This is a genomic window from Spirillospora sp. NPDC048823 (assembly GCF_043198445.1).
In the GTDB taxonomy this organism is placed as follows: Bacteria; Actinomycetota; Actinomycetes; order Streptosporangiales; family Streptosporangiaceae; genus Spirillospora.
The window spans coordinates 1-55,310 of the sequence record NZ_JBICUT010000025.1 but is presented as its reverse complement, the minus strand read 5'-3'; the positions used below and the strand labels follow the sequence as shown (position 1 = coordinate 55,310).

General features: G+C 71.0%; 54 protein-coding genes. 31 read left to right on the top strand and 23 right to left on the bottom strand.

Annotated elements, in window-relative coordinates; genetic code table 11:
* Positions 1 to 387: 387 nt before the first annotated feature.
* Positions 388 to 1,326: a CPBP family intramembrane glutamic endopeptidase gene (locus tag ACGFK0_RS36150; RefSeq protein WP_392913040.1), complete on the top strand. Its 939-nt coding sequence runs from the start codon at positions 388 to 390 to the stop codon at positions 1,324 to 1,326.
* 326 nt (positions 1,327 to 1,652) lie between these two features.
* Here ACGFK0_RS36150 and ACGFK0_RS36145 read toward each other — a convergent pair whose 3' ends face one another.
* The 3 genes from ACGFK0_RS36145 to ACGFK0_RS36135 all read right to left on the bottom strand — a co-directional run bounded on the left by ACGFK0_RS36145 (position 1,653) and on the right by ACGFK0_RS36135 (position 6,361).
* Positions 1,653 to 2,618 (bottom strand): metallophosphoesterase, encoded by a 966-nt coding sequence (locus tag ACGFK0_RS36145; protein ID WP_392913039.1) that lies wholly within the window; start codon positions 2,616 to 2,618, stop codon positions 1,653 to 1,655.
* Positions 2,619 to 2,992: 374 nt separating this feature from the next.
* Positions 2,993 to 4,084 (bottom strand): hypothetical protein, encoded by a 1,092-nt coding sequence (locus tag ACGFK0_RS36140; RefSeq protein ID WP_392913038.1) that lies wholly within the window; start codon positions 4,082 to 4,084, stop codon positions 2,993 to 2,995.
* A gap of 189 nt (positions 4,085 to 4,273) precedes the next feature.
* Entirely contained in the window at positions 4,274 to 6,361 is a 2,088-nt protein-coding gene (locus tag ACGFK0_RS36135; RefSeq protein ID WP_392913037.1) for a tetratricopeptide repeat protein, read from the bottom strand.
* Between ACGFK0_RS36135 and ACGFK0_RS36130 the strand changes: the two genes are divergently transcribed.
* From ACGFK0_RS36130 to ACGFK0_RS36110, 5 genes are all read left to right on the top strand, one after another.
* On the top strand, positions 6,354 to 6,935 hold the full coding sequence (locus ACGFK0_RS36130; protein WP_392913036.1) for a class I SAM-dependent methyltransferase: 582 nt from the start codon (positions 6,354 to 6,356) through the stop codon (positions 6,933 to 6,935). The two genes, ACGFK0_RS36135 and ACGFK0_RS36130, sit on opposite strands and share 8 nt — an antisense overlap.
* A gap of 165 nt (positions 6,936 to 7,100) precedes the next feature.
* Complete coding sequence (locus ACGFK0_RS36125) at positions 7,101 to 7,877, top strand: ATP-binding cassette domain-containing protein (protein WP_392913035.1); 777 nt, start codon at positions 7,101 to 7,103, stop codon at positions 7,875 to 7,877.
* 2 nt (positions 7,878 to 7,879) lie between these two features.
* Positions 7,880 to 8,644, top strand: a complete 765-nt coding sequence (locus ACGFK0_RS36120) for a hypothetical protein (protein ID WP_392913034.1) — start codon at positions 7,880 to 7,882, stop codon at positions 8,642 to 8,644.
* Positions 8,645 to 8,773: 129 nt separating this feature from the next.
* Positions 8,774 to 8,959, top strand: coding sequence for a hypothetical protein (locus ACGFK0_RS36115; protein ID WP_392913033.1), 186 nt, complete (start codon positions 8,774 to 8,776; stop codon positions 8,957 to 8,959).
* A 357-nt stretch (positions 8,960 to 9,316) separates the two neighbouring features.
* The gene (locus ACGFK0_RS36110; protein ID WP_392913032.1) at positions 9,317 to 10,060 is read left to right on the top strand and encodes an SDR family NAD(P)-dependent oxidoreductase; all 744 of its coding nucleotides are present in this window, start codon (positions 9,317 to 9,319) and stop codon (positions 10,058 to 10,060) included.
* 31 nt (positions 10,061 to 10,091) lie between these two features.
* Here the strand turns inward: ACGFK0_RS36110 and ACGFK0_RS36105 are convergent, their stop codons facing one another.
* The gene (locus ACGFK0_RS36105) at positions 10,092 to 10,283 is read right to left on the bottom strand and encodes an SAM-dependent methyltransferase (protein WP_392913031.1); all 192 of its coding nucleotides are present in this window, start codon (positions 10,281 to 10,283) and stop codon (positions 10,092 to 10,094) included.
* Between ACGFK0_RS36105 and ACGFK0_RS36100 the strand changes: the two genes are divergently transcribed.
* Positions 10,267 to 10,473 (top strand): hypothetical protein, encoded by a 207-nt coding sequence (locus tag ACGFK0_RS36100; RefSeq protein WP_392913030.1) that lies wholly within the window; start codon positions 10,267 to 10,269, stop codon positions 10,471 to 10,473. The two genes, ACGFK0_RS36105 and ACGFK0_RS36100, sit on opposite strands and share 17 nt — an antisense overlap.
* Before the next feature lie 40 nt (positions 10,474 to 10,513).
* Here ACGFK0_RS36100 and ACGFK0_RS36095 read toward each other — a convergent pair whose 3' ends face one another.
* The 3 genes from ACGFK0_RS36095 to ACGFK0_RS36085 form a co-directional block, all read right to left on the bottom strand.
* Positions 10,514 to 11,797 carry an MFS transporter gene (locus tag ACGFK0_RS36095; RefSeq protein WP_392913029.1) on the bottom strand — a complete coding sequence of 428 codons (1,284 nt, stop codon included), beginning with the start codon at positions 11,795 to 11,797 and terminating at the stop codon, positions 10,514 to 10,516.
* A complete protein-coding gene (locus ACGFK0_RS36090) occupies positions 11,794 to 12,978 on the bottom strand; it encodes a PLP-dependent cysteine synthase family protein (protein ID WP_392913028.1) in 1,185 nt (394 codons plus the stop codon). Before ACGFK0_RS36090 ends, ACGFK0_RS36095 begins: the two co-directional genes overlap by 4 nt.
* Before the next feature lie 94 nt (positions 12,979 to 13,072).
* Complete coding sequence (locus tag ACGFK0_RS36085; protein ID WP_392913027.1) at positions 13,073 to 13,525, bottom strand: hypothetical protein; 453 nt, start codon at positions 13,523 to 13,525, stop codon at positions 13,073 to 13,075.
* A 724-nt stretch (positions 13,526 to 14,249) separates the two neighbouring features.
* Between ACGFK0_RS36085 and ACGFK0_RS36080 the strand changes: the two genes are divergently transcribed.
* Entirely contained in the window at positions 14,250 to 14,762 is a 513-nt protein-coding gene (locus ACGFK0_RS36080) for a TetR/AcrR family transcriptional regulator (protein ID WP_392913026.1), read from the top strand.
* A 670-nt stretch (positions 14,763 to 15,432) separates the two neighbouring features.
* Here the strand turns inward: ACGFK0_RS36080 and ACGFK0_RS36075 are convergent.
* Positions 15,433 to 15,924, bottom strand: coding sequence for a nuclear transport factor 2 family protein (locus tag ACGFK0_RS36075; protein ID WP_392913025.1), 492 nt, complete (start codon positions 15,922 to 15,924; stop codon positions 15,433 to 15,435).
* Entirely contained in the window at positions 15,921 to 16,796 is an 876-nt protein-coding gene (locus ACGFK0_RS36070) for a TIGR03619 family F420-dependent LLM class oxidoreductase (protein ID WP_392913024.1), read from the bottom strand. Before ACGFK0_RS36070 ends, ACGFK0_RS36075 begins: the two co-directional genes overlap by 4 nt.
* Before the next feature lie 177 nt (positions 16,797 to 16,973).
* Between ACGFK0_RS36070 and ACGFK0_RS36065 the strand changes: the two genes are divergently transcribed.
* The gene (locus ACGFK0_RS36065) at positions 16,974 to 17,912 is read left to right on the top strand and encodes an IclR family transcriptional regulator (RefSeq protein ID WP_392913023.1); all 939 of its coding nucleotides are present in this window, start codon (positions 16,974 to 16,976) and stop codon (positions 17,910 to 17,912) included.
* 26 nt (positions 17,913 to 17,938) lie between these two features.
* Here the strand turns inward: ACGFK0_RS36065 and ACGFK0_RS36060 are convergent, their stop codons facing one another.
* Both ACGFK0_RS36060 and ACGFK0_RS36055 read right to left on the bottom strand, forming a co-directional pair.
* Entirely contained in the window at positions 17,939 to 18,241 is a 303-nt protein-coding gene (locus ACGFK0_RS36060) for a flavin reductase family protein (protein ID WP_392913022.1), read from the bottom strand.
* A gap of 146 nt (positions 18,242 to 18,387) precedes the next feature.
* Positions 18,388 to 19,221, bottom strand: a complete 834-nt coding sequence (locus ACGFK0_RS36055) for an SDR family NAD(P)-dependent oxidoreductase (RefSeq protein ID WP_392913021.1) — start codon at positions 19,219 to 19,221, stop codon at positions 18,388 to 18,390.
* A 144-nt stretch (positions 19,222 to 19,365) separates the two neighbouring features.
* Between ACGFK0_RS36055 and ACGFK0_RS36050 the strand changes: the two genes are divergently transcribed.
* Genes ACGFK0_RS36050 through ACGFK0_RS36035 form a run of 4 tightly spaced genes read left to right on the top strand, consistent with a single transcriptional unit; the run spans position 19,366 to position 21,753 of the window.
* Positions 19,366 to 20,274: a VOC family protein gene (locus tag ACGFK0_RS36050; protein WP_392913020.1), complete on the top strand. Its 909-nt coding sequence runs from the start codon at positions 19,366 to 19,368 to the stop codon at positions 20,272 to 20,274.
* A 5-nt stretch (positions 20,275 to 20,279) separates the two neighbouring features.
* Positions 20,280 to 20,429 carry a hypothetical protein gene (locus ACGFK0_RS36045; RefSeq protein ID WP_392913019.1) on the top strand — a complete coding sequence of 50 codons (150 nt, stop codon included), beginning with the start codon at positions 20,280 to 20,282 and terminating at the stop codon, positions 20,427 to 20,429.
* Positions 20,426 to 21,307: a TIGR03619 family F420-dependent LLM class oxidoreductase gene (locus tag ACGFK0_RS36040; protein WP_392913018.1), complete on the top strand. Its 882-nt coding sequence runs from the start codon at positions 20,426 to 20,428 to the stop codon at positions 21,305 to 21,307. The genes ACGFK0_RS36045 and ACGFK0_RS36040 overlap by 4 nt, the downstream gene beginning before the upstream one ends.
* Positions 21,304 to 21,753, top strand: a complete 450-nt coding sequence (locus tag ACGFK0_RS36035) for a nuclear transport factor 2 family protein (protein ID WP_392913017.1) — start codon at positions 21,304 to 21,306, stop codon at positions 21,751 to 21,753. The genes ACGFK0_RS36040 and ACGFK0_RS36035 overlap by 4 nt, the downstream gene beginning before the upstream one ends.
* Before the next feature lie 116 nt (positions 21,754 to 21,869).
* On the opposite strand, the gene ACGFK0_RS36030 is transcribed toward ACGFK0_RS36035, so the two are convergent.
* The 5 genes from ACGFK0_RS36030 to ACGFK0_RS36010 all read right to left on the bottom strand — a co-directional run bounded on the left by ACGFK0_RS36030 (position 21,870) and on the right by ACGFK0_RS36010 (position 26,678).
* A complete protein-coding gene (locus ACGFK0_RS36030; protein ID WP_392913016.1) occupies positions 21,870 to 22,658 on the bottom strand; it encodes an SDR family NAD(P)-dependent oxidoreductase in 789 nt (262 codons plus the stop codon).
* On the bottom strand, positions 22,655 to 23,389 hold the full coding sequence (locus ACGFK0_RS36025; RefSeq protein WP_392913064.1) for an SDR family NAD(P)-dependent oxidoreductase: 735 nt from the start codon (positions 23,387 to 23,389) through the stop codon (positions 22,655 to 22,657). Before ACGFK0_RS36025 ends, ACGFK0_RS36030 begins: the two co-directional genes overlap by 4 nt.
* Complete coding sequence (locus ACGFK0_RS36020) at positions 23,326 to 23,691, bottom strand: hypothetical protein (RefSeq protein ID WP_392913063.1); 366 nt, start codon at positions 23,689 to 23,691, stop codon at positions 23,326 to 23,328. The genes ACGFK0_RS36025 and ACGFK0_RS36020 overlap by 64 nt, the downstream gene beginning before the upstream one ends.
* Before the next feature lie 270 nt (positions 23,692 to 23,961).
* A complete protein-coding gene (locus tag ACGFK0_RS36015; RefSeq protein WP_392913015.1) occupies positions 23,962 to 25,176 on the bottom strand; it encodes an alpha/beta hydrolase family protein in 1,215 nt (404 codons plus the stop codon).
* Complete coding sequence (locus tag ACGFK0_RS36010) at positions 25,173 to 26,678, bottom strand: FAD-binding protein (RefSeq protein WP_392913014.1); 1,506 nt, start codon at positions 26,676 to 26,678, stop codon at positions 25,173 to 25,175. Before ACGFK0_RS36010 ends, ACGFK0_RS36015 begins: the two co-directional genes overlap by 4 nt.
* A gap of 154 nt (positions 26,679 to 26,832) precedes the next feature.
* Here ACGFK0_RS36010 and ACGFK0_RS36005 point away from each other — a divergent pair, with 154 nt between their 5' ends.
* The 3 genes from ACGFK0_RS36005 to ACGFK0_RS35995 are packed head-to-tail and all read left to right on the top strand — an operon-like array spanning position 26,833 to position 29,041.
* Complete coding sequence (locus tag ACGFK0_RS36005; protein ID WP_392913012.1) at positions 26,833 to 27,456, top strand: TetR family transcriptional regulator; 624 nt, start codon at positions 26,833 to 26,835, stop codon at positions 27,454 to 27,456.
* 48 nt (positions 27,457 to 27,504) lie between these two features.
* On the top strand, positions 27,505 to 28,254 hold the full coding sequence (locus ACGFK0_RS36000) for an SDR family NAD(P)-dependent oxidoreductase (RefSeq protein ID WP_392913011.1): 750 nt from the start codon (positions 27,505 to 27,507) through the stop codon (positions 28,252 to 28,254).
* Between the two features lie 10 nt (positions 28,255 to 28,264).
* Entirely contained in the window at positions 28,265 to 29,041 is a 777-nt protein-coding gene (locus tag ACGFK0_RS35995; RefSeq protein WP_392913010.1) for an SDR family oxidoreductase, read from the top strand.
* A 68-nt stretch (positions 29,042 to 29,109) separates the two neighbouring features.
* On the opposite strand, the gene ACGFK0_RS35990 is transcribed toward ACGFK0_RS35995, so the two are convergent.
* The gene (locus ACGFK0_RS35990; RefSeq protein WP_392913009.1) at positions 29,110 to 30,030 is read right to left on the bottom strand and encodes a 3-oxoacyl-ACP reductase; all 921 of its coding nucleotides are present in this window, start codon (positions 30,028 to 30,030) and stop codon (positions 29,110 to 29,112) included.
* Between the two features lie 170 nt (positions 30,031 to 30,200).
* On the opposite strand from ACGFK0_RS35990, the gene ACGFK0_RS35985 reads away from it, so the two are divergent.
* Genes ACGFK0_RS35985 through ACGFK0_RS35970 form a run of 4 tightly spaced genes read left to right on the top strand, consistent with a single transcriptional unit; the run spans position 30,201 to position 35,745 of the window.
* Positions 30,201 to 31,796 (top strand): acyl-CoA synthetase, encoded by a 1,596-nt coding sequence (locus tag ACGFK0_RS35985; protein WP_392913008.1) that lies wholly within the window; start codon positions 30,201 to 30,203, stop codon positions 31,794 to 31,796.
* An 11-nt stretch (positions 31,797 to 31,807) separates the two neighbouring features.
* A complete protein-coding gene (locus ACGFK0_RS35980) occupies positions 31,808 to 32,968 on the top strand; it encodes a steroid 3-ketoacyl-CoA thiolase (RefSeq protein ID WP_392913007.1) in 1,161 nt (386 codons plus the stop codon).
* Positions 32,969 to 32,971: 3 nt separating this feature from the next.
* Positions 32,972 to 35,134, top strand: coding sequence for an acyl-CoA dehydrogenase (locus ACGFK0_RS35975; RefSeq protein WP_392913006.1), 2,163 nt, complete (start codon positions 32,972 to 32,974; stop codon positions 35,132 to 35,134).
* Positions 35,134 to 35,745, top strand: coding sequence for a PaaI family thioesterase (locus ACGFK0_RS35970; RefSeq protein ID WP_392913005.1), 612 nt, complete (start codon positions 35,134 to 35,136; stop codon positions 35,743 to 35,745). The genes ACGFK0_RS35975 and ACGFK0_RS35970 overlap by 1 nt, the downstream gene beginning before the upstream one ends.
* Positions 35,746 to 35,911: 166 nt before the next feature.
* Here ACGFK0_RS35970 and sigJ read toward each other — a convergent pair whose 3' ends face one another.
* Complete coding sequence (sigJ, locus tag ACGFK0_RS35965) at positions 35,912 to 36,769, bottom strand: RNA polymerase sigma factor SigJ (RefSeq protein ID WP_392913062.1); 858 nt, start codon at positions 36,767 to 36,769, stop codon at positions 35,912 to 35,914.
* A 125-nt stretch (positions 36,770 to 36,894) separates the two neighbouring features.
* Positions 36,895 to 37,527: a TetR-like C-terminal domain-containing protein gene (locus tag ACGFK0_RS35960; protein ID WP_392913003.1), complete on the bottom strand. Its 633-nt coding sequence runs from the start codon at positions 37,525 to 37,527 to the stop codon at positions 36,895 to 36,897.
* A gap of 222 nt (positions 37,528 to 37,749) precedes the next feature.
* Between ACGFK0_RS35960 and ACGFK0_RS35955 the strand changes: the two genes are divergently transcribed.
* Positions 37,750 to 38,919, top strand: a complete 1,170-nt coding sequence (locus ACGFK0_RS35955; RefSeq protein ID WP_392913002.1) for a saccharopine dehydrogenase family protein — start codon at positions 37,750 to 37,752, stop codon at positions 38,917 to 38,919.
* 13 nt (positions 38,920 to 38,932) lie between these two features.
* Positions 38,933 to 40,147 (top strand): NAD(P)/FAD-dependent oxidoreductase, encoded by a 1,215-nt coding sequence (locus tag ACGFK0_RS35950; RefSeq protein ID WP_392913001.1) that lies wholly within the window; start codon positions 38,933 to 38,935, stop codon positions 40,145 to 40,147.
* Positions 40,148 to 40,220: 73 nt separating this feature from the next.
* Here the strand turns inward: ACGFK0_RS35950 and ACGFK0_RS35945 are convergent, their stop codons facing one another.
* Positions 40,221 to 41,822 carry a class I adenylate-forming enzyme family protein gene (locus ACGFK0_RS35945; protein WP_392913000.1) on the bottom strand — a complete coding sequence of 534 codons (1,602 nt, stop codon included), beginning with the start codon at positions 41,820 to 41,822 and terminating at the stop codon, positions 40,221 to 40,223.
* A 245-nt stretch (positions 41,823 to 42,067) separates the two neighbouring features.
* Here ACGFK0_RS35945 and ACGFK0_RS35940 point away from each other — a divergent pair, with 245 nt between their 5' ends.
* The 8 genes from ACGFK0_RS35940 to ACGFK0_RS35905 all read left to right on the top strand — a co-directional run bounded on the left by ACGFK0_RS35940 (position 42,068) and on the right by ACGFK0_RS35905 (position 51,551).
* Entirely contained in the window at positions 42,068 to 42,829 is a 762-nt protein-coding gene (locus ACGFK0_RS35940) for an SDR family NAD(P)-dependent oxidoreductase (protein WP_392912999.1), read from the top strand.
* Between the two features lie 192 nt (positions 42,830 to 43,021).
* Positions 43,022 to 44,431 carry an ABC transporter substrate-binding protein gene (locus ACGFK0_RS35935; protein ID WP_392912998.1) on the top strand — a complete coding sequence of 470 codons (1,410 nt, stop codon included), beginning with the start codon at positions 43,022 to 43,024 and terminating at the stop codon, positions 44,429 to 44,431.
* A 39-nt stretch (positions 44,432 to 44,470) separates the two neighbouring features.
* Positions 44,471 to 46,681 carry an ABC transporter permease gene (locus ACGFK0_RS35930; RefSeq protein WP_392912997.1) on the top strand — a complete coding sequence of 737 codons (2,211 nt, stop codon included), beginning with the start codon at positions 44,471 to 44,473 and terminating at the stop codon, positions 46,679 to 46,681.
* Positions 46,674 to 47,435, top strand: a complete 762-nt coding sequence (locus ACGFK0_RS35925) for an ABC transporter ATP-binding protein (RefSeq protein WP_392912996.1) — start codon at positions 46,674 to 46,676, stop codon at positions 47,433 to 47,435. The genes ACGFK0_RS35930 and ACGFK0_RS35925 overlap by 8 nt, the downstream gene beginning before the upstream one ends.
* A complete protein-coding gene (locus ACGFK0_RS35920) occupies positions 47,428 to 48,180 on the top strand; it encodes an ABC transporter ATP-binding protein (protein ID WP_392912995.1) in 753 nt (250 codons plus the stop codon). The genes ACGFK0_RS35925 and ACGFK0_RS35920 overlap by 8 nt, the downstream gene beginning before the upstream one ends.
* Positions 48,181 to 48,187: 7 nt before the next feature.
* Positions 48,188 to 48,541 (top strand): hypothetical protein, encoded by a 354-nt coding sequence (locus ACGFK0_RS35915; protein WP_392912994.1) that lies wholly within the window; start codon positions 48,188 to 48,190, stop codon positions 48,539 to 48,541.
* Between the two features lie 147 nt (positions 48,542 to 48,688).
* Complete coding sequence (locus ACGFK0_RS35910) at positions 48,689 to 49,888, top strand: NADH:flavin oxidoreductase (RefSeq protein ID WP_392912992.1); 1,200 nt, start codon at positions 48,689 to 48,691, stop codon at positions 49,886 to 49,888.
* Positions 49,881 to 51,551 (top strand): AMP-binding protein, encoded by a 1,671-nt coding sequence (locus ACGFK0_RS35905; protein WP_392912991.1) that lies wholly within the window; start codon positions 49,881 to 49,883, stop codon positions 51,549 to 51,551. The genes ACGFK0_RS35910 and ACGFK0_RS35905 overlap by 8 nt, the downstream gene beginning before the upstream one ends.
* A 66-nt stretch (positions 51,552 to 51,617) precedes the next feature.
* Here the strand turns inward: ACGFK0_RS35905 and ACGFK0_RS35900 are convergent, their stop codons facing one another.
* From ACGFK0_RS35900 to ACGFK0_RS35890, 3 genes are all read right to left on the bottom strand, one after another.
* Positions 51,618 to 52,793 carry an ISAs1 family transposase gene (locus ACGFK0_RS35900; protein WP_392912990.1) on the bottom strand — a complete coding sequence of 392 codons (1,176 nt, stop codon included), beginning with the start codon at positions 52,791 to 52,793 and terminating at the stop codon, positions 51,618 to 51,620.
* 148 nt (positions 52,794 to 52,941) lie between these two features.
* Positions 52,942 to 53,802, bottom strand: coding sequence for a hypothetical protein (locus ACGFK0_RS35895; RefSeq protein ID WP_392912989.1), 861 nt, complete (start codon positions 53,800 to 53,802; stop codon positions 52,942 to 52,944).
* Positions 53,799 to 54,143 carry a PadR family transcriptional regulator gene (locus ACGFK0_RS35890; protein WP_392912988.1) on the bottom strand — a complete coding sequence of 115 codons (345 nt, stop codon included), beginning with the start codon at positions 54,141 to 54,143 and terminating at the stop codon, positions 53,799 to 53,801. Before ACGFK0_RS35890 ends, ACGFK0_RS35895 begins: the two co-directional genes overlap by 4 nt.
* 253 nt (positions 54,144 to 54,396) lie before the next feature.
* Between ACGFK0_RS35890 and ACGFK0_RS35885 the strand changes: the two genes are divergently transcribed.
* Positions 54,397 to 55,146 (top strand): FkbM family methyltransferase, encoded by a 750-nt coding sequence (locus ACGFK0_RS35885; RefSeq protein WP_392912987.1) that lies wholly within the window; start codon positions 54,397 to 54,399, stop codon positions 55,144 to 55,146.
* Positions 55,147 to 55,310: the final 164 nt, after the last annotated feature.

The following is a 55,310-nucleotide window of genomic DNA, read 5'->3' as shown; positions in this document are numbered from 1 at the left end:
GAGGACGTGATCCGTCGGTGCAGGCGATGCCGGGCCCGATGGTTCATGAACTGCCTGGTCTTCCATCATCATTCACGATCCGGTAGGTACAACGCCGAGTGGTACGAGAAACGGGTCGTGGCCGGCGGCTCACTCCCATTCGGTACGCCCGTCCGGCATCCGCACCACGCGGCACCGCACTGCCGAACGGACTCGCACAGTGACCGTAGCGTCCGGTGCCGGCTGCGCCGTCCTCCCAGAAGAGGGCAGAGGGTAGCTCGCTCGGGGGACCCGCGGACACGGCAACTGCTTACTCGCTGGTGACTACTCACAGTGTTCGTCGGCCGTAGCTTCTCGGTGTCGAGAACGGAAGCCACCCGCAGAGGGCGGGGCCTTGAGGAGGAAGCCATGACATTCAGCGACCAGCAGTCACCGCGACCGGCCGGTGCCGGTGTCCACCCGACCGGCTCTACTGGGAAGAACGCCGACCGCCGCCCCCCGCGGTGGGCGGCGTCAGCGTGGGTTCGTCTGCCGGTGCTGTTCGTGCTGATGCTGGTCGTCACCTCGATCATCAGTGCGATCAACGGCGCCGCCGACGCCACTCCGCTGACCGCCCTGATCGCCGGGGTGGCCTGCGGCGGGCTCGCTCTGGCCGGCTATGTCTGGGCGGTGCGTTACCTGGAAGGCCGCCGCACGCTCCAGGAGTTGGCCCCCGCACAGGCCCGGCAAGGACTGCAGCGGGGCGCCACCCTCGGCCTGGGCCTGTTCACGGTCACCATCGCGCTGGTCGCGATGTTCGGCGGCTACCATGTCCACGGCTGGGGCTCGATCGGCGGCGCGCTGACCACGCTGGGCGTCATGATCGGTGTCGCGGTCGTCGAGGAGCTGACCTTTCGCGGCGTGCTGTTCCGGGTGCTGGAGGAGAAGACCGGGACGTGGGGCGCGCTGGCCGTCTCCGCGCTCTTCTTCGGCGGCCTGCACCTGGTCAACGAGGACGCGACGATCTGGGGCGCCCTGGCCATCGCCGTCGAGGCCGGGCTGATGCTCGGCGCGATCTATGCCGCCACCCGCTCGCTGTGGTTGCCGATCGGCGTGCACCTGGCCTGGAATGTGGCCGAGTTGGCCATCTTCGGCACCAGCGTCTCCGGCTCCGGAACGGGCACCGGCGGCCTGCTGGACGCTTCGGTCAGCGGCCCCCAGGCATTGACCGGCGGCGCCTTCGGCCCCGAGGCCAGCATCTTCGCCATCCTGGTGTGCATCGTGCCCACCGTGTTGTTCCTGCGTGCCGCCAAGCAGCGCAACCGGATCCACACCCGCGCCGAACTGGCTCGGGCAAAGCAGCACTGACGTCGGCCAGGCCATCGAGAACCGGCGAGTCCAGGGGGCAGCCCGGTTTCGAAACCGCCGAGCGGACAACGAGCGAACACGACAGGCATCGCGATGTGGCGGCTCGTGCGATCAGACCGGGCGCGATGTAGGTGGAGGGGCACGTCCAGCGGAGCGGCGTATGAGTCACCCGTCGCGGTCGCGTCGAGGGAGGAGTTGCCGTTGCGGATTAGCGCGCCCGTGTGCGGACGAGCGTCTCCCGGCCAGGGCCGGCCGATCGGGTTGAGGACCCAAGGTCGGCCGCTGGGTCAGACCCCGCCGGAAGGCGCTCGTCTCCATCGTCACTGTCAGTCGGCGGGGACCGTCTGGGGCTCCCAGGTGAACACCTTCGGGTCGTTGCGGTCGGCCGTGACGCGGAGCCACTGGGAGGCGGTGGCCCCGAAGGTCTCCAGGCGCGTCAGGTTGGGAACCCCGGCGTACGCCGACTCCACCTCGTATCGGTGTTCGTCGCCGTGGACGAGCAGTACCGGCTTTCCGTAGGCCCTGGAGTGCTGGACGATGCGCTCCCTGATCTCGGCGAATCCGGGCGTCGCCGTCGGCTCGGCCTGCATCATCAGCAGCACCCCCGAGGCATGGGTGCGGTCCGCCCTGGCGAAGGCCGCGTCGATCCAGTCCAGCGCGGCGGCCTTGCGGTCCTCGAACTCGGCCAGCCGCGGCGCGGGCCGGTCGCCGCCGGGCAGTTGCGACCACGGTTCCAGGTCGTTCTCGCTGCCGACGACGTGCACGGTGGAGAACACCACCTGGCCTCGGCTGAACATCACGTTCTCGCGGTAGGCGCGGTGCCGGGGGTCGGTGGCCTGGCTGAACACGTGCATCCGCTGGCGGCCCAAGGTCTTTCCGGGCACGGGGTAGAAGACCTTGCGGACCTTGTCGAGGCGTTCGGTCGGCAGGTAGCCGCCGGCGGCGGTGCGGTGGCAGTCGGTCCACTCGTTGTCGCCGGGCGTCAGCACGAACGGGGCGCGGAAGGTGCCGAACAACTCGGCCAGATCCGCGAACCGGGCGTTGTCGCACGTCGACGAGCCGTTCTTGACGTCGCCCGCGTGCAGGACGAGTCGGATCTTCCTGTCGTCGTTCACGGCCGAGACCAGTGCCGGGAAGGCGGCTCGCTGGGTGTCGCCGTAGGGCGTGTCACCGATCAGGGCGAATGTCACCGGACGGTCGCGCTGGGCTTGCGCATCGGCAGTGCCGGGGAGGACCAACCCGATGGCGGCGGCGGCCGCCGCGACGTGCGCCGCCCGAAGGAATTTCTTCATGGGCAATTCTCTGCGCGTCCGAACCAACGCACCATGACCGTCGGATGGCCCGGCGACGACGGCCGGCCGACACGGTGGCGCCTCAGCGGCCGCGACGACCGGTGGCCCTGTCCGCGGTGGCGTCCACGTGCCGGCTGTCTATGACGGCACCGACACCGACTCCGCATATGTGGAGGCCATCCGGGCCCACAACGCAGGCAGCGGCGCGGTCTCCTCCACCCCCGCAGCCCCGAGCAGATCGCCCGCTACCTCGACGGCCTGGAGTTCGTGTTCTTCGTGCCATTCGATTGGCGGCGGCGCTGAGGAGAGCCGTCCCGGCGCGAACCACCGTTCGGGGGACGAGCAGCTTTGAGCGCCGGGGCCGGGCTGTCGGCTCATTCCCGGTGCGGGAAACCCCACAAATGGAGGGCGGTCTGATCCTTGGAGACCGTGCACCAGGCGTCTTTTCCTGCCGACAGGGGAGACCCCGAGACAGGGAAGGGGTAGACGACCGATCCTCGCAGGGCCATTGTGCGCGGGTCGACGAGCCAGTGGCGGGGGACCTCCGCGTAGTACTCGGTGCCGACCACGGCGATGTCGTCGTACGGGAACGCCGCTTCGAAGTCCCAGCGAACACGGTCGTCTCCCGAAGGAGGGGGGACGGCATCATCGGCGTTCAGCCGCCGCAGTTCCATGCCATCTTCCCCCCGGTGGAGATAGAGGGCCCACTGCCCCGTATCCGTCGTCAGGAAGTGCTCCCCGGACGGACTCACCGCGAGAAAGACCTCCTCGACGAATCGCTGGACGGTGAGCTGCGTACCATCCCAGCGTCCCCACAGCACGGGCGAACTCTCCTCGCCCTCCGCGACGGACAGCCCCATGTACGCCGGATCGGGGTGAGGAAAGTGGAAGGAGCCCGATCCCACGGTCATCGTCGCGACCCGGGCCAGCAGCGAGCCGTCGGCGGCGTCGAGGATCAGCCACTCCTCCTCGATGTCGTGCCCCGTGTGGCTGCGGACGTGAGCCCACAGGACCTTGCCGTCGGAGGAGAAGGCCGCCGAGCCGCTGTCGGCGTGGCCGTGGTGGTAATCGTCGGCGTACTCGGAGAACGAGGCATGGGCCGTCGTGCACACGGCGGCGGACCAGCAACCGTGGCGGATCTCCCACAGCACGGCGCCGGTCGAATCCACGGCCCGCAAGGCGTGCACGCCGGCGAACACGGCGACATCACCGGCGGGGGAGACCGCCACTGAGCCGTACCGGCGAGGCCACGGCGCCGGAAAGCGGACCTCCGCCCCCGCCCCCTCAAGATCGCGGACGGCCAGTTCGGTGTCCCCGCGCTGCACCAGCAGCCTGCGCCCCGGCCAGTGCAGTACCCGTGGGCCGTCCGCCGAGGCGGGGTCGAGCGGAGCGGCGGCGGTGACCAGGAGACGGGCGGCGAACCGGGCGGCTTCCTCATGGGTGGCATCGGGCGTCACAGCCCGCATGCTTCCACACCCGCCGGACGGTGCATCCGGCCGGCGCACCGGCCAGAGCCGGCGACCCCGCTCGCAACCCTCACCGCCGGCCCGGCAGCCACAGAGGTCACGGGCGAACGCGGGTGCCGAGGCGGTCCAGGTCGCGCGGTGGATCAACGAAACCGAGCAGGGACGCGCCCGGCTGGAAGGGGCCGCGGCTCAGTCGTTCAGCCTGGTGAGCAGTATGCGCGCCTGGTCGGCGAAGCCTTCGTGGCCTGCGTCCAGGGCGCGGGACAGGTGGGCGGCGGCCGCCGGGAGGTCGCCCTGGGCGTGGCGGATCTCGCCGGCCCGGTAGGCGGACTCGCCGATCAGCTCCGCGTTGTCGGTTCCCATGGCCAGGCACAGCTCGTAGAACCGGACGGCCGAGTCGCGGTCACCCTGCCAGTACGCCAGCTCGCCCAGGTGCGCGGCCGCCATCGGCCCGTTCCCGGCGGAACCGGAGTCGATCACGGCCTGGTACCAGCGGAGCGCCTCCGGCCAGTCGCGCGCCTGCTTGGCCAGCGAGCCGAGGTACATCTTGGCCATCTCGACGACCTGGTCGCTCCGCCCGCCGGGGGTCTCGATCGCGGCCAGGTAGAGCTCGCGGGCGCGGGCCGGGTCCTCCTCGTGGTACGTCCGGCCGAGGGAGAGGCGGGCGTGCTGGACGACGTGCGAGTCGCCCTCGATGAGCGGCGTCAGGATCTCCCGCGCCTCCGCGTACTCGCCCGCGTCCACCAGGTCGTCCGCGCGCAGCCATCGCGCGGCCGGATCCGGTGTGGCGTCGCCGTCCGAGGGGTCGACCAGGCGGCTGCCGGCGATGAGCTGGACGGTCTCGTCCGGGTGGCCGGCCAGCCGCTCGAAGATCTCCCGTGCCCGGTCCGGCTCGCCCACGGTGCCGCACAGGTCCGCGAGCCGGATCTCCTCCTTCGGTTCGAGCGGGAATCCCAAGCCGGCGTCGAGGTAGCGCAGCGCCGCCGCGGTGTCGCCCGCCTCCGCCAGTTCGGTCGTCCGCGCTTCCACGACGCCGATCGCGAGGTCGCGCTTGCCCGTCCGCGCGGCGAGCGTAAGCGCTTGGACGGCCAGATCGTGCCGGCCGTCGCCGTAGGCGCTGTTGGCGATGCCGAGCAGGTTGTTCGCGGCGCCGTCGGCCCACTCGGCCACGTCGTCGTCCCCGTTCATCAGGGCGACTTGGGCGAACGCCTCGCACGCAGTGGCGAGGTCACCGCTGAGCACCGCGATGTTCCCCCGGTAGGTGACGGCCTTGGCCCGCAACCGCTCCGTGCCGGCCGCGGCGAGGACGTGCTCGACCTCCGCCATGGCGGTCTCCGTGTTCCCCTGCCGCTGGAGGAGCCGGGCGAGATCGAGGCGCAGTTCGCCGGGGAACTCGGACTCGTTGATCACCTGGGCCGCGGCGATGCCCAGCCGGAACTCGCGCATGGCGCCGTCCAGGTCGTCCTGCTTCTCGCGGAGCAGGCCCAGCAGCCGGTGGCCGTGCGCCACGGTCAGCGGATCGCCGGTCGCGGTGGCGCGGTCGGCGAAGAGTGCGGTGTCCGCTGGCCGGTCCTGCTCGTACAGCGTCCGGATCAGGTGGCGGAGCGCGGTGTGCGCGGCCGGGTGCTCGATGGCGGCGGCCCGCTCGTAGGCGTGGACGGCCTCGTCAGCGTCGTCCGCCAGCGAGCCGAGTTCGTTCCACGCCCGGACGGCCTGCTCCGGCGGCGCCATCTCGGCGACCGGCCTCAGCAGCCCGCGGGCGCTGTCCGGATCGGCCTCGGCGCGGGCCATCGCGACCGCGATGACCGTCTGGCACGCCGCCTCGAAGTGGCCGGTGTTCCGCAGCTCCGCGAGGACGACGATGGCGGCGCCGTCCCCGCCGGTCAGTGCGGCGTACAGCGCGGTCAGCTCCGGCCGTGCGGCGGGCAGGTCGTGGAGCCGGATCCGGTCCGGCTCGCCCGCGAGTTCCAGCCCGAGCGCGTAGTAGGCGTGGGCGTTGGGCACGTCGGCGTCCGCGGTGCAGAGCAGGGACGCCTCCTGGACGATCGCGAGTACCTTGGCGTGCTTCCCGGCCTCGGCGGCCTGGGCGAGCAGGCGCATGGCGGTCTCGTGGTCACCGGTGGCGGCGGCGTGCCGGGCGAGCTCCGCGTACTGCGCGCCAGGCGAATCGGGCGGGCCGTCCACCGGAAAGGCCGCGGCGCTCCTGCGGTAGACGCGTGCGGCGGCCCTGTCGCCGTGCTCGTCCGCGGTGGCCGCGTACTTCTCGGCGATGCTCACGGCGTCGCCGGGCGCGCCCCCGGCGGCGGCCAGCCACAGGGCGCGGGCCGCCAGGGCCGGGTCCCCCTTCTCGTCGGCGAGGGCGGCGACGGTCCTGGCCGTCGAACCCGAACCACACCTGCGGCGGCTGGCCGAAGCCGCCGCGGCGCGGGCGCCCGTCCACGCCGAGGTGATCGACGGGGCCGCCGACCGGCTCCCGGCCGCCGACGCCTCCTGCGACGCGGCCGTCGTCTCGCTGGTGCTGTGCACGGTGCCCGACCCCGCCGTCGCGCTCGCCGAGATCCACCGGGTGCTGCGCCCCGGCGGGCAGTTGCGGTTCCTCGAACACGTCAGAGCCGACACCCCCGCCCGCCGCCGCGTCCAGCGCCTGGCCGACGCCACCGTCTGGCCGCTGCTGAACGGCGGCTGCCACACCGGACGCGACACCGCCGGCGCCATCGAACGCGCCGGATTCACCGTCACCCGACTGGACCGGCTCACCACCGCCGACACCGGTATTCCCGCCCCGGCCGTCCCGCAGATCCTCGGCACCGCCCAGCGGCCCGCCGACCCGCCGCCCGCGAGCACGCGATGAGCGCAACGCAGACGCCGGGCACCGGGTCCGCGATCGAGGCCCGCAACCTGACCAAGCGCTTCGGTGCCGTCACGGCGGTCGACGATGTCAGCTTCACAGTGGAGACAGGCTCGATCACCGGGTTCCTGTGGCCCCAACGGCGCGGGCAAGACCTCGACCCTGCGCATGCTGCTCGGCCTGGTCACCCCCGACTCCGGGCGGGTGAGCATCAGCGGCCGGCGGTACACCGACCATCCCCGGCCCGGTGATGAGGTGGGGGCCGCACTGGAGGCCACCGGGTTCCATCCCGCCCGCAGCGGCCGCGACCACCTGCGCGTGTACTGCACCGTCAACCGCTACCCCCACGCCCGCGCCGACGAGGTGCTGCAGCAGGTCGGACTGGCCGAGGCGGCCCGCCGGGCGGCCGGTGGCTACTCCCTGGGAATGCGGCAGCGTCTCGCCCTGGCCACCGCGCTCCTCGGCGACCCGCGAATCCTGATCCTGGACGAACCCGCCAACGGCCTGGACCCCGAAGGCATCGCCTGGCTGCGGCGCTTCCTAAAACAGTTGGCCGCCGACGGCCGGACCGTCCTGGTCTCCAGCCACCTGCTGGCCGAGGCCCAGCAACTCGTCGACCACGTGATCATCCTCGACAGGGGACGCCTCGTCCGCCAAGGGCCCCTGGCGGACCTCGGCCGGCCACTCGCCACCACCACGGTCCGCAGCCCCAGGGCCGCCGCACTGGCCACCGCCCTGGAAACGGAACTGAACGGCTCCGGACCGGCCGCGGCACGGGTCGAGCACACCGGCCCCGGGGAACTGACCGTGATCGGGATACCGCCCGAGGAGGTCGGCCGCCTGGCCCACCGCCGCGGCATCGAACTGCACGAGCTCACCAGCACCGGCGGCGACCTGGAACGGATCTTCCTCGCGCTGACCGCCACAAGCCAGGAGCAGACCTGACGATGACCCACCTCCTCATGGGCGAGTTCCACAAACTGGTCACCACCCGGCTCTGGCTATGGCTGCTGCTGGCCTCCATGGCGCTGACCGGCCTGTACGCCACCCTGCTCATAGGCTTCTCCGACGACGGCGACACCTGGACCCCGCCGCTCTCGACCGCGGCCGGTCAGCAGACACTGTTCGCGGTCGCCGCCGGCGGCGCCAACACCCTGGTCGCCGTTCTGGGCGCCATCTCCATCACCGGCGAGTTCCGGCACAGGACCGCCACCGCGACCTTCCTGGCCACCCCGCACCGCAGCCGCATCGTCGCCGCCAAACTCATCACCAGCGGCATCACCGGGATCGGCTACGCGCTGGCCTGCCTGAGCGTCGTCACCGCCATCGCGATCCCGTGGCTGGCGGCCAAGAACATCAGCCTGACCCTCACCGGCAACGGACTGCCCGCCACCATGCTCGGCGTCATCACCGACATCACCATCTTCGCCCTCATCGGCGTCGGCGTCGGCGCGCTCGTCCGCAACCAGGTCGCCGCCGTCGTCGCACTGCTGATCTACCGGTTCGTCGCCGAGCCGATCCTCACGGGCGTCCCCGCCCTCACCGACTGGACGATGTACCTGCCCGGTTCGGCCTCAGCCTCGCTGACCCAGATCTCCCTGACCAACCAGCAATTCCTGACCCCATGGCAAGGCGGACTGGTCCTGGCGGGTTACGGCGTCGCCTTCGCCGTGGCCGGAACACTGACCTCGATCCGCCGCGACATCACCTGAACAGCCACACGCTCTCTCCGAAACCGCCCTCTGCAACCGACCCGCCCGCTGCGATCAGCGGCCGTGACATGACACAGGACGGCCCCACAGCCCAGCCGACGCCCGCCTCGGCAGCGTTCCGGCGCCCAGGTGGCGGCGAACTGGTCGAACAAGGCGGTGACGAACCCGCCGCGTCCCCGCGTCCAGGCACGGCGCCGCGAACCTCGCCGCACACGAATGCGCGGCGACGCAACGGGCATAGGCGTCGCCGTGGACGCGGAGCAGGTGCGGCTCCTCGACCGCACGGATGTGCAACTCGATCGCGCGGCCCGGTGACCGGGCGCGATGCGGGGCTGCCGACAGCCAGAGAGGGGCATCATCAGCCTGCCGTATGTCGAAACGAGATACTGCTCGAATTATGGACGTTCTCGCCAGTAAACGGCAGTGCATCAGCGGAGCCGTCCGCGCTGGATGTCGATAGCCGGCATGCGCGCCGTGGACGGAGTAGCAAATATCTGAAGGAGTTGTGCCGCGCCCTGGCCGACCACCAGCCCAGTGACGGCCACGACGACCTGGCCATCCTCACCCTGCGCACCCCCACCACCGGGCCATGACGGGTCATAACGCCCGCACACGCGGGCATGAGTGATCCGACAGCAACACCGGCAAAGGGCAACCAGCCCGGGGGCGACAATGGACCTGGACGGCAAAGCGGCGATCGTGACCGGCGCGGCACGCGGCATCGGAGCCGCGATCGCCACCGCGCTGCAGGCCGACGGCGCCCGCGTAATGATCATCGACGTGCTCGACCGCGACGGTGCGGCCCTGGCCGAACAGCTGGGCGAGCACGCCGCCTACGTACACGCCGACGTCACCGACCCGGCGCACTGGCACGCTGCCGTCAGCGAGACCGAACGGCTGTTCGGCCCGGTGGCGGTCCTGGTCAACAACGCCGGAATCGTGGAATTCGGTCCCATCGCCGAGCAGCCGGCCTCCTCGTTCCGCCGCGTGATCGATATCAATCTGTTCGGGGCCTGGCTGGGCATGCGCACCACGCTGCCGTCCCTGCGCCGCGCGGGCGGTGGCTGCATCGTCAACATCTCCTCCACTGCCGGCTTGATGGGATACGCCGGCCTTGGTGCCTACACCGCCAGCAAATGGGCGCTGCGCGGGCTGACCAAGACTGCCGCCCTGGAACTGGCCGCCGACCGCGTCCGGGTCTGTTCGGTGCACCCTGGCCCCATCCACACCCCCATGACCGCCGGCATGGACGACGCCGTCACCGCCGCCCAGCCGATCCCCCGCTTCGGCGAACCCGACGAAGTCGCCCGGATGGTGCACTTCATCATCACCGGTGCGACCTACTCCACCGGCAGCGAGTTCCTCGTCGACGGCGGCGCCGTCACCGGCATCACCCCGCAGGTGACCCCGCACTGACATTGTTCTCCGCGAGCTGCAGCCACGGTCCTCACCCGGTCGCGCACACCGGGTCGACGGCGTAATTTTCCTTGCCGTCCAATAGGTAGTCGTAGATCCGGGCCGGTGAGGCCTTGTCGGTGTCGATGGGCAAGTCGGCTGCCTGCTCGGGGGCGAGCGGCACCAGGGTCGGGCGGGGCTTGTAGTCCAGGCCCGGGTCATTGCGGGTGATCTGGGCGGCCACCGGGCACCTGCTGCTGGCCGCCGGCCTCGCCGGCTACGCCGCCGCCCACACCCTGCCCGTCCTCCTGGCGGCGACGGTGCTCTGGAGCCTGGGCGATCTGCTGCCGCGCTGTGCACACCGCACCCGCCGCGATCACCGACCGGAACAGGCCCACTCCCGACCCCGAGAACCGAACATCTCCTCGTCGTGATCCCGACACGCAAACCGACCGGCCGCACCTGCCCGGGTCGTCACACGCGGACGGAATCACGTGGGCGATCGGGCACCGGAGTCAGGTGCCCGGTGCGCGCGAGAGCCCGGATCGCCAGCGCGCAGGCCAGGCCCACGAGCGTGAGCGTCCACCACGGCAGGCCGGGCATCCCGGCGTCGCGTCCGGCATCGAGCGCGGCGCCCGTGAGCATGTTGCCGATCGCGATGCCCGCTCCGGCCACGGTGTTGTAGAGGCCGTAGTAGGTGCCGACCATCTCGTCGCCGCCCAGGGTCGCGATGGTGGCCATTTCGAACGGGTAGGTCACCATGGTGGCCAGGGTGAGCAGACCGGTGCCGGCCAGGATGGGTGTGATCGCCGCCGTGTAGTCGAGGAACCCGGTGACGCCCGCCTGCGCGTCGGAGGTGGCGGCCGCCAGGCCCATAGGGACGAACGAGAGTCCCATCAATGTCAGCCCGCGGGCGAGGGCCTGGGCAGGTGTCCAGTGTGCCTTGACCCATGAGGTGACACGGACCTGTCCGCTCACGGCGAGGGCTCCGGACACGACGAACACGAGTGTGACGCCGAACTCCCCGCCGGTCACGCGGCGAACCTCGATGGGCAGCCCGAGGTAGACCTGGAAGTTCAAGACGTAGGACCCGGCCATCGCCAGGGAGAACAGGACGAAGGCGCGGTTGGACAGCGCCGTCCGCCAGTCCTTGACCACCGAGCCGCCGGCGCCCGCGCGGCTGCCGCGCCGGGCGGGCAAGGCCTTTGCCTGGGCGACGGACAGTACCGCGAACAGACCGGCCGCCACCAGGCAGGTGACCCGGAACGCGATGCCGCCCAGCAGCAGCCCGATGAGCGGACCGACCAGGATCCCCAGCTGGTAGAAGACGTTGAAGGCCGCGAAAGCCTCGACTTTCCGGTCACCGGCCTCATGCGCCAGGTACGCGCGCACCGCGGGGTTGAACAGCGCCCCGGCGAGTCCGGTGAGCGCCGAGGCCAGGATGAGGACGGGCAGCGCCTCGGCGACGCCCAGCAGCGCGAACCCGACCGTGCGGAGCGCGAGCCCCACCAGGATCATCGGCTTGTAGCCGAGCCGGTCGGCCAGGCTTCCGCCGACCAGGAACATGCCCTGCTGGCTGAGGTTGCGCACGCCCAGCGTCAGACCTACCAGCCAGGCCGCCATCCCGAGCCCGGTGGACAGGTGATCGGCCAGGTAGGGCATCAGCATGTAGAAGCCCAGGTTGATGGTGAGCTGGTTGACCATCAGCAGCCTCACCGGCCGGTCGAACGACCGGAACTGGGTGACCGTGGCCCTCACAGTCCCGCCCCCGCCCGGGCGCCGGCGGGAACCGTCACGTTCGCGCAGCGGGTCCAGCTGGTGACCTCGCGTTCGGCCGGATGGGCGAGTTCATCGGGCTTCTCGGCCGGGACGACGCCCAGCAGCCCGTGCCGCGAGCAGTACGCGTCGTCGAAGACCGTCCCGAAGTAGCGCTGCGGCCCGTCGGGGAAGACGGCCGCGATGCGGTGATCTCCCGGACCCGTCCGGGCGAGCCAGGACGCGACCAGCGCGACGGCCCCCACGCTCCACCCGCCGGTGGCGTACCTTGCGCGGGCCAGCATCCGGCAGGCCCAGACCGCCTCGCCGGGCGCGACCCAATGGACCTCGTCGAAGGCGTCGTAATCCACGTTGCGGGGGTAGATGCTGCTGCCCAGCCCCCGCATGAGCCGTGGCGCGGCGGGCTGCCCGAAGATGGTGGAACCGACGGTGTCGACTCCGACCAGGCGCATGTCCGGGTACATTCGCCGCAGGACGCGGGAGACCCCCGCACTGTGGCCTCCCGTCCCGACGCTGCAGACCAGCACGTCGATGCGACCGGCCTGTCCCGCCAGTTCCAGCGCCAATCGCTCATAAGCGGCCACGTTGTCCGGGTTGTGGTACTGATCGGGGCAGAACGCGCCGGGCTCGCGTTCGCGCAACTCCCGAACCCGCTGTCGCCGCGCCTCCTGCCAGCCGCCGACCGGATGAGGGGCCGGCACCACGTCCACCCGGGCGCCATGAGCGCGCAGCAGATTGATCATCAACGGTTCCAGACCCGGATCCGTCACCAGCGTCGCCGGGTGGCCGTAGGAGATGGCCGCGAGCATGAGACCGAGCCCGAGGGTACCGCTGGTGGACTCGATGATCGCGCCGCCCTGTGCCAGCTCCCCGCGCTCGCGAGCACGGGCGATCATATGGAGCGCCGGACGGTCCTTGATTCCGCCGGGATTGGCGCCCTCGATCTTGGCCCAGAACCCGTTCTGCGTCTGTCCGAGCAGGTCGGGAACCCACAAGACGGGCGTGTTCCCGACAAGTCGGGCGGGCGAGTGGTATGTGTCGGCGCCGACGAGGCGACCCGAGACGGTGAGGATGTCCAGCGTTTCATGATCGCGCAGATCGGTGGTGTCCAACGTTTCTCTCCCGAGACGCGGCTCGTACAGGTAGCGGCGAGAAACGGTCATGCTCGACGCCTTCCCGGCGGACGTGCCGAGAGGGGTGGAACCGTCGCGGGACCCGTGAGCCCGGAAGGTCAATGCCGACGCATGACCGAGCTGATCACAGCCGGGCCACGCAGAGCACGTTCAGGAGCCGGACTCCGCTCAGGGGCCGATGGCAGCCGCATCGTCGGCGGCGCGCGTTCGAGGCCAGGAGCGATTCGACTTTGCGGGACGCTCCCAATGACCCCACCACGAAGAGGACCCCGAAGAGCATCAACGCCAGACGGAACGGTTCGGGCGACAACGCGGACCCGTCGCAGTCGCCATGCGGTGCATGGGGGAGATGGTCGACATCCGCATCACCCTGGGAATGCCCGGCTGGCGCATGGAAGTGAGGAACCGGGCTCGAGGACGACGGTGCGAGGTGCGTTCCCGAATGCGCCGACCCGTCATCGTGGACGCTGGGCAGACACAGGACGAAGTACAGCGACGACACGGCGATCAGCAACAGCGAAAGGCCATGCCCCGTAGCATGACCTCGCTCAGTTTGTTGACCGACCGCAGCGATCACGTGGCTCAGTGTAGTCATGTGCACGTTTGCTCGTGCGCTGAGTCACTCTGCTGGGCCGCCCCGCACGGTCCGGAGAGTATGGCCGGACCCGTCGGCGGACGGTAGCTGTGTCGGTGCAGGCCTGGTCGTTCACGACGCTGCAGCGCTGTCCTCGGCGGTAATCTTCCCGGAAACTCCGCAATGCCCGGCGCTCCGCCGGAACTTCCGCATAGAGGACAACGGCCTGCGCCTCCTCCGCTCCGCCGCCTGGCCGCGCCCCCGCCCATAGGCCTGCTCAAGCCTCAGGGGGCATCTGCTCATGACATCCCACCCGGGTGACCGGTGGCGGGAACCAAGAATCGCAAGGCGAATGGTCGGCAAGAACAAGGCAGATGCCCCTCGGTCACCTCCGTCACCGTGCCGAAACGGTCCAGCCGACGGCCCGGCCGTCCAACACGCCAGCGCGATGATCGTGCCCGGATGCCCCCGGCCTGGCGGCGCGTACTGGGTTGGACCAGGCTTGCCGACAGGGGCATCCGCGGCCGGTCCCCGGCCGTCACCGTGCGGCGGAATGAGGATGCCCGAGCCCTTCGCCGTGCTCGTCGCCTACTGGAGCGGGCAGGTTGTTCGTGAACACGGCGTATGGTGCTGAATATAGTGTTCCGAAACTTCGAGGGCGTTGATGCCGGCGGCAGGGATGGACCGCAGGGTGCGGCGGACTCGGGAATCTCTTCGCCGTGCGCTGGTGGAATTGATCCTGGAGAGGGGCTACGACCGGATCACCGTGCAGCACATCATCGACCGTGCGGATGTCGGCCGCTCGACCTTCTACGCGCACTACACCGACAAGGATGATCTGCTGCTCAGCAACCTGGAGGACTTGGCTGCGGCGTTCGATGAGCACATGGAGCGCCATATGGCCAGCCGTGCCCAGCCCAATCCGGTGCTGGCCGCGTTCCAGCACGCGGGCCGCCAGCGTGAGGTGTACAAGGCTCTGGCCGGCGAGCGGGGCGCGGAGGTGATGCGGGCCGGGCTGCGCAGCCGGACCAAGCAGGTCATGGCGCGGCAGATACCGCAGTTCCTGCCCCACCGGGACGGTGCGGTGCCGGTGGAGGTCACGACGGAGTTCCTGCTGACCTCGCTGCTCGGCCTGCTGGTGTGGTGGCTGGACAACGACGTGCCGTACACGGCCGAGGAAATGGCCGAGATGTACATGCGCCTCATTGCGCCGGGAATTGAAGGCGCCTACGGAATCTAAACATTTCTGCTGATCTGTTCACTACCGCACTGATCAGTGTTGATCTCGTGGAGGGAGGCGGCCAGAACGGTCGCGGCTGGGGCTGGACTTGTGCTCGACGACCGGAAGGCAGCTGGACGCCGCGAACGTGCGGAGGGCGTTCCGGCTCATCACCAGGAAGGCGAGGATCGGGGAGTCCTGGTCTCCGCGCGAGTTGTGTCACTCATTCGTCTCGATCACGAGTGACGGCGGGGTGCCATCGAGGCGATTGGCGATCTGGGCGCGCACTCCTCCCCGGCGGTCACCGGGTAGGTGTACCGGCACCAGCTCAGTCCGAGATCGCCAGGCGCGCGGGTCGCCGCGCTACACCGCCTGCTACGAAGACCTCAAAGGCAAGATCACATCGGCCGGGACCTTCTCGTCCCAGAAGGAGGCCGACAAGGCCTGGCAGCGCGCCGAGGCCGAGGTCGGCAAGGGCAGGGACCTCAACCTCAACCTCAACCTCAAGCGAGGACGGCAGACCTTCAAGAAGTACGTCGAGGAGACCTGGCTGCCCAACCACGAGGTCGAGCCGACCACCATGCAGAGCTACCACTACTCCATCTACAAGCACGTCATGCCCGACGGGCGGTGCTGCTCGGCCGTACCCCGCGGCCGGAATGGATCAAAAGCCCGAGATAGGCCCTCTCGGTCAGCGGTGGCGGACGGCCTCCGGAAAGTGGGAGGCGAGGAGGTCGGGGGATTCCGCGCGGCCGTCCAGGACCCGGTTGGTGCGGTTGACGGCGCGCCAGCCGTGCTCCGTACGGCGCAGGTGCCAGTGGTTGGCGGTGGCGCGGCGCAGGATGAAGCCGTCCCGGTTGACGATCATGAGGGTGCAGCCGACGGCGGTGGCCTCGTCGCCGTCGAGGGTGACGTGCGGCGGGCCGACGAAGTGGGCGCAGCCGCCGGCGATCCAGCGCTGGTGGTTGGACGAGCGGACCATCCCCTCGATCTCGGGCCGCCCGGTCATCAGGATCTCGTCCACGTCGTAGACGCCGCCGGGCTCCCACAAGGCGGCGACGTCGCCGGCGCAGCCGCTGTCGACGAGGGGGCCGTAGGACAGGATCAGGCGGGTGATCTCCCGCTCGTCCTCCAGGGCGCGGAGGCGATCTTCCAGGGCGGCGAGGCGGGATTCCACGGTCACAGCTTCTCCTCGAAGGTCAGGCCGTAGCCGCCGGCCAGATCCCGCAGGGCCGCCAGTTGCTCAAGGTAGTGCGCCGCGGACGCGGACGCGAACTTCACGCCGGCGATCGTGGCGCCCGCGTCGCGGAGCCCGGTGAGGGCCGTGCTCGCGGCCTCGGGGTCGGCCAGCGGGTCCAGCGGACGGGACGGGGCCAGGACCACGTCGAAGCCGGGCGGGACGTCGGCTTCGCGCAGCATCTCGGCCAGGGTCTTCAGCGGGAGGCCGAATGGCACCCAGCCGTCGGCGGTCAGGGCGCGGCGCAGGGACCGTCGCGACCGGCCGCCGATCCACAGCGGGACGTGCTCCTGGACGGCGTGCGGCTCCACCACCAGGCCCGAGAAGTCGTAGTGCGGGCCGTGGTACTCGGGGAGGCGCCGCCCCAGCGAGGCCTGGAGAGCGGCCAGGGCGTCGTCGGCGCGGGCGCCGCGGCCGGCGAAGGGGGCGCCGAGCAACTCGAACTCCTCCTCCAGGCTGCCGACGCCGAGCCCGAGCACCAGCCGGCCACCGCTGACCAGGTCGAGCGTCCCGTACCGCTTGGCGATCGCTAGGGGGTGGTGGTAGCCGAGCACGAGGACCTGCGTGGCGAGCCGGACGCGGGACGTCCGGGCGGCGATGTAGCCGAACGTGGCGAGCGGGTCCCAGTAGACGCCGCCGCGCTGCTCGGCGGCCTCAGCGGGCACGGCGACGTGCTCGCTGCAGGTGACGTGGTGGTAGCCGAGCCGGTCGGCGGTCTCGGCGATCGCCGCGATCTCCTCAATCCCCGCGTCCCGCTCCCAGGCGGCGTTGCCGGGCGGCGGCTGTGCCGCCACCGGCGTGACGATCCCGATGCGCATCGTTGCTCCCCTCATCAGCAGGAAAACGTTCTATCACGTGAGCCGCAGGGACCTGAGCACCGGTTCCAGCGGCTTAGGCTCCGCTGACCTAGGGATACGACCCTCTTCACAGGACACCAAGCGGTTGCTACATTCCAAATAACAAGAATTCATTTCAGTCTGGTTCTGGGAGGTGCGATGACCGAGGCGATGATGCGCGGAGCAGCGGCGCCGAAGGCCATGACGGTGGACGCGCTGCGGGCGGCGACGGCGCGGCGGGAGTCGCCGCCGTCGATGATCGAGCGGATGACGCTGATCCTGGACGCGTTCAACGGGCCGACGGCCCGGCTGACGCTGGAGGACGTCGCGCGCCGCACGCAACTGCCGCGCTCGACCGCGCACCGGATCCTGGACCAGCTGGTCAAGCAGCGCTGGCTCGCGCACCACTCGTTCGGCTACGGGCTGGGCCAGCGCGCGCTCGGCCTCGGCGGGCAGGACGGCGGGCACGGCAAGATCCGCGAGGCGGCGGCCCCGCAGCTGCACGAGCTGCAGGTCACCACCGGGCTCGTCGCGCACCTCGCCGTCCTGGACGGCGCCGAGGTCTACTACCTGGACAAGCTCGGCGGGCGGCTCGCCGCCTCCGTGCCGTCGCGGGTCGGCGGGCGCGCGCCGGCGCACTGCACCGCGCTCGGCAAGGCGATGCTGGCGTGGCTGGAGCCCGAGCAGGTGGACGCGCTGCTCGGCGAGAACATCAGCCGGTTCACCAGCCGCACCATCGGCGAGCTGGGCACGCTGCACCAGGAACTGCACCGCGTCCGGCGGCGCCGGGGCCTGGCGTTCGAGCGCGGCGAGTCGTTCGCCGGCATCTCCTGCGTGGCGGCGGCGATCCGCGGCGACGAGGGCCCGGTCGCCGGCATCTCCCTGGTCGGCGACATCCGGACGCCGCTGGAGAACCTCGCGCCGCTGGTGGTCACCGCCGCCCGCGATACCGCGCAGATCCTGTTCCCCGGCTCGGCGGCCGGCACCGCGCGCCCGCGCGGCCGCCGCTGCGTCCGCCGTGCGGGCGAGGAGTCGACATGGTCGCCGGAGACGATGAACCGGCTGCTCGCCGTGGACGGACGCGGCACCTGGATGTGACGCCGCGCCCGGACGGGGTCGGGCCGTCACCCCCAGCCCCACCGGTCCCCGAGGCCCCACGGGGAGACCGCCCAGTCGAGTCCCGCGAACTTCCGGCCACGGCTGGAGCCGAAGCGCTCGCACAACTCGCGCTGCTCCTCGCCGAGCACGTTCACGCGGAAATGCCCGGCCGTGCGGATCCGCGGCCAGGACCGGCCGCGCTTGTCCGCGCAGAACAGGATCAGCGGCGGCTCCAGCGACACCGACGAGAACGACTGGCAGGCGAAGCCGACCGGCTCGCCGCCGTCGACGGCGGCGAGCACGGTGACCCCGGTGCCGGACTCCGCCATCGCCTTCCGGAGCTCCGCCGGGTCGGGCGCGGGGCGCCGGACGGCGTGCCGCCGGTCTCTGCGGCCCGATGCGGTCCATGATCTGACCCTTCGGGGATGAAAGTGCCGGGGCCGTGAGCAACTCCACGACCCCGGCACGCCGGTCGTTAGAGGAGGCCGAGGTCTTGGACGAGTTTGGGCGTCCAGACGACGCGGCCGAGGACCTTCTCAGCGTCCGGGTGCGTGACGAGCCAGACGACAGCCGCCGCTGGAGCCTCCTCGGGCGTCGCCTCGAAGCCCTTGTCCTTGAGGGAGTCGAGGCCGCCGCGCGCCGCTCCCGCGTCCGTGATGACGAAGCCGGGATCGAGGTTGAACGCTCGGATCCCGTTCTTGAGGTATTCGGCGTTGATCGCACCGGCGAGCCGTCCGAAGGCCGCCTTGGACGCCGAGTACGCCACGCCCCAGCCGCCCTCACCGGGGGGTCCGGGCGGATCGCTGGTCGCCGAACCCGAGCACAGGTTCACGATCGTCCCACCGCCCTGGTCGAGCATCGCAGGCAGGACGGCCTGCAGCAGGACGATCTGGTTCAGGAAATTGCCGGTGGCCAGCTTTTGGGCGACCTCCACGTCCAGGTCGAGGAAGCGTTCGTGGGTGCCCGCTATGTGCGCGACCGCGTTGTTGACCAGGACGTCGATGCCGCCCCACGCGTCCAGCACGGACTGCGCGGCGGCCCGGACGCTCGCCCGGTCGAGCAGGTCCATCCGGACGGGCAGGGCCCGCACGCCGAGCGCCTCGATCTCCGCTTTCGTCCGCGCCAGGCTGCCGGGGACGGGGATCGCCGCCGCCGCGCCGTGCCGCGGCGGTATCCGGCCCTCGCCCTCCGCGGCGGTCCGCGCGGTGAACGCGACGTCGTACCCGGCGGCGGCCAGCGCGAGCGCCGTCCGCCGGCCGATGCCCCGGCTCGCCCCGGTCACCAGCGCGACCGGTCTCGTTGCTGTCATCTCACGATCCTCACCGGTCGTCCGGCCAGAGCCGCCGCGCGACTCTCACTGAGCGAGAAGGTCCAGGCGGCCGGCCACGCGGTTTGGCAGGTTGAGCAATGGACCGCCGCTGCGCGGGCCGCGACATCGAAGGGATCCAGGACAGTGACGCAGATCCGAGGGCTGGGTTATCTCAAGGTCCAGACCCGGCACATCGGCCGCTGGCGCGAGTTCGCCCTCGAAGGGCTCGGGTTCGCCGAAGGCAGCGGGCCGGACCCCGACGGCCTGTACCTGCGCATGGACGAGCGCCGGTCGCGCCTGCAGGTGCTGCCCGGCGACGCCGACCGGGTGCTGGCCGTCGGCTGGGAGGTGCGCGACCAGTACGCGCTGGCCGCCGTACGCGAGGCCGTGGAGAAGTCCGGGACGGACGTGACGGCGCTGAAGCCCAAAGAGGCCGCGGCGCGCGACGCCGAGGAGGTCATCGCCTTCACCGACCCCGGCGGCACGCCCCTGGAGGTGTTCTGGGGCCCGGTGCTCGACCACAGCCCGGTCCGCACCGGCTTCGCGCAGAAGTTCGTCACGGGCGCGATGGGCATGGGCCACGTCGTCCTGCCCACGCCGAACCTCATGGAGGCCGCCGCGTTCTACGCCGAGGTCCTCGGGTTCCTGCCGCGCGGCGCGATGAAGGTCGGCGGCCCGGTCCGGATCCGGTTCATGGGCGTCAACCAGCGGCATCACAGCCTGGCGATCTGCCCCGCGCCGCACGGCGGCGACCCGGGCCTGGTCCACCTGATGGTGGAGGTCGACACCCTCGACGCGGTCGGCATCGCGCTGGACGCGGTCAAGGAGAGGGGCTTCTCGATCTCCTCGACGCTCGGACGGCACACCAACGACAGGATGGTGTCGTTCTACGTCCGGGCGCCCGGCGGCTGGGACATCGAGTACGGCTGTGAGGGCATGCTCGTGGACGAGACGCACTACACCGCCGAAGAGATCAGCAAGGACAGCTACTGGGGCCACGACTGGTCGGGGTCCGAGCCGCTGGCCGCGTTCGCCCCGCAGAAGAAGGGCTGACGCCGATGGCGAAGCCTTCGGTGGAACCGGTCGCCGCCGCCCAGGTGGAGTTCGACCACGAGTGCGACGTCCTCGTGGTCGGCTTCGGAGCCGCCGGCGCCGTCTTCGGCCGCCGCGGCGGCCGGGCTGCCTCCTCTGGGAAGGGTTCCGAATGAACTACGCCGTCCTGCTGCCCGTGGCGGCGGGCGTCACCGCTGATCCGGCGTGGATCGGCGCGTACGTCCGGCACGCCGAAGTCTGCGGTTTCGAGTCGGTCTGCGCGGTCGAGCACGCGGTGGTGGCAAGCTCCTATTCGAGCGTGTACCCGTACAGCGCGTCGGGGCGCATGGAGCTGGCGGACGACCTGGACATCCCCGACCCTCTTGACCTGCTCGCGTTTCTGGCGGGGCAGACGTCGCGGATCGGGCTCGCCACCGGCGTGCTCGTCCTGCCCAACCACCACCCGGTGGTGCTGGCCAAGCGGCTCGCCACGATCGACGCCCTGTCGGGTGGACGACTGCGGCTGGTCGTCGGGATGGGCTGGATGCGCGAGGAGATCGAGGCGTGCGGCGTCGGCTTCGACTCGCGGGGGCGGCGCGGCAACGAGCAACTGGAGGTGCTCCGGAAGCTGTGGGCCGACACGGCGCCTTCGGGGGCTTCACATGACGGGGAGTTCTTCCAGTTCAAGGGTGCGATGAGCTACCCGAAGCCCGTCCAGAAGGGTGGCGTGCCCATTCATGTGGGCGGGCACACCAAGGCCGCCGCGCGCCGTGCCGGTCGGTACGGGGACGGGTTGCAGCCGCTGGGCGTGGCGGGGGGCGAGCTGCGTTCACTGGTCGCGCTGATGCGGGAGGAAGCGGAGAAGAACGACCGCGACCCGGACGCGCTGGAGCTGACGCTCGGCCATTCGCTGTCGGCCGTCACACCGGAGAAGGCGGAGAAGCTGGGTGCTTTGGGGGCGGGCCGCCTCGTCCTGGGCGGCAAGCCGACCGTCGACCTCAACGAGGCGAAGGACGAACTGTCGGCCTGCGCCGAGCGCCTCGGCCTATCATGACGCTGCCTTGGGGGGACCGGGTCGAACTCCTCGACCTGGTCGCCCGGTACGCGCTGTACGCCGACCGCCGCGATTTCTCCGGCCTCGGGAGCCTGTTCACCGACGACGCCCTCCTCGTCCTGCCCGACCCGCCGAAGGAGCTTGGCCCGGTGCGGACCTTCAACGGACGGGACGACATCGTGGGGTCGCTGTCGTCTTTGTGCGACATCCCGATGACGTCACACGAACTCGTGGGCCAGGTATTCGAGGCGGACGGGACCGGTCACATCGCGTGCGTGGCGCACCACCTGACCGAACGGGAACCGGGCAAGCCGTCCGACCTCGTCTGGCACCTGCGCTACACCGACACGTACCGGCGTTCGGACGGCGGCTGGCGGTTCGCGAGGCGTGCTCTGCAGATCGACTTCATCGAGACCCGCCCCGTCCGGAGGTGGCGTGTTGGCTGACCGGGTGAGCGTGGTCGGCCCAGGGGCGGGAAGGTTTCCCGGCCCCTGGGCCGTGTCGAGCGTGCGCAGCCTTGACCGACCGCTCAGGCGCCTCTATGAGGCGCATGTCAGGGAGGTCAGGACGGGTCCGGGAGCATTCGCCTCATGGCCTCGTGGGCGCCCAGGACCTTGCGGTCGCGCGGGAAGCCCGCCCGCTTCTGGGCCGCCTCGTAGTTGCCGCCGGCGACCCAGACCGGGCCGTCCTTGAGGTGCTCCAGGCCCTCGCGGGCGATGTCGTCCGGTTCGGCGACGTTCAGGCCCGGCATGTCCATGTCGAGGCCGGCGCGTTCCATCGCCGGAGTCCGCGTCACGCCGAGGACGAGTTCCAGGACGTCCACCCCGTACTCGCGCATCTCCAGCCACAGCCCCTCGGCGAACACCCGCCCGAACGACTTCACCGCCGAGTAGATGCTGATCTGCGCCTGCCCCATGTACCCGGCGAGCGACCCCACCAGCAGCAGGCCGCCCCGGCCGCGGGACTTCATCAGTGCGCCGAAGTGGTGCGTGAAGGCCAGCTGCGCGGTGATGTTCAGGTCGATGACGCCCCGGAAGCGGTCCAGGTCGCCGGTGACGAACTCGTGGCCGTAGCTGTTCGCGCCCGCGTTGAGGATCAGCAGGCCCACGTCCAGGCCGTCGGTGACCTCGCGGACCTTCTTCAGCGGGTCGGGGGAGACGAGGTCCAGCTCCAGCGTGCGGACCTCCACCCCCTTCGCCCGGACGGCCGCCGCGGTCTCCGCCAGCGGGCCGGGCTTGCGGGCGATCAGCACCAGGTTCAGGCCCGCGTCGGCGAGCCGGTGGGCGAACGCGGCGCCGACCCCCTCCGAGCCGCCCGCGATGACGGCCCACGGGCCGTACTCGTCGATCATTGTTCTCCGTCCAGGTCCGGGGTCCAGGCGACGCCGTTGATGTGCGAGCCGCCGTCCGCGAACAGGGTGTTTCCGGTCAGGTAGCGGGCGCCCTCGGAGGCGAGGAACACCGCCACAGGTGCGATGTCGGTCTCCGGGTCGCCGAGGCGGCCCATCGGGTTGGCGCGGTCGGCGGCGGCCTCGATCTCCGGATGCTCGGCCGCCATCCGCCGGAACGCCGCGCTCTTGGCGCCCGGGCAGATCGCGTTCACGACGACGCCGGTCGGCGCCCATTCGCGGGCGGCCGTGCGGGTCAGCGTCCGGAGGGCCTCCTTGGCCGAGTTGTACTCAAGGGTCCCCATGTGGGCGTTGACCCCGTTCAGCGAGCACATGTTGATGACGCGTCCCCACCCGCGCCCCTTCATATGGGGGAACGCGGCCTGCATCGCCCACAGCGGGCCGTAGTAGCCCATCGCGAAACCGCGGACGAGCTGTTCGTCGGTCTTGTTCTCGACGCGGCCGACGGTTCCGGCGCCCCAGGCGTTGTTGACCAGGATGTCCACCGAACCCCAGGTCTCGACAGCCTCCGCGATCATGGCGTTGACCTGCGCCTTGTCGGTCACGTCCGTCTGGACGAACCGGGCGTTCTCCCCGATCTCGGCCGCCACCGCGGCGCCGGTCTCCGCGTTCAGCTCCGCCACCAGGACGCGGGCGCCCTCGGCGGCGAAGCGGCGGGCGACGCCTCGTCCGATGCCGTCGCCCGCTCCCGGCGCGCGTCCTCCCGGGTCACGCCCTTCATGATCTGCGTGGCCGTCTGGTTCTCGAAGATGTTCTTGAAGTACGTCGGGAACGACTGGTGGATGTAGAAGAAGTGCGCCATGTCGACGATGTTGTCCATGACCTCGCGCGCGTTGGTGTGGACGACCGTCTCGGTCCAGCGCCAGTCGGTCCAGTCGTCGCGGGTGGCGCCCTCGATCACCGGGATCGTCACGTCCGCCGGCGGCTTGTTCCCCTCCGGGTCGTTCCAGACGAACAGCAGCTTGTCCTGCTCCATCGTCGGCCACGCGGCGGTCCGGGCGCGCAGCGGGACGCGGCGCGCGTACGGGATCGACTTGCAGCGGCCGTCACCGAGGTCAGCGTCCTGAACGGCGAGTCCTGGTGGCCGGGACGCTGAGCCCCGGACCGGGACGCGGGCTTGATCTGCTGCGATAGAACACGCCCTCTCCATGTGGGGGCGCGGCGTCTTCGGCCTGAAGGTGGAGGACAACCTCGTCCGGCATGCGGCGGCCCGCTGCCGCCCGGAGGCGGCGGCAGGCCGCGGCGGTCAGCAGGTGGTGGGTGGGGTTTCGTTGTTGCGGAGGGACTTGGCGAACTCCAGGCCGGCCTGGAAGGAGGCGTTGATGCTGCCTCGGTGGTCGGCGCCGGCGAACTCCTGGTAGGCGATGTTGCCGTAGCGCTTGCAGAGGTCGTTCACGACGTTCCGTGTCGCGGCGGGAGAGACCTCGCGGTCGGCGCCGCCCTGCGCCACCAGCGTCGGGACCTTGATGTTCAGGCCGAGCGCTTCCTGCGAGTCGTAGTAGTCCTCGAACCGGGTGAGGTCGGCGTCCGGGCGGAACACGTTGTTCAGCGGCAGGCTCGCGCTGAGCTGCTTGAGCTGCAGCAGGCACGCGTTCGTCCGGCCCGCCTTGGCGACGGCGGCGGCGTCGTCGGTCAGGAGGTCCTCGGGGACGAACGTCGGGTCGGCCGCGTGGTAGCCGTTGAGCAGGACGAACAGGAACGGCAGCGCGATCTCGGCGCCGGGGTACTGCGCCTTCACGTACTTCGCGGTCTGGCTCATGTTCGAGCCGGGCCCGATCGCCACGGCGCCCTTGAGGCGGATGTCGCGGGGCTCCTGCGCGGCCGCGGCCGTGTAGAGCGTCGCCTGGCCGCCCTGGCTGTGGCCCGCGACGAACCAGTCGCGTCCGATGCGGTGGTCGGCCTTACGGGCGGCGCGGACGATGTCGGTGACCGTGTTCGCCTCGCTGGCGCCGTTCATGTACGGGTGCTCGCCGGGGGTGCCCATACCCTCGTAGTCGGTCTGGACGACGGCGAAGCCGTGCTGCACCCAGTTGTCCAGGTACTGCTCGGTGATCGACAGGTAGTCGCGGGCCGGGCCGTTCGCGGTGTCGGCGGACGGGGCGCACCTGTCGGCGGTCCCGGTCGTGCCGTGCGCCCAGCTCAGCACCGGCCAGCCGCCGGGCGGGGGTGTGCCCTTCGGGACGGCGACGGTGCCCGTGACCGTGATCCGCTTCCCGCCCACGCCCTCGGACGTGTAGGTGACGAACCGGTTCTTCGCGGCGCTCGGGAGCGCCGCCGCGTTCGTCAGCGGACGCTGGCTGATCAGGTTCCCGCGCTGCCCCGGCGGGACGTGGCCCGCCTCGGCGTTCGCGGGAACCGCGGTGACTTCGGGCGTGCCACCGCACGCGGCCGTGCCGATAGCCACCGTCCCGGCGGCGGCGACCGCCGTGACGACGCGCCCCATGGCCCTGACAGATCTCACGTGTCTCTCCTCATCTTCTGGACCGCGCGGTAGGCGAAGGCCACCGCCGACCCGATCGGGATGCCCGGTCCGGGGTAGACCGGGCCTGTGAACGAGGCACTGGTGTTGCCGGCCGCGTAGAGCCCGGTGATGGGACGGCCGGAGCCGTCCAGGACACGGCCGTCCGGGTCGGTGCACAGCCCGCCCTTCGTTCCGAGGTCGCTCAGGACGATCTTCGCTGCGTAGTACGGCGGCCTGTCCACGGCGACGAGGCAGGACCTTCCGCCGGCGAAGTACCGGTCGTAGGGGTCCTCGCCGCGGTGGAAGTCGTCGTCCACGCCCTTCTCGGCGAAGCCGTTGAAGCGTTCGACGGTCTCGGTCAGGACGTCCGCGGGGAGGCCGATCTTCCCGGCCAGTTCCGCCAGGGTCCCGGCCTGGACCCACTGCCCCGACGCCACCTGCTCGTCGGCCGTCAGCGGCGGGACGGAGATCGCCGGCAGCCCCTGCGATCGCGCGTCGAAGATCAGGTGGAAGGGGCCCTCGGCGGCGGCGAGGCGCCGGCCCATCTGGTCGTAGGGGAGCGACTCGTTGGCGAAGCGCCGCCCGGAGCCGTCCGTGATGAGCCCGCCCCGGAAGCCGAGCGTGAACGCGGGCCGCCCGTCCGGGGTCAGCAGGCCGGGGCAGAACCACGCCTGGTCGAGCTGCCCGGTGGACGCGCCGATCCGCACCGCCGCCTCGATCGCGTCGCCGGTGTTCGCGCCGTCGGGGGCCATCGTCCAGTCCGCGCCTCCCGGCACGTCGCGCGCGGCGCGCAGGGCGGCCGACGACTCGAACCCGCCGGCGGCCAGCAGCACGCCGCGCGACGCCCGCAGCCGGAGCCCGCCGGCCTCGGCGCCAACGACCCGGCCGTCCTCCACGATCAGGCCGGTCAGCGGGGTCTCGGTGCGCACGACGCCGTTGCCGGTGGCGGTGAACGCCAGCAGCAGCCGCCCGATCAGCGCCCGCCCCTGCGCCATCGGCTCGGACGCCGAGTGACCGCGCCCCGCCCGATCGCGGTCGACTGGCGGGCGCACCAGCCCGGCCAGGTCCCCGAGCTGCTCGACCGGCAGCTCAAGCGGCACGAACGAGCGCCCCATGTCCATGCGTCCGGGCGCGTCGAAGTAGTCGGGGAACGCCTGGAACCGGAATTCGAGCGCCGGGTCCTTCTCCAGGAACTCCACCACCTGGGGCGCCGTCTCCAGGAACGCCTCGCGGTGGGCCTCGCCGTCATCGCCCAGCAGCGCCCGCAGATACGTGCGCGCCGACCCGGTCGAGTCACCGATCCCGGCCCGTTCCTGCACCTGCGTGCCCGGCAGCCAGATCGCCGACCCGGAGTACGCGGACGTTCCGCCGAGTACCTTCGTCTTCTCCAGGACCAGGGTCCGCAGCCCGGTCGACGCCGCCGCCAGCGCGCCCGCCATCGCTCCGGCGCCCGAACCGGCCACCACCACGTCGTATTCGTCGTCCCACCGGGCATTTCCCACTTGAATCCCCTCCCGATCTATGCGCGCACAACGTAAGTGCGGGTGGTGCCGCAGCGGGACGCTCCGTCCCACTGACCGGTATCGGTGATCGCGGGGATGACACTCGAACTGGATATTGTTCCTTGTCAGCAAACCGATGGACGGGAGGGGGGCCGTGGCGAGGATCGCAGCGGCGAGGATGTCCGCCGAGCCCAGCTCACCCGAGCAGCACGACCGGCGGCAGCGCATCCTGCGGGCCGCCTCGCGCATCGGCATGGAGAAGTCCCTCGAACGCGTCCAGATGCACGAGGTGGCGAAGGCCGCCGGGGTCGCGATCGGCACCCTGTACCGGTACTTCCCGTCGAAGGTCCACCTGTTCACCGCGGTGATGGCGGCGCAGGTCGACCGGCTCCGCGAGCAGGTCGCCGAGCCCGCGCCCGGCGTCGCGCCCGAGGACGCCGTCGCCGACCTGCTGGTGCAGGCCAGCCGGAACCTGATGGCGCAGCCCGTGCTGTCGGCGTCGATGCTGCACGCGTCGAACACCGCGCACGTCGCGACCGTCGCCGACACGATCCACATCGACAACACGTTCCGGGAGATCCTGCTGCGCGCCGTGGGCATCGAGGTCCCCACCGTGCAGGACGTCACGCTCGTCCGGCTGCTGATGCAGTGCTGGTACGGGGTGCTCCAGTCGAGCCTGAACGGCCGCGCGTCCATGGCGGACGTGGAGAGCGACATCCGCCTCGCCTGCCGGCTCCTCCTCGCGCCCCGGTCGAACGCCGCGCGCCCCTCCCAGTGATCGGGATGGTCCCGGCGGACGGTCCGGGACCGCGGCTAGCGTGCCGCCATGAATCGCTATGACGGCGTGAGAGTGCTGCTCACCGGGGCTGGGTCCGGCATCGGACGGGCCACGGCGATCCGCCTCACCACCGAGGGCGCCGCGGTCTACGGCGTGGACATCTCCGACAAGGGCCTGGCCGAGACCGCCGAGGCGGTCACCGGGCCCGGCACCATCAGCACCCGCACGGCCGACGTGACCGACGAGGCCGCCGTGATCGCCGCGGTGGCGGGCGCGGCCGAGACGCTCGGCGGCATCGACGTCCTCGTCAACGTGGCCGGCGTCCACAAGACCACCCCCATCGAGACGCTGACGGTGGCGGACCTGAACCGGCTGTTCTCCGTCAACCTCGTCGGGACCGCCCTGTTCTGCCGCGAGGCGCTGAAGCACCTCCCGGACCGGACGGGCGTGATCATCAACACCGCCTCGCTGTCGGCGACGCAGGGCAACCCGTACATGACGGCGTACTCGGCGTCCAAGGGCGCGGTGCTGGCGTTCTCCCTCAGCCTCGCCGCCGAGCTGGCCGCCCGGCGCATCCGGGTCGTGCCGATCTCCCCGGGCGCGGTCGACACGCCGCTGGTCCGGTCCGCCGACATGTTCCCGCCCGGCCTCGACCTCGACTACTTCTCCAAGATCCGGTCCTACTACGGTGCCGCCGATCCGGAGATGATCGCCGCCGCGATCGCGTTCGCGGGGTCGTCCGACGCCGCCTACTACACCGGCGCCGACTTCCGCGTCGACGGCGGCGCACACACCTAGGAGAGTGACCATGGCACGCACCATCGCCGTCAGCGGCTCGGCGTCCGGCATCGGCGAGGCCTTCGCCGGGATGCTGCGGGACGCGGGCGACACCGTCATCGGGATCGACCTGCGCGACGCGGAGGTCTGCGCCGACCTGAGCGTCCCCGAGGGCCGGGCGAGCGCGGTCGGGGAGACGCTGGAGAGGGCCGGCGGGCGGCTCGACGCCGTCGTGGCCTGCGCCGGCGTCTCCGACTTCACGATCATGCCGGTCAAGGTGAACTACTTCGGCGTCGTCGGGCTGCTGGACGGGCTGCGTCCCGCGCTCGCGGCGGCCGAGTCGCCGCGCGCCGCCGTCGTCGCCTCGATCTCCGGCACCCACCCGGTGGACGACGACGTCGTCCGCGCCTGCCTGGACCTGGACGAGCCGGCCGCGATCGCGGCGGCGACGAAGGTCGAGGAGAGCGGCGCCGGCGGCCGGCTGTACCCGTCGTCGAAGTCGGCGCTCGCGCAGTGGATGCGCCGGGTCTGCACCACCCCGGAGTGGGCGGGCGCGGGCATCCCGCTGAACGCGATCGCGCCGGGCGTGGTGAAGACGCCGATGACCGAGCCGCTGTTCGCGGACGAGGCCATGTTCGAAATCATGAACGAGGCCGTCCCGATGCCGCTGAACGGCTACGCCGACCCGGAGGTGATCGCGGAGGCGCTGCGCTGGCTGATCTCCCCGGTCAACAGCCACATGACCGGCCAGGTCATCTACGTGGACGGCGGCGCCGAGGCCACCCTGCGCGAGGCGTCCCTCTTCTGAGCACGACCGGATGGAACACCGGTGGCCGCCCCCTCGCGCCGAAGGCGGCCACCGGCGGGTTCGGGTGATCAGTACTTGCTGGTACCGGTGTCGTCGAGCGCGGCGACGCTGTAGGCGGCGTAGGTCTGCCGCGGGTCGCGGCCGTCGAAGTACGGCGTGATCTGCGCGCCGAGTTCCTCGACGGAGAAGACGCCGTCGGCCGCGGTGAACTTCTGCTCCACGGTCGGCGCCGCCATCAGCGCCACCATGTCGCCGTAGACGACGAACACCTGCCCGGTGATCTTCTCGGACGCGGGGGACGCCAGATAGCCGACGAACGTGCCGACCCGCTCGGGCGCCATCACGTCCACGCCGCCGGGCGCGGTGCCCTCGGCGAACGTCGCCTCGGTCATCGCCGTCCGGGCGCGGGGGCAGATCGCGTTGGCGCGCACCCCGTACCGGCCGAGGCCCGCGGACGTCGACAGCGTGAGCGCCACGATGCCGGCCTTCGCCGCCGAGTAGTTCGGCTGGCCCGCCGACCCGAACAGGAACGCCTCCGACGCGGTGTTGACCACGCGCCCGTAGACCGGGCCGCCGGCGGCCTTGCTCGCCGCGCGCCAGTGCACGGCGGCGGCGCGGGACACGGCCGCGTGCCCCTTCAGGTGGACGCGGATGACGTCGTCCCAGTCCGACTCCGCCAGGTTGAACAGCATCTTGTCGCGCAGCACGCCCGCGTTGTTGACGACGATGTCCAGCGAGCCGAACGTGTCGACGGCGGCCGACACCAGCGTGTCGCCCATCGACCAGTCGCCGACGTCCCCGGTCACCGCGACGGCCTTGCCGCCCGCCTTCGTGATCTCGGCGACGACGTCGCCTGCGGCCGGGCCCATGTCGTTGACGACGACGCTCGCGCCCTGCGCGGCCAGTGCGAGCGCCTCGGCGCGGCCCAGCCCGGCGCCCGCGCCGGTGACGACGGCGGTGCGGCCCGCCAGGGACAGGTCAGCGTTCATCGCAGCCTCCGGGATCGGTGTTCAGGTCGCGTCCGGAGGCTAGTACGAATTCTAGTTCCGCCCGCGGCGCGGTCCCGCTGAGTGGGTGTCCGCAGGTGGAGTGAAAGGCGAAGACCGCTGAGCGGGACGGCCCTTGCCCTCCGATGAGAACGAATTCTAGTCTCGCGGCCATGACGCTGAACTTGGCGACCTTCTTCGAGGCCGTGGCGGCGGCCGTCCCCGGCCGCACGGCGCTCGTCTGCGGCGACCGCAGGCTGACCTTCGCCGACCTCGACGCGCGGGCCGACGCGGCGGGCGCCCGGCTGCGCTCGGCGGGCATCGCGCCGGGCGAGCACGTGGGCCTGCACATGCTGAACGGCACCGAGTACGTCGAGACGATGCTCGGCTGCCTGAAGATCCGGGCCGTGCCGGTCAACATCAACTACCGGTACACCGACCGGGAACTGCTGTACCTCTACACCGACGCCGGGCTCACGGCCCTGGTCGTGGACGACGAGTTCGCGCCGGCCGCCGCCCGCGTCGCCGGAGAATGCCCCGACCTGCGCGTCGTCTCGGTCGTCCGGACGGGGGAGACGGCGGAGAAGCCGGAGTGGCCGTCGCGGATCAGCGTCACCGACTACGTGTCCGAGCCCGGCTCGCCCGACCCGTCCCTGCGCGAGGGCCGCAGCGCCGACGACCGCTACGTCCTCTACACGGGCGGCACGACCGGCAACCCGAAGGGCGTCGTCTGGCGGCACGAGGACTTCTACATGGCCGCCGTGAAGGGCGGGAACCCGTACGGCGAGCCGCGCCGCACCGTCGAGGAGCTCGTCGAGGGCGCGAAGACCGGGTTCGAGCTCAGCTACCTGCTGACGATGCCGCTGATGCACGGCGCCGCGTCCTACACGCTGTTCATGGCGATGCTCACCGGCTGCAAGTCGATCCTGATGCGGCGTTTCGACGCGATGGACGCGCTCCGCACGATCGACCGCGAGAAGCCCATGATCGTCGCGGTGGTGGGGGACGCGATCGCGCGCCCGCTCGCCGACGCGATCCGCGCGCACGGCGCCGAGTACGACCTGTCGTCCCTCAAGGTGCTCGGGTCGGGCGGCGCGATCCTGTCGCGCAGCGTGCAGGAGGAGTTCGCCGAGCTGATCCCCGGCATCCACGTGAACAACGCGTTCGGCGCGTCGGAGTCGGGCGCGGACGGCACCATCGCGATCGGCGCGGACGGCCTGATGCGGCTCGCCGCCGACCCCCGCGTCACCGTGGTGGACGCGAACCTGAAGCCGGTCCCGCCCGGCTCGGACGAGGTCGGCTACCTCGCCCGCTCCGGGAACGTCCCGCTCGCCTACCACAACGACCCGGAGAAGACGGCGCGGACGTTCCCCGTCATCGACGGCACGCGCTGGACGATCCTCGGCGACATGGCCCGGGTCGAGGCCGACGGCACGGTCGTCGTCCTCGGGCGCGGCTCCGGCTGCATCAACACCGGCGGGGAGAAGGTCTTCCCCGAGGAGGTCGAGCAGGCCCTCAAGTCGCACCCCGCCGTGATGGACGCGCTGGTCGCCGGCGTCCCCGACGACCGCTTCGGCGAGCGCGTCGCCGCCGTCGTGGAACTGCGGCCCGGGGCGTCCGCGGCCGTCGACGACCTGCGGGCGCACTGCCGCGAGCACCTCGCCGGCTACAAGATCCCCGCCGTGGTGACCTTCGCGGACGCGATCGTCCGCTCCCCGTCGGGCAAGGCCGACTACCGCTGGGCCAAGCGCGTCCTGACCGAGAACTAAGGAGACATTCCATGCCAGAGGCCGTTATCGTCGATGCCGTCCGGACGCCGGTCGGCAAGCGCCGCGGCGCCCTGTCCGGGCTGCACCCGGCCCAGCTGCTCGGGGCCACGCAGCGCGGGCTGCTCGGCCGCGCCGGCATCGACGCCGCGGCGGTCGAGCAGGTCGTCGGCGGCTGCGTGACGCAGGCGGGGGAGCAGTCCAACAACGTGACCCGCAACGCGTGGCTGTACGCGGGCCTGCCCTACACGGCGGCGTGCACGACTATCGACTGCGCGTGCGGGTCGTCCCAGCAGGCCGTGCACATGATCGCCGGGCTGATCGCGTCCGGAGCGATCGACATCGGCGTCGGTTGCGGCGTCGAGGCGATGAGCCGGGTGTTCCTCGGGCAGGCGAGCACCCCCGAGACCGGCAGCCCCGCGCCCGAGGGCTGGGACATCGACTACCCCGACCAGTTCACCGCCGCCGAGCGCATCGCGAAGAAGCGCGGCATCACCCGCGAGGACGCCGACGCCCTCGGGCTCGCGTCGCAGGCCAAGGCGAAGGCGGCGTGGGACGACGACCGGTTCGCCGGGCAGATCCTCCCGATCGAGGCGCCGATCATGACCAAGGAGGGCCCGACCGGTGAGACGGCCGTGGTCACCCGCGACCAGGGGCTGCGCAACACGACCGCCGAGGCGCTCGCCGGGCTGAAGCCCGTCATCCCGGACGGGATCCACACCGCCGGCAACTCGTCCCAGATCAGCGACGGAGCCGCCGCGGTGCTGCTGATGTCCGCCGAGCGGGCCGCCGAGCTGGGGCTGCGGCCCCGCGCCCGGATCGTCGCGTCCGGGATGGTCGGGTCCGACCCGTACTACCACCTGGACGGGCCGATCGACTCGACGCGGCACGTCCTGGAGCGGGCGGGTATGAAGCTGTCCGACATCGACCTCGTCGAGATCAACGAGGCGTTCGCGTCGGTCGTGCTGTCGTGGGCGTCCGTGCTCGGCGCCGACATGGACAAGGTCAACGTCAACGGCGGCGCCATCGCCCTCGGCCACGCGGTCGGCTCGACCGGCGCCCGCCTCATCACGCAGGCCGTGAACGAGCTGGAGCGGTCCGACACGTCGACCGCCCTCGTCACGATGTGCGCGGGCGGCGCGCATTCCACGGCCACCATCATCGAACGGATCTGAAGCATGACCATTGGGCTGACCGAGGAGCACCGCGACCTGCGCGACGCCGTGCGCGCGTTCACGTCGCGGCAGGTGACGCCTTCGGCGGTGCGCCTCGCCGTGGACGCCGAGCAGGAGAAGGCGCCGGCGTTCTGGGACGACCTCGCCGCGCAGGGACTGCTCGGGCTGCACCTTTCGGAGAGCGCGGGCGGCGCGGGCTACGGCCTGGTCGAGCTGGCCGTCGTCCTGGAGGAGCTGGGGCGCGCCATCGTCCCGGGGCCGTTCCTGCCGACCGTCCTGGCGAGCGCCGTGCTGTCCCGCGCGGGACACGCCGGGCACCTGCCGTCCCTCGCGGACGGGAGCGCGGCCGGCGCGGTGGGCCTGGACGCGGGGAGCCTCGCCCTCACCCGTTCCGGCTCCGAGGTCACGGTGACCGGCGTTTCGGGCCCGGTGCTGGGCGCTCCGCTGGCGGACGTCCTCGTCGTCCCGGCCCGGGACGGGGACGGGACGGCCTGGGTCGTCCTGCCCCGCGGCGCGGCCGTCGTCGACGAGCTGCCCAGCCACGACCTGACCCGCCGCCTGGGCACGGTCGAGCCGGCGAACGCGGCCGTCTCCGTCCTGGACATTGGGACGCAGACCGTCCGCGACCTCGCGGCGGTGCTGTTCGCCGCCGAGTCGTCCGGCCTGGCCGACTGGGCGACGGCGACCGCCGCCGAGTACGCCAAGGTCCGCGAGCAGTTCGGCCGCCCGATCGGGCAGTTCCAGGGCGTCAAGCACCGCTGCGCCCGGATGCTCGCGCACGCCGAGCAGGCCCGCGCCTGCGCCTGGGACGCCGCCCGCGCCCAGGACGAGCCCGACCCGCGCGAGGCGTCCCTGGCCGCGGCCGTCGCGGGCGCGACCAGCGTCCAGGCCGCGTTCCAGACCGCCAAGGACTGCATCCAGACCCTCGGCGGCATCGGCTTCACCTGGGAGCACGACGCGAGCCTCTACCTGCGCCGGGCACAGACCCTCCGCATCCTGCTCGGCTCCACCGCGTCGTGGCGCCGCCGGGTCGCACGCCTGACCCTGGACGGCGTCCGCCGCGAACTGAGCGTCGAGCTGCCGCCCGAGGCCGAGGAGGTCCGCGCGGAGGTCCGAGCCGAACTGGAGCCGGCCAAGGCCCTGGAGGGCAGGGAGCGCGTGACGTACCTGGCCGACCGCGGCTACACGTCCCCGCACCTCCCCGTCCCGTGGGGCAAGGGCGCGGACGCCGTCGCCCAGCTGGTCATCGCCGAGGAGATGCGCGCCGCGGGCCTCCGCGCGCACGACATGATCATCGGCAACTGGGTGGTGCCGACGCTGATCGCGCACGGGTCGCCCGCCCAGCACGAGCGCTTCCTGCCGGGGTCCTTCCGCGGCGGCATCCGCTGGTGCCAGCTGTTCTCCGAGCCGGGTGCGGGCTCCGACCTCGCCGCGCTGTCCACGCGGGCCGAGAAGGTCGAGGGCGGCTGGACGATCACCGGGCAGAAGGTGTGGACGTCCATGGCCCGCGAGGCCGACTGGGGCATCCTGCTCGCCCGCACGGACCCGTCCGTCCCGAAGCACAAGGGCCTGTCGTACTTCCTGCTGGACATGAAGTCCCCGGGGATCGACATCCGGCCGCTGCGCGAGCTGACCGGCGACACCCTGTTCAACGAGGTGTTCCTCGACGGCGTGTTCATCCCGGACGACCTCCTGGTCTCCGCCCCCGGCGACGGCTGGAAGCTCGCCCGGACGACCCTCGCCAACGAGCGCGTCTCGCTCTCGAACGACTCGTCCCTCGGCAGCGGCGGCGAGGCCCTCCTCAAGCTGGCGGCGGACGTCGACGACGAGCGCCTGACCACGCTCGGCGGCATCCTCTGCGACGCCCAGTCGAGCAGCCTGTTCGGCCTGCGCACGACCCTGCGCTCCCTCGCCGGCGGGCAGCCGGGCGCCGAGTCGAGCATCGGCAAGCTGATCGGCGTGGAGCACATCCAGCAGGTGTGGGAGACCGCCATGGACTGGATCGGCCCCGAAGCGCTCTCCGGCCGCGGCGAAGGCGGCATGAAGGACCCGGCCTGGATGTTCCTGAACTCCCGGAACATGTCGATCGCGGGCGGCACGACGGACGTGCAACTGAACATCATCGGCGAGCGCCTCCTCGGCCTGCCCCGGGACCCGGTTGCGTGATGACGATCGACCTGCATTCCGAGACCCGGCCCGCCGGTGTGGACGCCGCCGTCGAGGCGGCCCGCCGCGTGATCGACGCGCTCGTCCGCTCCGGCGAGATGACGGACGCCGACATGTCCGGCATCGCCGACCGCCTGAACGCCGTGGCCGACGACCTGGAGGCGACGGCGCCGCCCCTGGAGGACCGCCTGGTCAACATGTGGCGCGGCGACGGCATGACCCGCCATGACCCGGTCACCGGCCCGGAGAATTCGATCGCGCCGCCCCTCGAATACACGGCCGTGGACTCCCACACCATCCAGGCCGTGGCGACGCTGGGCCTGCCGTACCAGGGGCCGCCGTCCAGCGTCCACGGCGGCGTCTCGGCGCTCCTCCTCGACCACACTCTGGGCGTGGCGAACGGCTGGGCGGGCGCCTCGGGGGTGACGGCCGAGCTGACCGTCCGCTACCACCACCTGACCCCGCTCTTCGAACCGCTGACGATCATCGCCCGCCAGGTCTCGGTGGACGGCCGCAAGATCCGCACGACGGGCGAGATCAAGGCGAACGGCGAAACCTGCGTGTCGGCCGAGGGCCTCTTCGTAGCCAAATACCCGCCCCGCCCCCGCTGACCGGACGCTCCGAACCATGCCGGGTCGCCACCTCGTTGACATGCGGCGTGTTGTTGCTTCCGACGCGCTCATACCAACAACACGCCGCAAGTCAACGGACCCGGGTGAACCTGCCCTGCTCGGCAGCAGCCTTGACGTCCCCGCAGCAGGCACGGCCCGCACGCTGTCAATCCGTCATGGGCTGGTTCGCTGCGTGGAGGGCGCTCCAGGCGTCCGCCACGGGGCCGACGTGGCGGAGTTTGTCGGGGTTGTTCACCGCGCGGATCGTCTGGATCTGGCCGTCGAGAATGTCGAGCGCCCACGCACCGAGGACCTTGCCGTCCCGGTCGCGGACGATCGCGCCCGGCTGCCCGTTGACGTCCCGCTGTTCGAGTACGGCACCGGCCCGGACGAACCGCGAGACGGACCAGGCGAGCGCGCGCGCCACCTTCTCCAGGCCGATGATCCGGCCACCGAGCTGCGGGGCCTTGCCGCCGGCGTCGCCGACCATCTGGACGTCGGCGGCCAGGAGCTCCCGCAGTCCGTCGACGTCCCCTTCCCGGAAGGCGTGCAGGAACCGTCCGGCGAGTTCGGTGCGCTCGGCCCGGTCGGCGGTGAAGCGGGTGCGGCCCGCGTCCATGTGGCGGCGGGCCCGGACCGCGAGCTGGCGGCACGCGGCCTCGGAGCGTCCGACGGCCGCCGCGACCTCGTCGAAACCGAACCCGAACACGTCCCGCAGCACGAAGACCGCCCGTTCGAGCGAGCTGAGCCGTTCGAGCAGCAGGAGTGCCGCCATCGAGAGGGAGTCGGCCAGTTCCGCCGCGCGCTCCGGGTCCTGGTAGGGGTCGGTCAGCAGCGGCTCGGGGAACCACGGCCCGGCGTACTCCTCCCGGCGCAGCCGGGCCGACCGCAGCACATCGATCGAGATCCGGGTGACCATCGCCGAGAGGAAGGACTTGACGGACGAGGGCCGAGTCGGGGAGGTCGTGTACCGCAGCCAGGTCTCCTGGACCGCGTCCTCGGCCTCGCTGACGCTGCCCAGGATCCGGTAGGCGATCGAGAAGAGCAGCGGCCGGCGGCACGTCCTGTACCGGCGGAGCCACCTCGGCGATCAGCTCGTGTGAGCCCACGTCCCAGCCCGGTCGGCCCGGTGACCTCCGCAGGCGCGCCTCAGGGGCGGGTCGCGCGGAGGACGAGGTCCACCAGGGTGTCGACCTCCTGCCGGGTGGCGGCCCGGTGCAGGGTGAGCGGGGTGAGGATGAGCGGGCTCGCCAGCGTGTTCAGCACCGCCTCCGGTGCGCAGTCCGGGTGGACCTCGCCGCGGGCGATGGCGCGGGTGACCACGGCGCGCCAGGATTCCTGGACCGGCTCGAAGTGCTCGAAGATGAGCGCGCTCAACTCGGGCGTGCCGCGCGCGGCGATGATCGCGTTGGTGGCGACCTCGACGGGGCCGGCGAAGAACGCCGCCAGGCGGTGCGCCAGTTCGCGGATGTCCCGCTCCCACGAGCCCGTGTCGGGCACCTCGACCGTGCTGGAATGGGCGTTGAGCCCCTCGCGGACCAGGTCGGCGAAGGTGGGCCACCAGCGGTAGATGGTCTTGCGGTTGAGGTCCGCGCGGGCGGCGACCTCGCTGGGGCCGAAGTCGACGACGCGTTCGGCGAGAAGGTCCAGGACGGCCTGCGCGACGGCCTGGCGGACCCGTTCGCTGCGACCGCCGGTGCGGACGCGTTCACGCGGTGGTTCGGCGGCCTCCGCCGGTGACGTGCGCGCTGCGGGGGCCGGCCGGGTGGTGCCGTCGCTCATCTCGATCCACCAAAAGGGTCATAGTGTTGACTTTAGCTTCAAGGCGGTCCCATCATGGACTATGCCCCGCGGTGGTCGAGCCGTCGGCTTTCCACCGGGGGCGATTCCCACCGTTGCGGTGTGCGGCCGATGCCGTCCACCGGTACCCGTCTCCGTCCGCAGCCCGGCCCCGCCACCGGCGATCCGCCGGCTCCGGACGCATGCCCTTTCCCGGAGGTCCACGTGAAGGTCGCCATACTCGGCTGCGGCACGGTCACGAGCCGCGTCGCCCGCAGCGCCGCCGCGTTCGACAGGATCGACGACCTGCTGGTCGCCGACCTCGACGCCGACCACGCAAAAGCCCTCGGCGAGGCCGTCGGCGCCCGCCACGCGCGCTTCGACGCGACCGACCCGGAGAGCGTCGCCGCGGTCGTCGCCGGCGCCGACGTGGTCTTCAACGGCGTGGGCCCGTTCTACCGCTTCGCACTGCCGATCATCGACGCCGCCATCGACGCCGGAGCGCACTACATCGACATCTGCGACGAGTACGACGTCGCCGAAGCCCTGGTGACCGACCCCGCCTACGACGAGCGGGCGAAGGCGGCGGGCGTCACCGTCCTCACCAGTTGCGGCTCCGCGCCCGGCGTGACCAACCTCATGGCGCGCTGGGCGTGCGACGAACTCGACCGCGCGGACGCCGTGCACGTGGTCATGGGACTTCCGTTCATCCCCAACCTCGGGCCGACCATCCTGGAGCACATGTTCCACTCGCTCAGCGGCGAGGTCATCCAGTTCCTCGGCGGCGAGTACCGCAAGGTGCCCGCGTGGGGCGATCCGAGGACGTTCGAACTGCTCGCCCCGTACGGCCTTCGCGAGTTCGGCTACTTCGGGCACGCCGAGCCGCTCACGCTGCCCCGGTTCATCCCGGGCCTCAAGGAGGCCACCTGCCGGTTCACCTGGTGGCAGAACGAGGGCAACGAGATCTACCGCCGGTTCGCCGAACTCGGCCTGATGAGCTCCGAACGCGGCGGCCTTCCCCTGTCGCCGCAGTCCTTCCTCGCCCGGCACCTCTGCACGCCGGAGGGCGAGCGCGCCGTCGGCGTCGACATCTCCGCAGACCCCATCGGGGCCGCGTTCCACATCCGCGCCGAAGGCGAGAAGGACGGCGCCGCCGCGTCCGCGGTCATCGAGATGCACCACGACATGACCAAGAGGTTCTTGAAGGACAAGGGCGACATGACGGCGATTCCCGCTGCCGCCTTCCTGCGCCGGCTCGTCGACGGGGAGATCGACCGGACCGGCGTCCTCGCGCCCGAAGCGTGCGTGGACCCGCAGCCGTTCCTGCACGAGGTCGCGCCGCAACTGGGCGTCGACCTGTACCGCATCGTCTCCCAGACCCGCCGCGTGCACTGACCGGAAGGCACCCATGCAAGAGCACACCGAGTTCGACGTCGCCGTGGTCGGTGCCGGCCCCATCGGAGCCGCCACCGCCCGGCACCTCGCGGACCGGGGCGCGCGCGTCCTGATCGTCGGCCCGGCGGAGCCCCCGGACTTCGCCGGCCACGACGGCGTGTGGTCCGGCCACTACGACCAGGGCCGGCTCGGGCACGTCCTCGAGGCCCCGCTCGTCGCCGCACTGCTCGCCGCACGTTCGATCCGGCGGTTCGGCGAACTCGCGCGGCGTACAGGCGTGGAGTTCACCCGGCCGGTCCACTCGCTCGCCGTCATGCCGGCCGCCCTCGACGGCCGCGCGCCGTCCGAATGGTTCGACCTCGGCAGGCTGATGCGGAACGCCGAGGACATCGGGCAGCCCGTCGAACACCTCTCCGAACCCCGGCTCCGCGAGCGGTACCCGCACCTGGCCTTCGAGCCCGGCCATGAATGCGTGGTGCAGCGCGACGCGTTCATCGTCAACCCGCGCGACCTCACCGCCGCCGAACTGGCCGCCGCCACCGCCGCCGGTGCGACGCTCGTCCGGGACGAGGTCACGGCGATCGCGGCCGACGGCCCCCGCCGCCGGCTGACCGCCCGGTCCGGCGCGTCGTGGACAGCGGACACGGTGGTCGTCGCCACGGGAGCGTCGACCAACGCGGGCGGACTGCTGCCCCGCAAGCTCGCCATGGACACGCTCGGCGCCACCGTCGTGCTGATCGAGGTCCCCGGCCCGGAGGCGGTCGACCTGCCCGGGATCATGTACTACAAGCAGCGCGGCGGGGAACTCCTCTACGGCGGCATCGTCATGACGCCGCTGCGCTACCCCGACGGCCGCTGGTACATCAAGTGCTCGGGCACCAGCCTGCTCGACAACCCGCTCGGCACGCGCGAGGAGATCGCCGCGTGGGTCCGCACAAGGGGAGCCGCGGACGACATCGCCCCGGCGCTCACCGTCTTGCGCGAACTGCTCTCCGAGGATTCGGCCGCCGCGCTGGGCCCGGCTCGGGTGCGGCCGTGCCTGGTCTCCACCAACCACACCGGCCACCCGTACATCGACCACGCCGATGAGAACGTCGTGGTCGTCGTCGAAGGAGAACGCGGTGTCATGGCCGCCGACGAGCTCGGCCGCCTCACCGCGTCGCTCGCCGCGACCGGCCGCTGGAGCGACGGCCTCCCGCACCAGCTCTTCCGGGCGGAATGGATGTAGCGGGCACGGAACGGCGAAGCGGCCGGGCGCGCGACACGCGCGTCCGGCCGGTTCGGCCACCGGCTCGCAGAAGTCAGGACACCGAGTCCTCGACCTGCTTGCGCAGGACCTTCCCGGTCGCGTTGCGGGGGAGCGGGTCGGTGGTGACGTGCCAGCGGGACGGGACCTTGAAGTAGGCGAGGCGCTCCTTCGCGAAGGTCGTCAGATCGTCGGCCGAGGGCGGGGCGCCGGCGACGACGACGACCGCCGCGACCTCCTGCCCGAGGTCGGGGTGCGGGACGCCGACGACGATGCACTCGGAGATCCCCGGGTACTCGGCGAGGACGTTCTCGACCTCGATCGGGTAGACGTTCTCGCCGCCGCGGATGATCAGGTCGGAGCGGCGGGTGGTGAGCCGCAGCCGGCCGTTGTCGATCATGCCGATGTCGCCGGTGCGCAGCCACCGGTCCGGGTCGATGCTCGCGGCGGTGGCCTCCGGGTCCCGCCAGTAGCCGATCATGTTGTAGGCGCTGCGGGCGCACACCTCGCCCTCGGTGCCGTCCGGGACCGGCTTGCCCTCGGAGTCGCGGATCTCCACCTGGACGCCGAGGTTCGGGGCGCCGAGCGTCCCCGGCGCCTCCGCGAGGTCCATCGGGGTGGCGACGGAGATGGCGGTGCACGACTCGGTCAGCCCGTAGCTGTCGACGAGGGCGCCGCGCGCCGGCGGGAACACCGACTGGAGCCGTTCCTTGAACGTGGGCGAGGACGGCGCGGAGGCCAGCGCGAACGCGGTCAGCGACGACAGGTCGTACTTCGCCAGATCACCGTGCTGCATCATGCGGTGCGCCATCGTGGGGACGGCGCCCCAGTTCGTGACCTTCTCCTTCTCGACCAGGCTCAGCACCTTGTCCACGTCGAAGCCGCCGAGGTGCATGACCACGGCGGTGCCGGTGGCGAGGCGCGGGATGGCCAGGTTGTGCAGCGACGCGATGTGGAACAGCGGCAGCGCGAGCAGGTACCGGCGGGAGGAGGCGTCGATGCCGAACGCCCCCATGATGGCGTCGTTGTACCGGTGGTACTCGATCACCGAGGTCAGGTTCCGGTGCGAATGGACGGCGCCCTTCGGGCGGCCCGACGTGCCGCTCGTGTACAGGATGACCGCCGGGTCGTCCTCGGCGACGTCGGGGATGTCCAGCTCGGCGTCCGGGTAGCGGACCATCAGGGACGGGACGTCCTTCTCGACCGTCAGCACGCCCTCGGCGGTCAGCGCGGCCCGCTTCGCGTCGGCGATCACGATCTTCGGGTCGGTGTGGCCGAGCGCGTACTCGATCTCCTGCGCCGTCCACCAGGCGTTGTAGCCGACCGCGACGGCGCCGGCGGCGATCGCCGCCCAGAACGAGATGATCCACTCGGGGCTGTTCGCGGCGTTGATCGCGATGCGGTCGCCGGGCCGGACACCGAGGTCGTCCCGCAGCGCCTTCGCCATGGACGCGACGGCGGCGGCGTGCTCGGCGAAGGTCAGCCGGCGGGACGCGGTGACGATGTAGTCGCGGTCGCCGTGGGCCGCCGAACGGGCGAGCACCTCGCCGAGGCTGCGGGCGCGGTTGGCGAACACGGGCAGCCGCGCGCCGAGCACCTCCTCCTCCCGCAGTTCGAACTCGCCGCCGGGACCGGTCAGCTTCGCGATCATCTCCATCGGACCCCTCCTCGCCGGAACGGTCCATTGTGCGCTGGGACACACCGGCGCCACCAGGCTATTCCGCTCAGCGGGACGGTCACGGACCGTTTTCCGCCGAACTCATTCCCGCTGAGCGGGACTGGGCCTTTTGCGTGCGCCGCGTCACATCACCATGACCGCACCAGGACTGAGCAGACCGGACTGACCAGGTATGACCTGGACGGGCCGGGCTGGGCGCGCAAGCAGGACTGAGCGGAGAACCAATGGCAAGCCTCAGCGACAAGGTCGCGATCGTCACCGGAGCGGGACAGGGCGTCGGGCAGGGCATCGCGCTCGCGCTGGCCTCCGAGGGCGCCGCCGTCGCGGTGCTCGGCCGCACGGCGGCCAAGCCGGACGCGACGTGCGAGCTGATCCGGGAGCGCGGTGCGAAGGCCGAGGCGTTCGTGTGCGACGTCGCCGACACCGAGTCGATCCCCGGCGTGGTGGAGCGGGTCGCCGAAACGTTCGGCGGCATCGACGTCCTCGTCAACAACGCCTACTCGGGCTCCTACGGGCCGCTGCTGGAGATGAGCGACGCGAAGTTCCAGAAGGGGTTCGTCACCGGCCCGTTCGGGGCGTTCGCGTTCATGAAGGCGTGCCACCCGCACCTGAAGGCGCGCGGCGGCGGCAGCATCGTCAACCTGGTCACCTCCGCCATGGTCCGCTGGGACCCGTCCACCTACGGCGCCTACGCGGCCGCCAAGCAGGCCCTCCGGTCGCTGACCCGCACTGCCGCGGCCGAGTGGGGGCCGGACGCGATCCGCGCCAACAACATCGCCCCGCACGCGCTGTCCCCGGGGCTGAAGTGGTGGGCGGAGAACGACCCCGAGGCGGCCGAGGAGTTCCGCAAGACGATCCCGCTCGGCTACATCGGCGACTGCGAGGACGACATCGGCAAAGCCGTGGTCGCGCTCGTCCAGCCGGCGATGCGCTACCTCACCGGGGCGACGATCCCGCTGGACGGCGGCCAGGCCAACTTCGGCTGACGCCGCCCCGTCCCGCGCAGACTTTCCCCGCCTCCGAGCGACCCCGCTCAAGCGGGGCGCGACAACTCGCAGTACCCCGTCTCCCGGCGGACCAGAGGGTCGCCGGTAGCCGCGGACCATCCACGAACCCCGTCCCCCGCCTGCCCGAAACACCACTTGCCGCCGCGGCGGCCAGTGAAAGGAGTACGACCTATGAAGGTCGACAAGATCGGGCGCCTCGCCGCAGGCGTCCTCGCGGTGGCGCTCGTCACCGCGTCCTGTTCCAGCGAGCGTTCGGGCACGGACGGCGTGTCCGGCGGGAACGACTCCGGCGGCGCCGCCGCGTCGAGCAAGACGTTCGGGACGCTGCCGTCCCCGTGCGGCCCCGGCGACGCCAAGGGCAAGACCGACCAGGGCATCACCGACGACGCCATCACCATCGGCTTTGGCGACGACCGCGGCTTCTCCGCGGCGCCCGGCCTGTCCAAGGAGATGGGCGACGCCGTCGCCGCGATGATCGACTGGTGCAACCAGCAGGGCGGCATCAACGGACGCAAGATCAAGGGCAACCAGTACGACGCCGCCTACATGCAGTCCGCGAAGGTGATGCAGGAGTCCTGCAAGCAGGACTTCATGCTCGTCGGGCAGGGCTTCGCGATGGACGAGGCCGCCGAGCAGTACCGGGTGGCGTGCAAGCTGCCGACCGTCGCCGGCTACACCGTCGGCCCGAACTCCTCGATGGGCCCGATGAAGTACGAGGCCGTCCCGTACCCGGTGGACCTGCTGAACATCGGCGGGCTCCGCCTCGCGGAGAAGCTGTTCCCCGACTTCAAGGACAAGGCGGACATCCTTCAGTCGACGTCGCCCGCCGTCAGCACCGGCAACAACAAGATCGCCAGTGCCATGAAGGACATCGGCGTCAAGCGCGTGGACTGCGGTGTCCGGCTGAACGACAAGGGCGAGAGCAGCTACATGCCCTTCGCCGAGAAGATCAAGGACTGCGGGGCGAAGTACCTGTGGTCGTCCGACTCGCCCGACCCCGGCCAGTTCAGCCTGCTGGAGTCGGTCGAGCGGGCCGGCGCGAAGCCGAAGTACGTCTTCGAGTCGACCTGGTACAGCCCGCTGGTGTCCAAGTGGAACACCTCGGGCGCCGGCGACAACGTGCACGTCGGCATGATCTTCCAGCCGCTGGAGAACGCGGACAAGGTCCCGGCGGTCAAGCAGTACATGGACGCCGTGAACGCCAAGAAGGGCAAGATCGCCATGCTCGGCCTGCAGGCGACCTCGTCGTTCCTGCTGTGGGCGCAGTCAGCGGACAAGTGCGGCTCGGACCTCACCCGGCAGTGCGTGATCAACGAGCTGTCGAAGGTGCACGAGTGGACGGGCGGCGGCCTGCACGCGCCGACCGACCCTGGCAACAACAAGCCGGCGTCCTGCTCGCTGATGGTGAAGCTCAACAAGACCTCGTTCGAGCAGGTCCTGCCGAAGAACGCCGGCGAGTTCGAGTGCGGTCCCGAGTTCGTCGTCAAGACGGACCCGAAGACCTGGGGCGCGAAGCTGAACGACGACCGGATCTCGACGAAGTTCCTGACCGACGACGTCATCAAGCCCCAGTCCTCCTGATCCGACCCGCCGGAGGCGGTACCACATGGCGGTGAGCAAGTGACGACGTTCCTGACGTACACGATCCTGGGACTCGTCCTGGGGTCGGTGTACTCCATCGCGGCCTCGGGCCTCGTGCTGACGTACAACACCTCGGGCATCTTCAACTTCGCCCATGGCGCGCAGGCGATGTTCGGCACGTTCCTGTACTGGCACTTCACCGAGCGGTGGGGATGGCCGGTGTGGCTCGCGCTGATCGTCGTGATCGGTTTCGTCGGTCCTGCGATGGGCGCCGCACTGCACGCCGCGATCATGAAGGGGCTGCGCGGCACCGCCGACGTCACGAAGATCATCGTGACGGTGGCGGTGCTGCTCGGCACCGTCTACCTGGCCCAGTGGATCTGGAATCCGGATGAGGCGCACAGCGTGGACATGTTCTTCGGTGCGGGCGCGAAGATCACGCTGGCCGGTGTGGTGATCCGGTACCACGAGATCGTCTGCCTGGCCACCGCCGTGGCGATCGCCGTCGGGCTGCGGGTGCTGTTCACCCGCAGCCGGACGGGCGTGGTCATGCGCGGCTCGGTCGACGACCCCGACCTGCTGCGCCTCAACGGCCACGACCCCGAGCGCGCCGCGATGCTGTCGTGGGCGCTCGGCTCCACCCTCGCCGTCCTCGCCGGGATCCTGATCGTGCCAATCAGCGGCGGGGGGCTGGACGCGAACATGCTCACCCTGCTGGTGATCGACGCGTTCGCGGCGGCGATGTTCGGCCGGCTGCGCAGCATCCCCCGCACGTTCGTGGGCGCGATGGTGCTCGGTCTGGCCGCCAACTACGTGCTCGCCTACCTGCCGTCGGCGGGCACGTTCACCGGCAACCTGCGCGTCTCGCTGCCGATGATCCTGCTGTTCGTGGTGCTGGTGGTGCTGCCCCAGGACCGGCTGCGCGGCGCCGCGATCCGGACCCGCGAGCGGTACCGGGTGCCGACCGTCCGGGGCGCGGCCGTGTGGGGCCTCGTGCTCGTCGCGGTCGTCTACCTCTACAGCCTGCTGCTGTCGGACGGCGCGATCAACACGTTCTCGCTCGGCATGACGTTCGCGATCATCGCGCTGTCGCTGACCGTCCTCACCGGCTACGCGGGAGAACTGAACCTCGCGCCGCTGGCGTTCGGCGCGGTCGCCACCGTCGTGGCGTTCCACGCCGGGGTGGTCGGCACCGGCCTCGACGCGCGGATGAACGTCCAGGGCATCGTGCTGGGCATCGCGGCCGCGGCACTCGTCGGCGGGCTCGTCGCGCTGCCGGCGCTGCGGCTCCGCGGCCTCTACCTGGCCCTCGCGACGATGGCGTTCGGCGAGTTCCTGTCGAACATGGTGCTGCGCGACACCACCGAGCACAAGCTGTTCGGGATGACGTTCACGCTGTTCCCGGACGGGTCGCTGGTCATCCCGCCACTCAAGGCGGGCCCGCTCGACCTGCGGAACGGGACGGCGTCGCTGATGACCGCGACGGTCCTGTTCGCGCTGATCGCCGTCGGGCTCGCCGCCCTGCGCAACAGCGGGTACGGGCGGCGGCTCGCGGCGATGAAGGACAGCCCGGCGGCGTCGGCGATGCTCGGCCAGAACCTGGTCCGGCTGAAGCTGAGCGTCTTCATGATCTCCGCGGCGATCGCGGGCCTCGGCGGCGTGCTGATGTCGGCCGCGACCGGGACCGTCGCACAGGAGAACTTCACGTTCCTCGGCAGCCTCGCCCTGCTGATGCTCGTCGTGGTCGCGGGTACCGGCTACATCAGCGGCGCTCTGTTCGGCGGCCTGATGGCGGGCGTCGGGTCGGCGGTCCTCGTGTCCACGTTCAGCGACCTGGCGCTGGACAACGAGGGCATGGCCACCATCTACACCACGCTCGGTCACCTCATCATGGTCAGCACGGCGCTTCTCGGGATGGGCGTCGGCAGGAGCCCGAGCGGTTTCCTGCACGACCTTTTCGAGGGCTACCGGGCGACGCGGAAGGCCAAGCCCGTCCTGTACGGGGCGGCGGCGCTGTGCGCCGTCCTCTACCTGTTCGCCCTCACCGGTGTGATCGGGACCTGGACGTTCGCTCTCGTCGCACTCTGCGCGGGCATGCTGCTGCCCGTATTCGGCCGCATGTACCTGGACGAGGGGCGGCGCGACCGCCCGACCCCGCTGGAGCTGATCGGCGTGGACGAGCCCTACACCGACGAACTGCGCATCCGCCTCGACCGCGAACTCGGCCTGAAGGGAGGCGTCCATGCCTGAAACGGCATCCCTGCTCGAAACGCGGGGTATCACCGTCCGGTTCGGCGGCAACACCGCCGTCAACGACGTCGGCCTCACCATGCACGAGGGGAAGATCACCGGACTGATCGGCCCGAACGGCGCGGGCAAGACCACGATGTTCAACACCATCACCGGTCTGCAGAAGCCCGCGTCCGGCCAGGTGCTCCTGGACGGCGACGACATCACCGGGCTGTCCCCGACCAAGCGTGCGCGGCGCGGCATGGCGCGGACCTTCCAGCGCCTGGAGCTGTTCCTGTCGCTCTCGGTGCGCGACAACGTGCGCGTCGCGGGCGACATCCTGCGCAGCCACAGCCACAGCCACAGCCGCAAGCGCTTCGACATGGACGAGGAGACCGACAAGGTCCTCGAACGCACCGGGCTCACCGACATCGCCGACCGCGATGTGTCCGACATCCCGATCGGACGGGCCCGCGTCGTGGAGGTGGCGCGCGCGCTGATGACCTCACCGCGCGTCCTGCTGCTGGACGAGCCCGCGTCCGGCCAGACCGATCGCGAGACGGAGGCGTTCGCCGAGATGCTCGCCGGCCTCGCCGGCGAGGGCCTCGCGATCTGCCTCGTCGAGCACGACCTGCCGCTCGTCATGAAGCTGTGCTCCACCATCCACGTCCTCGACTACGGCACCCTGATCGCGTCCGGCACGCCGGCGGAGATCAAGGATTCGCCCGAGGTCATCGCCGCCTACATCGGCACGGAGGAGGCGTCCCATGAGTGAAGCCAAGGCGGTCCCCGCGCCGCGCACCGCGGCCGGGGAAGCGAGCCCGGAGCCGCTGCTCGAACTGGTGGACGTCCGCGCGGGCTACGGCGCGATCGAGGTCCTGCACGGCGTGGACCTGGCGCTGAAGCCGGGATCGCTGCTGGCGCTGCTCGGCCCGAACGGCGGCGGCAAGTCGACCACGATGCGCGTGTGCGCGGGCCTGCATCCCCCGACCGGCGGGGAGTTGCGGTTCGCGGGACGCAAGGTCAACGGCATCTCCGCGCAGGATGCGGCCCGCCTCGGCGTGTGCTCGATCCCCGAGGGCCGCGGAATCTTCCCGAACCTGACGGTGCGGGAGAACCTGTGGGCCGCCACCGGAACCGGCGCGAAGCTGGAGGACCTGGAGGAGAAGGCGTACACCCGCTTCCCCCGCCTCGGCGAGCGCCGCCACCAGCTCGCCGGATCCTTGTCCGGCGGCGAGCAGCAGATGCTCGCGCTGTCGCGGGCGCTCGGTACCGATCCGGCGGTGCTGCTGCTCGACGAGCTGTCCATGGGCCTCGCACCCATGATCGTCACCCGGATGTACGAGACGGTCGCCGAGCTGGTCGAGGGCGGCCTGTCGGTGCTGGTCGCGGAGCAGTTCGCCCGCGCCGTCCTGCCGATCGCCGACACCGCCGCGCTGATGCTGCACGGGCGCGTGGCGGCGGTGGGCCCGCCCGACGAGATCGAAGACCGGCTGTCCAGCGACTACCTGGGAGGTTGACCCCATCATGCTCACTGAGGAACGGCGCCAGCAGTTCAAGGACGACGTGGCGAACCAGAGGCTGAAGACCGATCAGTCCCGCTTTGACGGGGTGCTGCGCGTCGTCGGCATCGTCGCGATGGTCGCCGGCGTCGCCGGCGTCTTCATCGCCTACAACGTCTCGCTCACCAAGGACGACATGCGGGATGTGGGCTCGCTGCAGACCCTCGCCCTCGGGTTCCTGGCGGTGACCGTCCTCGGCGCGGCCCTGTACTTGGCCGCCGCCGTCACCCGCGTCCTGCGGCTGTGGCTGCTGCGCCAACTCGTGGAGCAGCAGGCCCAGGCCGACCAGATCGCCGCCGCGCTGCGCAGGGACGCCTAGGGGGTGTTTCATAAGCCCGCTGTCCTGCTGCGCGTCCGAGACTTATGAAACACCCCTAGCGGCCCGTCGACGCTCCCGGTCAGCGGGATGTCCGGAGTGCCCAGACTTCTCGCTGATCAACGTCTAGTCCGGATGGAGGACTTCTGCATGAACGACCCGAAGCCCGACGTGTTCGCCCCCGCCAAGCTGGGGCCCGTCACGCTGCGGAACCGCACTGTCAAGGCGGCGACGTACGAAGGGCTGACCAAGGACGGCCAGGTCACCGACGCGCTGATCGACTTCCACGTCCGGCACGCGCGCGGCGGCGTCGGCATGACGACCGTCGCGTACTGCGCGGTCGCGCCGGAGGGGCGCACCGACCGCAGGCAGATCTACTGGCGGGACGAGGCGATGCCCGGCCTGCGCAAGCTGACCGACGCCGTGCACGCCGAGGGGGCCGCCGCCCAGGCGCAGATCGGGCACGCCGGCCCGGTCGCCAACCCCAAGAGCAACAAGCTGCCCGCGCTGGCGCCCAGCCGCCACTTCCACATGACGACGCAGACCTTCACCAAGCCCGCCACGCCGGCGGATCTGAAGCGCGTCGTCGAGGCGCACGGCTACGCGGGCACGATGGCGATCGAGGCCGGTTTCGACTCGGTCGAGATCCACATGGGGCACAACTACCTGACGAGCGCGTTCCTCAGCCCGAAGGTCAACCACCGCAAGGACGAGTACGGCGGGTCGCTGGAGAACCGCGCCCGGCTGGCGCGCGACATCGGCCGCGCCGTCCGCGACGCCGTCGGCGACCGCATCGCGGTCACCGCGAAGCTGAACATGGACGATGGCGTGCCCGGCGGCTTCTGGATCGACGAGGCCATCCAGGTCGCGCGGTGGCTGGAGGAGGATGGCTCCGTCGACGCCCTCCAGATGACCGCGGGCAGCTCGCTGCTCAACCCCATGTACCTGTTCAAGGGCGACGCGCCGCTGCGCGAGTTCGCCGCCGTCATGAAGCAGCCGACCAAGCTCGGCATCAAGCTGATCGGCAAGCACTTCCTGAAGTCCTACCCATACGAGGACCTCTACCTGCTCAAGGACGCCCGGCAGATCCGCGCCGCGGTGAAGCTGCCGATGATCCTGCTCGGCGGCGTCACCGACAAGGCCGGCATGGACACCGCCATGGCGGAGGGCTTCGAGTTCGTCGCGATGGCCCGCGCCCTGCTGCGCGAGCCCGACCTGATCAACCGGATCAAGGACGACCCCGCCACCGAGTCGCTGTGCATCCACTGCAACAAGTGCATGACCGCGATCTACGGCGGCACCCACTGCGTCCTGTCCACCGAACCGGCCTGGGGCAGCGCGAGTGCGTGACGAGACGATCGCGGGTCTGCTGCTGGCTCGGCTGGGCGATGACCGGCCGGGCCTGCGCAGCCGCGAGCGGACATGGACATGGGACGAGGTCGGCCGGGAGAGCGCGGCGCGCGCCGCCCTGGCGCGCGAGTTGCGCCGGGACGGCCCGTTCCACATCGGTGTGCTGCTGGAGAACGTCCCCGAGTACGTGCTCTGGCTGGGTGCGGCGGCGCTGAGCGGCGCGACGATCGTCGGCATCAACTCGACCCGGACGGGCGCCTACCTGGAGCAGGAGGTCCGGCACACCGACCTCCAACTGCTGGTCACCGACCGGGTCGGGGCGAAGCTGCTGGACGGTCTCGACATCGGCGTCCCGCGCGACCGTTTCCTGCTGGTCGACTCCGCCGAGTACCCCGCGCTCGTCTCGTCCCACGCATGCGAACCCACGGCCGACCCGTCGGTCACCCCGGCGACGCAGCTGCTGCTGCTGTTCACATCCGGGACGACGGGCGCGTCGAAGGCGGCGCACTGCTCGCAGGGCAGGCTCGCCGAGCTGGGCCGCAACAACAGCGCCAAGTACGACGTCAAGCGCGAGGACATCAGCTACTGCTCGATGCCGCTGTTCCACGGCAATGCGCTGATGGCGCTGTGGGCGCCGTCGCTGGCGGCCGGCGCGACCGTCGTGCTGGCGCCGAAGTTCTCCGCGTCCGGGTTCCTGCCGGACATCCGGTTCTACGGGGCGACGTTCTTCACCTACGTCGGCAAGGCGATCGGCTACGTCCTCGCCACGCCCGAGCGGCCGGACGACGGCGACAACACCCTCACGCATGGGTTCGGCACGGAGGCGTCCCCGGAGGACAAGGCCGAGTTCCAGCGCCGGTTCGGCGCGAAGCTCGTCGAGGGCTACGGCTCCAGCGAGAGCGCCGGCATGATCGAACGGGACCCGGCCGCGCCGCCGACCGCGTTCGGCCGTCCCGCCTACGACGGCGTCCGGATCGTCAACCCGGAGACGCGTGAGACGTGCGCCCTCGCGGTCCTGGACAGGCACGGCCGCGTCACCAACGCCGAGGCCGCCGTCGGCGAGATCGTCGACGTGCACGGCGCCGCGAAGTTCGAGGGCTACTACAAGAACCCCGATGCGGACGCCGAACGCGTCCGGCACGGCTGGTACTGGACGGGCGACCTCGGCTACATCGACGGCGACGGGTTCCTGTACTTCGCCGGCCGGTCCGGCGACTGGATCCGGGTCGACTCGGAGAACATCTCGGCGCTGCTCACCCAGAACGTCGTCCGCCGCCACCCGAAGATCGTGGACGCGGTCGCGTTCGGCGTCCCCGACCCGCACTCCGGCGACCAGGTGATGGCCGCGATCGAGATCCCGGCCGACGTCGCGTTCGAGGACCTGGACTTCCCCGCGTTCCTCGCCGGCCAGGACGACCTCGGCACCAAGGGCGCGCCCAGGTTCGTCCGCGTCTCGCACGCGCTGCCGACGACCGGCTCGGGCAAGCTGAAGAAGAAGGAACTGCAGCTCGACGGCTGGCGGACGTCCGACCCCGTGTTCTGGTGGGCGGGCCGTGCACGCGGGGGGACAGGCGCACCCGAGTACGTCCTGATGGACGAGGCGGACAAGGCGGCGCTGCGGGACGAGTTCATCGCCGCCGGCCGCCGCCGCTTCCTCCCTTGACGTCCTCACCCCGCCTGAAGGCGGGGATTCCAACCCGTTCGCCTGCTGCGCGGGGGCAGGGCTTGATCAAGTTCCTTGAACGTCGTGGTTGTTGATGCCCAGGAGTGGGAGGGCTCGTTCGGGCCGGTCGCGGATTGCTCGGGTGGTCTTGGCGATGTTGTCGGCTCCGAGGGTTTTGAGCAGGCCGATGGCGAGGTTGCGGAAGGTGGCCATGGCTCGGGGGCCGGTGCCGGTGTGGAGGGTGGAGGCGTCCTCGGCGTAGGTCACGTCTCTGAGGTGGTGCAGGGCTTCGATGCCCCAGTGGCCGCGGGTCGCGGCGGCGAGTTCGGCCGGGGTGGTCTGGTGGGCGTCGAGACTGGTGACGGCGTAGACGGTCTCGCGGCTCTCGCGTCGGCGGGCCTGCCGGCGGCGTCGGTGGACGCGGACGGCGAGGCGGGCGTGGGGGAAGGCGATCCCGCCGAGTTCGTCGGCGATGCCGCAGGTCTTGATGGATCGGGACTCGCGGCGGCCGTGCCCGGTGGAGGAGGCGGTGTGCTGGATGGCGATGTCCGGCCAGGGCAGGGCGGCGAGTTGCCGGTAGGCGGTCGGCTGGTTGCGCTTGATCATGGCGATGTAGTGGGCGTTCTTGGTGTTGACCAGCCAGGTGATGTTCGCCTGCACCGAGTGCAGGGCGTCGAAGGTGACGAGGACTCCGTCCAGGTCCAGCGGTTCGAGCAGGGGCGTGAAGTGCGCGGTCTCGTTCGTCTTCGCCCCGACTTCGGTCTGGGCGACAGTCACAGCCCGGTGGTGGGTGACGGCGGAGAGCAGGTGCCTGCGGCCGGTCGGCAGGCGGGCCGACCCTCTCAGTGACTTGCCGTCGACGGCGATCCTTTGTCGTTGTCCGGAGTCGGTGCCAGTGCTGTGGTGGCCGGTGAGGTAGGTGCCGACGGCCCGGTCCAGGGCGTCACCGTCAACGGCCGCCAGCACGCGGCCGATCGTGGTCCGCGAGGGAGCATGGCGCCACCGCAGAGGATGCCGCCGGACGCCGATGCTCGTCAGCACGGCGTCCGAGGCCCGCCCCGCCCACTCGGCGATCTCGTCGATGCTCCTGGCTCCCGAAACAGCCGCGCAGGCACAGACGAGGAGGATCGCGGTCAGCGAGTACCAGCGGCCCCGCCGTGAGCGCGGGTCGGGCACCAGGTCCAGGAAAGACCGCAGGTCAGCGACTCGGCCAGCATCCAAGGAGCCCAGCTTCAGCAGCACCGGGGGAATGGGAGAGGATACAACGGCAGGCACGGGCCACCTCATGATCGTTGAGCTTCGACACCCCAATGATCACGAAGCCCGTGCCTGCTCTGCTATGCACCCCAACCGGTCACCACCGGACCAGCGTCACGTCTCCGGAACTTGATCAAGCCCTGTCGGGGAGGAGCTGGGGTCGCCATGCTGTTGCGATCATGGCTAGCAGGAGCCCGATTAGGGCCAACCAATAGCCGGTGTCTTGCGCGTTCGGCGGCGGGTTGATCAGCGGGGAGGCCGCACCGGGCAGGAGGTAGATCGCCGCCGCCAGTGCCCAGCGTGGGCTGCGCGCGATCGCGGTTGTCAGCACGCCCGCGAGCAGGAGGACGCTCTCGGTGCCCACCCTGACCAGTTGCCAGATCTCGCCGTATTCGTGGTTCCCGGGCATGTAGGTGAGCGTCAAGGAGGCCGCGGGGATCACAAGCCACCACCACGGCCGTGCACGCAGACGCTGCGGCCGGGCCGGCCGGTTGGCCGCGAGTGCTACGGCCCCGATCGCCAGTACGCCGTAGGGGGCCAGCGAGACCCAGTTGTGGTTCGCCGGTCCGAGGATCTGTGACGGCCAGGATGTGGCTTGGGTTCCCAGGAGCATGGCTCGGCTGGTCGAGAGCGCTACGGCCAGGGCAAGTGGTAGGGCCACCAGCGCCCAACCGCGCAGCAACGCCGCCACCAGCACTGCCGAAACGGCCAGCCACCAGGGGGAGGAATGGTCGGCGATGCCGTAGGCCATATTCGCCAGCGCCAGCATCAGCAGGCCGAGTTGCAGCCCGTCGGCCCACCACGGGGTGGCGGCGGCGCGGGCCCGGGCGGCGAAACCCGCGGTGAGGAGCCCGGCGGTCTCCCGCAGTGAGGGGGGGCGAGGGCTACCGTTCAACAGTGTGCCGATGATCTCGCCGCCGTACTCGGCGCGGTGACCGGGCGGGAACGCTCGCAGGAACAGCCGATACCAGCCTTCGGTGAATGCTCCGCTCATGTTCCGGCGTCCCCTGTCACCAGGGGCGTGCGGCCCGTGACGATCCGGGCGGCCCGCTCCAGCCACAGAGCCTCGCGGGTGACGGCCAGGCGCCCGTCCTCAGTCAGTCGGTAGTAACGACGCGGACGGCCCTGGATGGTTTCTTCGCGGTCCACGACGATCATCCCGTCGCTCGCCAGCCGGTCTAGAGCTCCGTAGAGGGTGCCGACGGCCAGCCGGATCCGCCCCCCCGATTGCTCCTGCGCCCACTTGATGATCCCGTATCCGTGCACGGGCCCGTCCAGCAGCGCGGCCAGCACGAAGTACGTGGGCTCGCTCATCGCCGTGGCTCGTTTGACCATACGGGAGACGATATATCAGCTACCGAAGTATCGCCAACGAGTCCAATCAACCCGGCATGGCCACCATGGGACGAAGTAGTTCACGGGCCCCAGGTCGTACCTGCTGGTAGCCGCCTGCCTGACATGCCGTGTTGTCCAATCTCATCAACACGGCAGGACCCCGGGAAAAGGCGCTCATCGAACTCATCGATAACCGTTGCCGGTAGCCGCGCACAAGATCGGGAGGGGCGACGCGGTCCGTAGGTTGGCGGGGGTGAGCGGTTATGACTTGATCGCGTACGCGGGTAACGCTGAGGACGTGGTGTTGATGCGTGCCTTCGCAGGGCGGAAGAGCGGGTTCTTCGTGGATGTCGGTGCCGGCGAGCCCGTGAGCGGCTCGCTGACCAAGAACCTCGTGGATGTCCTTGGCTGGCGTGGGGTGAACGTCGAGCCGTTGCCCGATCGCCATGCACGCCTTCAGCAGGCGCGGCCCGGCGACGTGAACCTGCGCGTGGCGATAGGAGATGAGCTGGGCACCGTGGAGTTCTTCCGGATCGTTCCAGGGCGGGGGAAGGCCGGTGGTGGCGGTCTTAGCACTCTGCGCCGGGACGTCTTGGAGGGGCATCTCGCGGACGGTTGGCGCCATGAACAGCTGCACGTCGAGGTCGTCACGTTGGAGGCGGTTCTCGCCGCGCACGCCGAACCGGGGCTCGACCTGCTGAAGGTGGATGTGGAGGGGGCCGAGGCCGCGGTTCTGCGGTCGGCGGACCTGCGGGTGTGGCGGCCGCGGGTGATCGTGGTTGAGGCGACCTTCCCGCTGTCATCCCGTCCGAGTCATCAGGAGTGGGAGCCCCTTGTTCTCGCGGCCGGGTACGAGCTAGCGCTCTTTGACGGCCTCAATCGCTTCTACGCGCGCGATGACGAGCCCGGCCTGGGCAAGCGGCTCGCCGTGCCTGCGAACGTCCTGGACAACTACATCCCGTACGCATGTGCCCGCCGGGCGGGGCTCATCGGGCCAGAGTGAGCAGGTCAGGGCGGTGGTCGCGTAGCCATCGCGCGATCCACGCGCCGTCGCTGTCGGCGAGGCCGAGGGACCCGGGTTCCGCAGTTGGTGGTCACACGTGATGCCGAATCCGGGGTCTGGCCTGGGGGAACGCCGATTAGAGCGGGAGAGGGCGTGTGTCCACG

What these genes read in the sequence shown, in the direction of transcription:
- ACGFK0_RS36130 (WP_392913036.1), top strand. Translation starts at nt 6,354, where the DNA reads ATGCTCACGGCGTCGCCGGGCGCGCCCCCGGCGGCGGCCAGCCACAGG.
- ACGFK0_RS35925 (WP_392912996.1), top strand. Translation starts at nt 46,674, where the DNA reads ATGCCTGAAACGGCATCCCTGCTCGAAACGCGGGGTATCACCGTCCGG.
- ACGFK0_RS35945 (WP_392913000.1), bottom strand. Translation starts at nt 41,822, where the DNA reads ATGGAGATGATCGCGAAGCTGACCGGTCCCGGCGGCGAGTTCGAACTG.
- ACGFK0_RS35970 (WP_392913005.1), top strand. Translation starts at nt 35,134, where the DNA reads ATGACGATCGACCTGCATTCCGAGACCCGGCCCGCCGGTGTGGACGCC.
- ACGFK0_RS36090 (WP_392913028.1), bottom strand. Translation starts at nt 12,978, where the DNA reads ATGACCGTTTCTCGCCGCTACCTGTACGAGCCGCGTCTCGGGAGAGAA.
- ACGFK0_RS35940 (WP_392912999.1), top strand. Translation starts at nt 42,068, where the DNA reads ATGGCAAGCCTCAGCGACAAGGTCGCGATCGTCACCGGAGCGGGACAG.
- ACGFK0_RS36060 (WP_392913022.1), bottom strand. Translation starts at nt 18,241, where the DNA reads ATGGCGGAGTCCGGCACCGGGGTCACCGTGCTCGCCGCCGTCGACGGC.
- ACGFK0_RS35985 (WP_392913008.1), top strand. Translation starts at nt 30,201, where the DNA reads ATGACGCTGAACTTGGCGACCTTCTTCGAGGCCGTGGCGGCGGCCGTC.
- ACGFK0_RS35910 (WP_392912992.1), top strand. Translation starts at nt 48,689, where the DNA reads ATGAACGACCCGAAGCCCGACGTGTTCGCCCCCGCCAAGCTGGGGCCC.
- ACGFK0_RS35995 (WP_392913010.1), top strand. Translation starts at nt 28,265, where the DNA reads ATGGCACGCACCATCGCCGTCAGCGGCTCGGCGTCCGGCATCGGCGAG.
- ACGFK0_RS36040 (WP_392913018.1), top strand. Translation starts at nt 20,426, where the DNA reads ATGAACTACGCCGTCCTGCTGCCCGTGGCGGCGGGCGTCACCGCTGAT.
- ACGFK0_RS35975 (WP_392913006.1), top strand. Translation starts at nt 32,972, where the DNA reads ATGACCATTGGGCTGACCGAGGAGCACCGCGACCTGCGCGACGCCGTG.
- ACGFK0_RS35990 (WP_392913009.1), bottom strand. Translation starts at nt 30,030, where the DNA reads ATGAACGCTGACCTGTCCCTGGCGGGCCGCACCGCCGTCGTCACCGGC.
- ACGFK0_RS35895 (WP_392912989.1), bottom strand. Translation starts at nt 53,802, where the DNA reads ATGAGCGGAGCATTCACCGAAGGCTGGTATCGGCTGTTCCTGCGAGCG.
- ACGFK0_RS36020 (WP_392913063.1), bottom strand. Translation starts at nt 23,691, where the DNA reads ATGGAGCAGGACAAGCTGCTGTTCGTCTGGAACGACCCGGAGGGGAAC.
- ACGFK0_RS36150 (WP_392913040.1), top strand. Translation starts at nt 388, where the DNA reads ATGACATTCAGCGACCAGCAGTCACCGCGACCGGCCGGTGCCGGTGTC.
- ACGFK0_RS35935 (WP_392912998.1), top strand. Translation starts at nt 43,022, where the DNA reads ATGAAGGTCGACAAGATCGGGCGCCTCGCCGCAGGCGTCCTCGCGGTG.
- ACGFK0_RS36125 (WP_392913035.1), top strand. Translation starts at nt 7,101, where the DNA reads ATGCTGCTCGGCCTGGTCACCCCCGACTCCGGGCGGGTGAGCATCAGC.
- ACGFK0_RS35960 (WP_392913003.1), bottom strand. Translation starts at nt 37,527, where the DNA reads ATGAGCGACGGCACCACCCGGCCGGCCCCCGCAGCGCGCACGTCACCG.
- ACGFK0_RS36145 (WP_392913039.1), bottom strand. Translation starts at nt 2,618, where the DNA reads ATGAAGAAATTCCTTCGGGCGGCGCACGTCGCGGCGGCCGCCGCCGCC.
- ACGFK0_RS36120 (WP_392913034.1), top strand. Translation starts at nt 7,880, where the DNA reads ATGACCCACCTCCTCATGGGCGAGTTCCACAAACTGGTCACCACCCGG.
- ACGFK0_RS35920 (WP_392912995.1), top strand. Translation starts at nt 47,428, where the DNA reads ATGAGTGAAGCCAAGGCGGTCCCCGCGCCGCGCACCGCGGCCGGGGAA.
- ACGFK0_RS35890 (WP_392912988.1), bottom strand. Translation starts at nt 54,143, where the DNA reads ATGGTCAAACGAGCCACGGCGATGAGCGAGCCCACGTACTTCGTGCTG.
- ACGFK0_RS36055 (WP_392913021.1), bottom strand. Translation starts at nt 19,221, where the DNA reads ATGACAGCAACGAGACCGGTCGCGCTGGTGACCGGGGCGAGCCGGGGC.
- ACGFK0_RS36035 (WP_392913017.1), top strand. Translation starts at nt 21,304, where the DNA reads ATGACGCTGCCTTGGGGGGACCGGGTCGAACTCCTCGACCTGGTCGCC.
- ACGFK0_RS36065 (WP_392913023.1), top strand. Translation starts at nt 16,974, where the DNA reads ATGACCGAGGCGATGATGCGCGGAGCAGCGGCGCCGAAGGCCATGACG.
- ACGFK0_RS35915 (WP_392912994.1), top strand. Translation starts at nt 48,188, where the DNA reads ATGCTCACTGAGGAACGGCGCCAGCAGTTCAAGGACGACGTGGCGAAC.
- ACGFK0_RS35950 (WP_392913001.1), top strand. Translation starts at nt 38,933, where the DNA reads ATGCAAGAGCACACCGAGTTCGACGTCGCCGTGGTCGGTGCCGGCCCC.
- ACGFK0_RS36045 (WP_392913019.1), top strand. Translation starts at nt 20,280, where the DNA reads ATGGCGAAGCCTTCGGTGGAACCGGTCGCCGCCGCCCAGGTGGAGTTC.
- ACGFK0_RS36070 (WP_392913024.1), bottom strand. Translation starts at nt 16,796, where the DNA reads ATGCGCATCGGGATCGTCACGCCGGTGGCGGCACAGCCGCCGCCCGGC.
- ACGFK0_RS36030 (WP_392913016.1), bottom strand. Translation starts at nt 22,658, where the DNA reads ATGATCGACGAGTACGGCCCGTGGGCCGTCATCGCGGGCGGCTCGGAG.
- ACGFK0_RS36000 (WP_392913011.1), top strand. Translation starts at nt 27,505, where the DNA reads ATGAATCGCTATGACGGCGTGAGAGTGCTGCTCACCGGGGCTGGGTCC.
- ACGFK0_RS36110 (WP_392913032.1), top strand. Translation starts at nt 9,317, where the DNA reads ATGGACCTGGACGGCAAAGCGGCGATCGTGACCGGCGCGGCACGCGGC.
- ACGFK0_RS36140 (WP_392913038.1), bottom strand. Translation starts at nt 4,084, where the DNA reads ATGCGGGCTGTGACGCCCGATGCCACCCATGAGGAAGCCGCCCGGTTC.
- ACGFK0_RS35980 (WP_392913007.1), top strand. Translation starts at nt 31,808, where the DNA reads ATGCCAGAGGCCGTTATCGTCGATGCCGTCCGGACGCCGGTCGGCAAG.